The organism is Absicoccus sp., assembly GCF_034090965.1.
GTDB classification, from domain to species: Bacteria; Bacillota_I; Bacilli_A; order Erysipelotrichales; family Erysipelotrichaceae; genus Absicoccus; species Absicoccus intestinalis.
Map to the genome: position 1 here is coordinate 1 of NZ_JAXDRQ010000001.1, position 41,414 is coordinate 41,414.

The 41,414-nt window shown below is 39.1% G+C and carries 41 protein-coding genes; 10 read left to right on the plus strand and 31 right to left on the minus strand.

The annotated features are described in order from the left end of the window. Positions 1–163: 163 nt before the first annotated feature. From dusB to SOS22_RS00065, 13 genes are all read right to left on the minus strand, one after another. A complete protein-coding gene (gene dusB, locus SOS22_RS00005; RefSeq protein ID WP_320595944.1) occupies positions 164–1,120 on the minus strand; it encodes a tRNA dihydrouridine synthase DusB in 957 nt (318 codons plus the stop codon). After that, positions 1,104–1,997 (minus strand): Hsp33 family molecular chaperone HslO, encoded by an 894-nt coding sequence (gene hslO, locus SOS22_RS00010; protein WP_320595945.1) that lies wholly within the window; start codon positions 1,995–1,997, stop codon positions 1,104–1,106. Before hslO ends, dusB begins: the two co-directional genes overlap by 17 nt. Positions 1,998–2,037: 40 nt before the next feature. Further along, positions 2,038–4,014 carry an ATP-dependent zinc metalloprotease FtsH gene (gene ftsH / locus SOS22_RS00015; protein ID WP_320326501.1) on the minus strand — a complete coding sequence of 659 codons (1,977 nt, stop codon included), beginning with the start codon at positions 4,012–4,014 and terminating at the stop codon, positions 2,038–2,040. Positions 4,015–4,025: 11 nt separating this feature from the next. Next, entirely contained in the window at positions 4,026–4,568 is a 543-nt protein-coding gene (gene hpt / locus SOS22_RS00020) for a hypoxanthine phosphoribosyltransferase (RefSeq protein ID WP_320326504.1), read from the minus strand. Further along, positions 4,568–5,752: a tRNA lysidine(34) synthetase TilS gene (tilS, locus tag SOS22_RS00025; RefSeq protein WP_320326500.1), complete on the minus strand. Its 1,185-nt coding sequence runs from the start codon at positions 5,750–5,752 to the stop codon at positions 4,568–4,570. The genes hpt and tilS overlap by 1 nt, the downstream gene beginning before the upstream one ends. 61 nt (positions 5,753–5,813) lie before the next feature. After that, on the minus strand, positions 5,814–6,332 hold the full coding sequence (locus SOS22_RS00030) for a hypothetical protein (protein WP_320595946.1): 519 nt from the start codon (positions 6,330–6,332) through the stop codon (positions 5,814–5,816). 31 nt (positions 6,333–6,363) lie between these two features. Then, complete coding sequence (locus SOS22_RS00035) at positions 6,364–7,425, minus strand: MraY family glycosyltransferase (protein ID WP_320326498.1); 1,062 nt, start codon at positions 7,423–7,425, stop codon at positions 6,364–6,366. Position 7,426: 1 nt separating this feature from the next. Beyond that, the gene (locus SOS22_RS00040) at positions 7,427–8,341 is read right to left on the minus strand and encodes a rod shape-determining protein (protein WP_320326497.1); all 915 of its coding nucleotides are present in this window, start codon (positions 8,339–8,341) and stop codon (positions 7,427–7,429) included. 5 nt (positions 8,342–8,346) lie between these two features. Then, positions 8,347–8,556, minus strand: coding sequence for a DUF1146 family protein (locus tag SOS22_RS00045; RefSeq protein WP_320595947.1), 210 nt, complete (start codon positions 8,554–8,556; stop codon positions 8,347–8,349). A gap of 9 nt (positions 8,557–8,565) precedes the next feature. Continuing rightward, positions 8,566–9,387 carry a 4-(cytidine 5'-diphospho)-2-C-methyl-D-erythritol kinase gene (gene ispE / locus SOS22_RS00050; protein WP_320326495.1) on the minus strand — a complete coding sequence of 274 codons (822 nt, stop codon included), beginning with the start codon at positions 9,385–9,387 and terminating at the stop codon, positions 8,566–8,568. Beyond that, a complete protein-coding gene (gene rsmA, locus SOS22_RS00055) occupies positions 9,329–10,228 on the minus strand; it encodes a 16S rRNA (adenine(1518)-N(6)/adenine(1519)-N(6))-dimethyltransferase RsmA (protein WP_320595948.1) in 900 nt (299 codons plus the stop codon). Before rsmA ends, ispE begins: the two co-directional genes overlap by 59 nt. Next, the gene (gene rnmV, locus SOS22_RS00060) at positions 10,221–10,745 is read right to left on the minus strand and encodes a ribonuclease M5 (protein WP_320326493.1); all 525 of its coding nucleotides are present in this window, start codon (positions 10,743–10,745) and stop codon (positions 10,221–10,223) included. Before rnmV ends, rsmA begins: the two co-directional genes overlap by 8 nt. Continuing rightward, positions 10,729–11,595 carry a YitT family protein gene (locus SOS22_RS00065; RefSeq protein ID WP_320595949.1) on the minus strand — a complete coding sequence of 289 codons (867 nt, stop codon included), beginning with the start codon at positions 11,593–11,595 and terminating at the stop codon, positions 10,729–10,731. The genes rnmV and SOS22_RS00065 overlap by 17 nt, the downstream gene beginning before the upstream one ends. Positions 11,596–11,660: 65 nt before the next feature. On the opposite strand from SOS22_RS00065, the gene deoD reads away from it, so the two are divergent. The 5 genes from deoD to SOS22_RS00090 are packed head-to-tail and all read left to right on the plus strand — an operon-like array spanning position 11,661 to position 20,626. Continuing rightward, complete coding sequence (gene deoD / locus SOS22_RS00070) at positions 11,661–12,365, plus strand: purine-nucleoside phosphorylase (RefSeq protein ID WP_320326491.1); 705 nt, start codon at positions 11,661–11,663, stop codon at positions 12,363–12,365. Then, positions 12,358–13,728 (plus strand): NAD(P)/FAD-dependent oxidoreductase, encoded by a 1,371-nt coding sequence (locus tag SOS22_RS00075; protein WP_320595950.1) that lies wholly within the window; start codon positions 12,358–12,360, stop codon positions 13,726–13,728. Before deoD ends, SOS22_RS00075 begins: the two co-directional genes overlap by 8 nt. Before the next feature lie 28 nt (positions 13,729–13,756). After that, positions 13,757–16,207: a PD-(D/E)XK nuclease family protein gene (locus tag SOS22_RS00080; RefSeq protein ID WP_320595951.1), complete on the plus strand. Its 2,451-nt coding sequence runs from the start codon at positions 13,757–13,759 to the stop codon at positions 16,205–16,207. A gap of 2 nt (positions 16,208–16,209) precedes the next feature. Further along, positions 16,210–19,242, plus strand: a complete 3,033-nt coding sequence (locus tag SOS22_RS00085) for a UvrD-helicase domain-containing protein (protein ID WP_320595952.1) — start codon at positions 16,210–16,212, stop codon at positions 19,240–19,242. Positions 19,243–19,297: 55 nt separating this feature from the next. Further along, complete coding sequence (locus SOS22_RS00090; protein WP_320595953.1) at positions 19,298–20,626, plus strand: NCS2 family permease; 1,329 nt, start codon at positions 19,298–19,300, stop codon at positions 20,624–20,626. A gap of 35 nt (positions 20,627–20,661) precedes the next feature. Here the strand turns inward: SOS22_RS00090 and SOS22_RS00095 are convergent, their stop codons facing one another. Then, positions 20,662–21,345, minus strand: a complete 684-nt coding sequence (locus tag SOS22_RS00095; protein WP_320595954.1) for a cytidylate kinase-like family protein — start codon at positions 21,343–21,345, stop codon at positions 20,662–20,664. Between the two features lie 38 nt (positions 21,346–21,383). Here SOS22_RS00095 and SOS22_RS00100 point away from each other — a divergent pair, with 38 nt between their 5' ends. Continuing rightward, positions 21,384–22,181 (plus strand): HAD-IIB family hydrolase, encoded by a 798-nt coding sequence (locus SOS22_RS00100; protein ID WP_320326485.1) that lies wholly within the window; start codon positions 21,384–21,386, stop codon positions 22,179–22,181. On the opposite strand, the gene SOS22_RS00105 is transcribed toward SOS22_RS00100, so the two are convergent. Genes SOS22_RS00105 through prfA form a run of 4 tightly spaced genes read right to left on the minus strand, consistent with a single transcriptional unit; the run spans position 22,182 to position 25,363 of the window. After that, on the minus strand, positions 22,182–22,499 hold the full coding sequence (locus SOS22_RS00105; RefSeq protein WP_320326484.1) for a hypothetical protein: 318 nt from the start codon (positions 22,497–22,499) through the stop codon (positions 22,182–22,184). 58 nt (positions 22,500–22,557) lie between these two features. Then, on the minus strand, positions 22,558–23,427 hold the full coding sequence (locus SOS22_RS00110; RefSeq protein ID WP_320595955.1) for a methionyl aminopeptidase: 870 nt from the start codon (positions 23,425–23,427) through the stop codon (positions 22,558–22,560). A gap of 14 nt (positions 23,428–23,441) precedes the next feature. Next, the gene (prmC, locus tag SOS22_RS00115) at positions 23,442–24,287 is read right to left on the minus strand and encodes a peptide chain release factor N(5)-glutamine methyltransferase (protein ID WP_320595956.1); all 846 of its coding nucleotides are present in this window, start codon (positions 24,285–24,287) and stop codon (positions 23,442–23,444) included. Beyond that, positions 24,284–25,363, minus strand: a complete 1,080-nt coding sequence (gene prfA / locus SOS22_RS00120) for a peptide chain release factor 1 (protein WP_320326481.1) — start codon at positions 25,361–25,363, stop codon at positions 24,284–24,286. Before prfA ends, prmC begins: the two co-directional genes overlap by 4 nt. Before the next feature lie 82 nt (positions 25,364–25,445). Between prfA and SOS22_RS00125 the strand changes: the two genes are divergently transcribed. Together SOS22_RS00125 and SOS22_RS00130 are read left to right on the plus strand one after the other, a co-directional pair. Further along, complete coding sequence (locus tag SOS22_RS00125) at positions 25,446–26,828, plus strand: glucosaminidase domain-containing protein (protein WP_320326480.1); 1,383 nt, start codon at positions 25,446–25,448, stop codon at positions 26,826–26,828. A gap of 1 nt (position 26,829) precedes the next feature. Next, positions 26,830–27,576, plus strand: coding sequence for a TatD family hydrolase (locus SOS22_RS00130; RefSeq protein ID WP_320326479.1), 747 nt, complete (start codon positions 26,830–26,832; stop codon positions 27,574–27,576). Here SOS22_RS00130 and SOS22_RS00135 read toward each other — a convergent pair. The 7 genes from SOS22_RS00135 to rpmE form a co-directional block, all read right to left on the minus strand. Then, positions 27,568–27,921, minus strand: a complete 354-nt coding sequence (locus SOS22_RS00135) for a Spx/MgsR family RNA polymerase-binding regulatory protein (protein ID WP_320326478.1) — start codon at positions 27,919–27,921, stop codon at positions 27,568–27,570. The genes SOS22_RS00130 and SOS22_RS00135 overlap by 9 nt on opposite strands. After that, positions 27,914–28,873 carry a ribose-phosphate diphosphokinase gene (locus SOS22_RS00140; RefSeq protein ID WP_320326477.1) on the minus strand — a complete coding sequence of 320 codons (960 nt, stop codon included), beginning with the start codon at positions 28,871–28,873 and terminating at the stop codon, positions 27,914–27,916. The genes SOS22_RS00135 and SOS22_RS00140 overlap by 8 nt, the downstream gene beginning before the upstream one ends. Before the next feature lie 13 nt (positions 28,874–28,886). Next, a complete protein-coding gene (locus SOS22_RS00145) occupies positions 28,887–29,951 on the minus strand; it encodes an NTP transferase domain-containing protein (protein ID WP_320326476.1) in 1,065 nt (354 codons plus the stop codon). Between the two features lie 91 nt (positions 29,952–30,042). After that, on the minus strand, positions 30,043–31,302 hold the full coding sequence (locus SOS22_RS00150) for a hypothetical protein (RefSeq protein WP_320326475.1): 1,260 nt from the start codon (positions 31,300–31,302) through the stop codon (positions 30,043–30,045). A 27-nt stretch (positions 31,303–31,329) separates the two neighbouring features. Further along, positions 31,330–31,974 (minus strand): hypothetical protein, encoded by a 645-nt coding sequence (locus SOS22_RS00155; RefSeq protein WP_320595957.1) that lies wholly within the window; start codon positions 31,972–31,974, stop codon positions 31,330–31,332. Then, positions 31,911–33,077: a helicase-related protein gene (locus tag SOS22_RS00160; protein ID WP_320326473.1), complete on the minus strand. Its 1,167-nt coding sequence runs from the start codon at positions 33,075–33,077 to the stop codon at positions 31,911–31,913. Before SOS22_RS00160 ends, SOS22_RS00155 begins: the two co-directional genes overlap by 64 nt. A 73-nt stretch (positions 33,078–33,150) precedes the next feature. Further along, entirely contained in the window at positions 33,151–33,360 is a 210-nt protein-coding gene (gene rpmE, locus SOS22_RS00165; RefSeq protein ID WP_128520443.1) for a 50S ribosomal protein L31, read from the minus strand. Between the two features lie 116 nt (positions 33,361–33,476). On the opposite strand from rpmE, the gene SOS22_RS00170 reads away from it, so the two are divergent. Continuing rightward, positions 33,477–34,016 (plus strand): DUF5662 family protein, encoded by a 540-nt coding sequence (locus SOS22_RS00170; protein WP_320326472.1) that lies wholly within the window; start codon positions 33,477–33,479, stop codon positions 34,014–34,016. A gap of 13 nt (positions 34,017–34,029) precedes the next feature. Here the strand turns inward: SOS22_RS00170 and glmS are convergent, their stop codons facing one another. From glmS to rsmG, 4 genes are all read right to left on the minus strand, one after another. Next, complete coding sequence (gene glmS, locus SOS22_RS00175; protein WP_320326471.1) at positions 34,030–35,838, minus strand: glutamine--fructose-6-phosphate transaminase (isomerizing); 1,809 nt, start codon at positions 35,836–35,838, stop codon at positions 34,030–34,032. 286 nt (positions 35,839–36,124) lie between these two features. Continuing rightward, entirely contained in the window at positions 36,125–36,991 is an 867-nt protein-coding gene (locus tag SOS22_RS00180; RefSeq protein ID WP_320326302.1) for a ParB/RepB/Spo0J family partition protein, read from the minus strand. 5 nt (positions 36,992–36,996) lie between these two features. Next, complete coding sequence (locus tag SOS22_RS00185; RefSeq protein ID WP_320326301.1) at positions 36,997–37,770, minus strand: ParA family protein; 774 nt, start codon at positions 37,768–37,770, stop codon at positions 36,997–36,999. Between the two features lie 2 nt (positions 37,771–37,772). Continuing rightward, positions 37,773–38,468, minus strand: a complete 696-nt coding sequence (gene rsmG / locus SOS22_RS00190; RefSeq protein ID WP_320595958.1) for a 16S rRNA (guanine(527)-N(7))-methyltransferase RsmG — start codon at positions 38,466–38,468, stop codon at positions 37,773–37,775. Positions 38,469–38,558: 90 nt separating this feature from the next. Between rsmG and SOS22_RS00195 the strand changes: the two genes are divergently transcribed. After that, positions 38,559–39,233, plus strand: a complete 675-nt coding sequence (locus SOS22_RS00195) for a GTP pyrophosphokinase family protein (RefSeq protein ID WP_320326299.1) — start codon at positions 38,559–38,561, stop codon at positions 39,231–39,233. Here the strand turns inward: SOS22_RS00195 and SOS22_RS00200 are convergent. Next, positions 39,220–40,314: a CDP-glycerol glycerophosphotransferase family protein gene (locus SOS22_RS00200; RefSeq protein ID WP_320595959.1), complete on the minus strand. Its 1,095-nt coding sequence runs from the start codon at positions 40,312–40,314 to the stop codon at positions 39,220–39,222. The genes SOS22_RS00195 and SOS22_RS00200 overlap by 14 nt on opposite strands. A 3-nt stretch (positions 40,315–40,317) precedes the next feature. After that, the coding region (locus SOS22_RS00205; protein ID WP_320595960.1) for a CDP-glycerol glycerophosphotransferase family protein at positions 40,318–41,414 on the minus strand (1,097 nt) is incomplete at its 5' end.

The following is a 41,414-nucleotide window of genomic DNA, read 5'->3' on the forward strand; positions in this document are numbered from 1 at the left end:
TTCGATGTTCCTGACATCGTTTGTTTCTTTCTCGAAATTGACGTGTTTCTTGGTTTCCTGTTCAGTTTTCAAAGATCGTCACGCTTTCGCGTGCTCAGTTATATTATCAAATCTATCTGCCTTATGCAACCCCTTTTTTTAAAAAAAATTCATGTAAGCGTATTCAAGATTGATAAGCCTCTAAAATCGCATGGAGATCCTCTAAACTTTGCATCTTCGAACAACGATCTTTAAAACCATGAGAATTTGGCAACCCCTTAAAATACCAACTCGCTAAACCACGCATTTCACGTATGGCTACCTTTTCACCTTTATAGGCCGCCAATAAGGTGGCATGTTGCCAACACATATCCATCCGTTGTGCGTAGGTATGCTCTGCTTCTTTTCCATTCACACAATCTTGGATCAAAAAAGGGTTGCCCACGATCCCACGACCAATCATGACAGCATCACAGCCAGTTTGTTTTTGTATATCCCAATAATCTTGCACACTACGCACATCCCCATTGCCAATCACAGGAATCGACACAGCTTCTTTGACAGCTTGAATATATTCCCATTGAGCTTTTCCTTCATACATTTGAGATCGCGTACGCCCATGCAGAGCAATAGCTTGTACCCCCACCGATTCCAATGCTTGGGCAAGAGCTACACAATTGATATGTTCTTGATCAAAACCAATGCGCATTTTCACGCTCACAGGTTTATGGACCGCATGCACAAGCGCATCCATCAATTCTTTGGCATAATCGATATCTTTCATCAAATACGCCCCCGCACGAGCTTTTATGACCTTATTGACCGGACACCCCATATTGAAGTCAATGATGTCACAATCCGTTTGTTGGTCTAGATATTTTCCTGCATAGACCACGGATTCGATATCATGACCAAACAATTGAAAACTAACTGGATGTTCGTTTTCATCACAAATGCACATTGCTTCGGTTTTCTTTGAACCATAAAACAATGCCTTATCGCTCACCATTTCATTGCAGACCAAACCCGCACCCAATGCTTTGCTGATTTTACGAAAAGCAATATTGGAAATGCCAGCCATCGGGGCCACTACCACATTATTTTTTAATGTCACATCCCCAATTTTAACTACGTGTTGCATGTTTCATCTCCAAAATATCAACCAATTCTTGTTCACTAAATTGGTAGACTTCATTACAAAAGTTACAAGTCACTTCAGCCCCATGATCTTCATGGATCATAGCTTCTAGATCGTGATCGGCAATGGTCGATAAAGCCCGTGCCATTCGCGTTTTCGAACAAGGACACCAATATTGGATATCCTGTGTACCAAGGATCTGCACATCCTCAAACATATCGATGGCCAATTGTTCCAAACTGGAATCATCGTATTCTTGCATGATTTGTGACATTGGTTTTAATCCCTGCAAGACGTGTTCACAAATCGCAATATCCGTTTCGGTGGCATCCGGTAACATTTGAATGATCATAGCTCCACTCGAAATAATATGATGATCCGCACCAACCAATACACCGACATCGACAGCCGTAGGAATTTGCTCACTTAACGTGAAATAATACGCAAAATCCTCACCAATCTCTCCTGACTGTAAAGCAACCGTACCGGTCCAATTTTCTTCCATATGTAGATCTTTTGTGACCGTCAAGGTACCATTCGTACCGACGGCTCCACCAACATCCAAATGGCCATCCTCTTTCTTTTGTGTCGGAACATGTGGATTCGAAACAAAACCACGTACATTCCCATTCGCATAAGCATCCACCATGACTGTACCAATGGGACCATGACCATTGATGGTGATCGTCAACATTTCCTGATCACTTTTCAACATAGAACCCATCATCGTACCTACCGACAAGGTCCTTCCTAAAGCAGCAGATGCACATGGATATAAATCAAAACGATCGCGTGCTTCTTGCACTAGATCCGTTGTTCTTGCGATATAAAGACGTACTCGTCCTTGACATACCAATGCCTTTAATAATTGATCTTTCATATACATATCCCTTCTATAAAAGAAAAGACGCATAAGGCGTCTAATCTTTTCGTTTTGTGAGCTCATTGAACGCATCGTCTATATCTTTTTGATCGATGCCTTTTGGTTCTTCACTATCTTCTTTTTCTGGTTCTGTCTGATCCGGAACCGGAGGTAAAGTTGGCTCTTCTGGCTCTTGATTTGGATCTTTTAATTCTCCAAATTTCATCAAATTCATGATTTCTTCATTGGTCAATGTTTCATGTTCATACAAGTTCTTTGCGATCAGGTCCAATAAATCTCGATTTTCCGTTAGGATCTTGCGACATTGTACTTCACATTGATGCACGATACTACGAACTTCTTTATCAATTTCACCAGCAACGCCTTCGGAATAAGATCCACCTTGGGTATAATCACGTCCTAAGAACACATTTCCTTGTGGATCGGCATATTGGATTGGTCCTAAACTCGACATACCATAGACACGAACCATATTTTTTGCCAATTTGGTCAATTGTTCGATATCGTTGACAGCACCGGCACTCACTTCACCAAACACCAATTCTTCGGCCGTACGACCACCCAATAAACCAGTAATTTGGGCTAATAATTCACTCTTACGATGGAAGTATTTTTCTTCCTTTGGCGTCATCAAGTTATAACCACCGGCTTCACCACGCGGAATGATCGTTACTTTTTGCACCTTTTCAGCATCTTCTAACTTCAAACCAATGACGGCATGCCCTGCCTCATGATACGCAACCAATTTCTTATCCATTGTATTGTATTTCTTGGATTTCTTTGCTGGACCCATCATGACACGATCGATGGCTTCATCTAGATCATCCATCGTAATTTGATGTTCTTTATTACGAACGGCTAAGATGGCTCCTTCATTTAATACATTGGCAAGATCCGCACCAGAAAAACCAGGACAACGCTGCGCTAAATTATGTAAAGAAACATCCGGCGCTAATTTCTTATTGCGGGCATGTACCTTTAGAATTTCTTCACGACCCTTGATATCCGGTAATGTTACGGTGATACGACGATCAAAACGACCACTACGCAATAATGCAGGGTCTAAGATATCGGGACGGTTTGTAGCAGCAATAACGACTATACCGCTATTATCGGTCATACCATCCATTTCCACCAATAACTGGTTCAATGTTTGTTCACGTTCGTCATTGCCGCCGCCCATACCGGCACCACGCTGACGACCTACCGCATCGATTTCATCAATAAAAATGATACATGGAGCTGCTTTTTGTGCATTCTTGAACATATCACGAACACGACTCGCACCCGTACCGACAAACATTTCCACGAAATCCGAACCAGAAATCGAGAAAAATGGGACATTGGCTTCACCAGCTACGGCTTTGGCCAATAATGTTTTACCGGTTCCAGGTGGCCCCACCATCAAGATGCCCTTTGGAATATGAGCACCCATATCGGTAAATTTCTTGGGTGAACGTAAATAATCAATGACTTCTTTTACTTCTTCTTTTTCTTCTTCACAACCAGCCACATCTTTAAAACGTGTCTTTACATTTTGTTCCATATTGGCCCGTGACTTCGCAAATTCAAACGCCTTATTTTGTGAGCCACCACCGCCCATTCGGCTAAACATGTAGTAGAAGAAGATCGCAACGATCAAAAATGGCAAAAATTGTGCCAATAAATTGACCCATATATCACCAGAATGTGGATCACTGATCGTAATGCTGCCACCATCTTTCGATAATTTCTCTTTTAACCATTGGATATTTTCATCAGTATTCGGAACAATGACACTATATTCTACTGGATCATTCCCTTTTTTGTTGGTGTCATCATACGTACCGGATACTTTGATCACCGTATCATTGATATCCAAGCTCGAATCATCAAATGTTGCATGCTTACTCAATGATTCAAATTGGGTATAATTCATTTGTACGGTATTGCCTTGTACGTTATATGCCAATAAACTGACGATTATACAAATCACAAAAATCGTTGGCAAATAATTAAGCCAATTTCTCTTCATAATGAGCCCCCTTAATCTTCGTAGATTTCTGGTTTCAATACACCAATAAATGGTAAATTTCGATATTTTTGATTATAGTCCAAACCATAACCCACAACGAATTCATCAGGAACCGAAAAACCCACATAATCCGCATTGATATCAAATGTACGACGACTTGGTTTATCCAATAAGGAAACAACTTTTACATCTGTTGCGCCTTTATTTTTGAACATCTTTTTCACAGAAACCAAGGTACGACCGGTATCAATGATATCTTCTACTAAAAGGATCGGACGTCCTTTGGTAGAAAGTGTCATATCCATATCGATACGCACATCCCCAATCGAACGGGTTCCTTCGTAAGAACTGACTTTCATAAAATCAATTTCACAATCAAAAGTAAAATATTTGATCAATTCAGCCATAAAAGGCACACTACCCTTTAATAAACCCACGATAATGGGTACTTGTCCCTTTTTCACATAATCGGCTTCAATCTGTTGCGCTAATTCTTTACATTTATTCTCTATTTCTGCTTCACTCACTAACACTTTAGCGACATCATCTTGTATCATTTCGCATTCTCCTTAAGTAGAGTATATTGTACCATAAACACATTTGGTTTGGCACTATAATGATTTCGATCACATCCCATTTTTGGCACAAAAATCACTTGTTTCTGACAATTTTCAATGATCAACCAACGTTTTCGAACCAATCGAGGAACTTTACGATCCACAAAAAACCGTGAAACCTTTTTGGTCCCAAATCGCATCTGGATATGATCACCTGGCTGCACCAAACGAATCGTGATGGGAAAATCAGATGGTGCGATGGTAACAGCCTCCATGGTCGTGCCGGATGTATTCAAGGCAAACCCTTTAAAATCACCATATTTCAATTGATGCAATTGGACGGGTTCAAAGGTTTCTTTTTTCATACAATACAATTGATCTTGCCATCGTTCTAATTCATGATCCCCTAGATCGATCACACAGGGTGCATGCAACTGTTTGACCATATCGTCCAAAAAGCTTTTTGCATAGTGCTTATTTGTGTGTTCATATAAATACACATCTAAAATGAACCAAGCTTGCGGATCTTCTAACCAATCCAAAGAAGCCAATTGTTGCTTGGCCCATATCCGTTTTTTGGATAACTGTTCATTTTGCTTATGGATTTCTTGCAGCAAGGCTTGTTTTTGCGTAGGGGTATAACCATCCAATACATGATGACGAATAACATTTCGTGTATAATGATCGGTCAAATTGGATTCATCGATGCCATAAGGAACATGGTTTTCATCACAATATTGTTGCAGCTCCGCCTTTGTATAGGACAACAACGGTCGAAGAATACGAAATCCATGTTGATACGAGACCGAAGCCAATCCATAGGTTTGGGGAATGCGATGATGCTGCTTTTGAAAAATATAAGTTTCTAATACATCATCCAACTGATGGGCAATATAAATATCGGTCGTTTCCATTTCTTTCGCATAAGAAAAAAAGAAGTCATAACGAACTTGTCGAGCCCATGCCTGAAAGTTACCATGATGTGTCCATTTGGGCGCTATAGAACGAAATGCCAAATGATATTGATCACAATAAGTTTTCACGATCATCTCATCCCGATTGGCACTTGGACGTTGATGATAATTGACATGGGCGACACAGATCGCATATTCCTTCTTTCGCAATTGATCCAATAAAGCCATACTGTCCGGTCCACCCGAACATGCTACGATAATTTTCATAAGTAGATTTTAAACCCTTCACCCCAATAAAGAAAGATATCAAATCCCACAGATTTTCCACTTACAACATTTCTTTGATCCTTTTATTAATTTCCATAAACAAAGAAGAATCACTATCTAAATGGGCTTTGACATCAATGATACGAACCGTATTGATCCATTTCGCATCATTCAGATACAAGACCGAAACCTTATTCATTCCTGGTACGCGCCCCAAGCGCATGACATGTTTTTTATGTATGGCATGTCGATACGCCGATTCACTTCCACTGATGGGTACGATCAAAGCTTTATGATGCACGATCGATAAGATCAAACCAAAATGTTGATACCCAATCTCACATAAATAAGCCGATCCATATTCCACAAAACAAATATCGCCAATGCGAATATGTACCCCTAATTCAAGACAACTGGAAATTTGTTTGCGATCACACCAATTGAGTTTTGAAACCAAATACGCATACGCTTCTTGCGAAGACAATGTTTCTAACATTTCTTTTTCGCGTGCTTGCGCTTCTTTCCACAATTCATCCAACTGATCATATCGTTTGGAAACCAACCAATCCTTTGCTTGCATATGCCTATTCAATCAAAGGAAAGTGAAGATATCATGAAGATTCACGAGAAAATTTCAATTTTTTACGAATTTTATCATATAAACTCATTAAAGGATGAAAATGCTCCGAAATCATCGCACTCTTTTCGATAAAGATCTCCACGCCTAACAATAAAAACAACATGACCGCAAAACCGATTTTGGTGTTGAATAAATATACATAGGCACACATTCCAAACAAAGCCGTCAAGCCACACATGATGATGACCGTTTTGGTATGACCAAATTGTGCCATCAATAAATGATGAATATGACTTTTATCCGCCTGCATGAATTTCATTCCTTTGATTGTACGTCGTAAGATTGCGCTGAGGGTATCAATGATGGGGATCATCAACAACAACATAGGCAAGGCCAATGTCACAATGGTCGAGCCTTTAAAGCCTAATAAAGAGATGGCAGAAATCATAAAGCCCAAAAATAAAGAGCCACAATCGCCCATAAAAATACTGGCTGGATGTGCATTATAAATCAAAAAGCCACCGGTACTGGCTGCTAAGATAAACGACAACATGGCTACATCCAAACGTCGTTCCATCCATGCCATAGAAGCAATGACAACCAACATGATCACTGACATGCCGCCAGCCAAACCGTCTAGGCCATCGATCAAATTGATGGAATTGGTGATACCTGCCACCCAAATGATGGTAAATACAGTGGAAATAATCGCATTGTTGATTACGATGCCAAAGGGTAAATGGATCACATCGACACTTACCCCATTGATGATCAATACGATGGCTGCCACCAATTGAAAAAATAATTTGACAGGTGGCCGAATATCGATCAGATCATCCACCAATCCGGTAAAAAATAGGATGCTTCCACCATAGATGATGCCCATCAAAGCTTGATCGGGATTCATGGTGATAGTGACCGTGATCAAAAAAGCACAATATATCGCGATCCCCCCAATTCGGGAAATGATTCCATGATGGACCGTTCGATTATTTTCTTTCGCATAGGCCTTGGCCCATATCGAATACGTTTTGATCAATGGCGTCAATCCACAGGAAATCAAAAAAGGGATGACGATCATGCTCCAATTCACACTATTTCCACCCTTTCATATTTTCCATAAGATCCATATCCGGGGTTTGCGTAACGATCACAGGATCGTTCAATGCTTGTTCCAAGGTTTGACGAAGTCCAAAACAATACGCCAACCCTCCACTCAATAAGATGCCATTTTTATGAATGCTTTCTTTAAGATCCACAGATACTTTTTCTAAACACTGTTTTGACCACAACATGATTTGATCAATGACACTTTTCATACAAGGCCACAAATCCAAAGCCCGCACTTCGATCAAACCATATTGTCCCTGCGCATTTTTGGCGTTACAACGCAACCGCGCATTTTTACCTTTCCATAATGCTTCACTGGCCGCTTCTTTCAAAGCATGCGCATCCTCGATCGTAATGGAACAACCATATTTCTTTTGAATATCCTGGATGATCGTTTCCTCGATTTGTTTCCCCGCAAAATAGATGGTTTGATGCGTAAATTGTTGTTGATGGGCATAGATACCCATTTCGGTATAGGTATGTCCTGCATGTATGATCATGGTTGGCTCTTCCGTTTGTAGGGCATCCATGACATTCAAAAACGAGATCTTTTGAATGCCAGCCGCTAAGATCTGGGTTTGCCATACATCCAATTGATCATCGGTCGCATCGGTGGGTACGACAACCAGTGCAGAAGGATGCAAAAGACTATGACTAGCACCCAACTGATCCAGGCCAGCTTTCACCAATGGGGTGATCGAAGTATACAATTGACCATGATCAAAAGGGTATTTGATGGTATCTGTATAAGCATGAGAAAGCGCTTCTTTTCCAATTGCGATGATTTGGTCATCTTTGGTTGCGATACAAGACGGAAACGAAACAGTTTCCTCTTTCACAAAATCAAAGAAACGGCATGTGGTGCCACCAAGATCCATCGCATACCAGTGATCAAACATCTTCATCATCCTCCAAATCCATTATAAATTGTCAATTGTAAGACAGCTTCACTTGCTAAATAAGCCAACACAAAAGACAATAAGAAAAGCAATACCACCGCTTTGCGTGGCTCTTTTACTGAACAAAATTTATCAAATTGCACCCCGCTTAAGGCATAAAAGCTCAAGCCAAAACATAGAATAAATACAAAATATCGTAAAAATGCATATGTCATATCCAACACCTATCCTACCGTCACGATCTTGACAAACGGATATTTTTTTGCCAATTCTTTTTGTGCTAAGACCAAGTTTTCTTTGCTGCCAAATCCCATCATGGTCGATCCAGAACCGGTCATCATGACACAAAGTTCAAAGGTTTCCATTTCTTTTTTAAGATCTTTTAAGGCAGGAACCAATTGAAAAGCAGCTGGCTGCAACGCATTTTCCATATGTTTCACATAAAAGAGTAAGTCTTGATCCACCAAAGCCTTTTCTAAAATATCCAAATTCGGATGTAAGGGCTCCAATAAATGCCATGTCGCAAAAGCTTCTGGAGTGGATACGCCTTGTTCCGGTTTCACCAATAAAATCGGAAATTTCCAATCACAGGCCATCTTGCGTATTTTCTCACCAATGCCTTGGACCCGTGCATATTTGTTCACAACACAAAAAGGCACATCGGCACCAACCAGCTTGCCTAAGGCAATCATTTCCTCAATTGATAATTGGAGACCATCAATATCATTGATGGCTTTCAAGACGGCGGCGGCATTCGCACTCGCTCCCGCAAGACCTGCTTGCATCGGAATATGTTCTTCAATCGAAATGTCATAATCCGATATATCATAACGATCCTTCAAGACTTGGACCATTTTTTTGGTTGCATTATCATCGGGAATCAATCCATTGGTACAAGTGATCCGCGTATGGGATGCTTGGGTGATATCCACAATATTGTATAAGGATACAGGCGCCATGATCATATCCAGATCATGATATCCCTGTTTATTTTTTCCAATCACATCCAGAGCTAGATTCACTTTGGCTGGCGCATATACTTTCATAATTTACCTCATAGAGTCGAATAAAATCTTTCAATGCACATTGTTGTGCGCGTGTGTGTAAGGCAATCCCCGCATTTTCTAAACATGTTTTTGCCAATTCTTTATCGTTTAAGTAACTTTGAAGATTATTATATATCGTTTTTCGTCGTTGTACAAAACATCCTTTTACCATAGAAAGAAAAATGCTTTCATGTGGAAGATGATATCGATGGTGAAAATTAAATTGTAGGACGACCGAATCCACATTGGGACTGGGCCAAAATACATGTCGCGATACATCCATCACTTTATGACAATCGCATTTATATTGCCAAATGACACTCAAGGCATTGTATTCTTTATCCGATGGTTGGGCCATAAAACGTTGACCGACTTCTTTTTGCATCATGACCGTTATGCGTTCAATCTGTTCTTTCGCTTCGAACAATTGAAATAAAATAGGTGTTGTGATGTAGTAGGGCAAATTGGATGCAAAGACAACCGGTTGATCATCCTTACGATATTTTTTGATTTCTTCATCCACATCCACATTTAAAAAATCTTGTAGGATCACATCCAAATGGGGACTATTGATCTCATTGGTCAATATTTCGGGCATACGGGGATCAATTTCATACGCAATCACACGTTGGGCACGAGCACATAACTGTTGGGTCAAAGCGCCAATACCCGGACCAATCTCGATGACGAGTTCCTTCGGATTGGCAATGGCTGCATCGGCAATTTTTTCCACGATGCGTGGTTCAATGATGAAATTTTGACCATATACTTTTTTGGTGAAAACTTGATATTTCTCTTGGATCGCCCTGGTCTTCTTGATGGTCGCAATGGGATCATTCATGTTTCATTATCCTTTCTATTTGCGCTTTGGTCACATGCATCGCATTCAACCGTTTAAAACACGTCTTGCCGTTACAAGGACCAATGTGAAAGGCTGCGCAAACCGCATTACGATACGATTGATCCCCCACTAGACCGAGATCAATAAAATCTTGCCAGGCTAAGGTATGCACATCTTCTTCAAAAGTCACACAATGCGAGAGGGCTATCCACAAAGCTTGGCCATTCGCATGTTCGACCCCTACTTTTTTCGGGGTCTTTGCCTGATCTTTGGGGATAAACGCATTTTTACATCCAGGCACTTGTTCATTGATCCAACGTCGAATATGCTCTCCCGGTGAATCGGGATCCGTAAAAATAATCACACCGCGTACTTTTTGCGCTTCTTTGATCCGATCGATCGTTGTTGATACGATTTGATCTCCACCTGTTTCAATGGTATCGCATTCAAAGTAAGATTGCAGAGTATTTGTATCATTTTTTCCTTCGACGACAATGATTTCACGAATTTTCTTCATAACTAAATCCATATCCCTTCACTTCTTGCACATCATTGACGATGATAAACGCATGTGGATCGATATGTAAAACGGCTTGTTCCAATTTTGGATATTGTTTCTGGTTGATCACACACATCAAAACGGGTCGTTGGCTTCCCGTATATCCGCCCTGTCCTTTGAGGATCGTTACGCCACGATCGACTTCTTCCAACAAAACTTCGTTGATATCTTGCCAAAAATCGGAAATGATCATCACATTTTTTGCAGCTTGTGATCGCAACGTCATCGTTTTATTGATTGCAGCCCCAGAAATATAAACAGACATGATCCCAATCAAGGCAGGCACCAAGCCATAGGTATAGATGCCTAAGGCCACCGTCGCAATATCCACGATCATCACTGCATCACCACTCGATAATTGGGTATATTTGTGCAAGATCAATGCGGGTACATCCATCCCTCCGGTACTGGCTTCGACCCGAAAGACCAAGCCCAGGCCAACCCCCAACAAGACACCGGAATAGATGGAAGCTAAATAAGCGGGCATGATGAAAGTTGATTGAGGCAAGGTATCTGCATACTTACTCAACAAAATAATAAAAATCGGATAACAGATCGTGGAGATCAAGGAACGCATCGCAAATCGCTTCCCTAAAAAGATGGCACCTACGATATATAGACCAATCGTAAGGGCATTGGTCATCCATACCGTATCAATATGAAGCAATGGTTTTAAGGCAACAGCCACACCAGCTGTACCACCATTTAAAATATTGTTTGGCAAAATAAAAAAAGTCGTACCACAAGCGACCAAGAAATTCCCAATCAGAATATACATGATCATCTTTCCTTGTTTCACATCTGTCATCCCCTTCCTATGTGTTTAGATTATATCATTGTTTTATGGTATTCTAAAGTTAAGGCGGTGATTTCATGACACCTCATAATCAAGCGAAGAAAGATGAAATTGCGAAAATTGTGCTTATGCCCGGTGATCCATTGCGGGCCAAATATATCGCAACGCATTATTTAACAGATATCCATTGTTTCAATACGGTGCGAAATATGCTGGGATATACCGGTCTTTATCAAGGACAAACCCTTTCCATCATGGGGTCTGGCATGGGTATGCCTAGTATTGGCATTTATTCCTATGAACTCTATACGCAATATGATGTTGATACGATCATTCGGATTGGTTCTTGTGGCGCTTTGATTCCTTCATTGGATCTATTTGATGTCATCCTGGCTGATTCTGCTTGGTCACGATCGACCTATGCCCAACAACAATCCCACGATGCGAATCGTATTCAATATCCAACCCTAGAAATAAACCAAGCCCTCAAAAAGGCCGCAAACGAACAAAATCAATGGTTACATCCTTGTCGTTTCCATTCCAGTGATGTTTTTTATTATGAGGCCGGTATCGATTCTGGTGCATTGGCAAACCAATGTGCAGTGGTAGAAATGGAAAGTTTTGCCCTCTTTCACAATGCGAAAGTAACCGGTAAAAAAGCAGCTTGTCTATGTACTGTATCGGATTCTTTGGTTACCCATCAAGAAACAACGGCCCAACAACGCGAAACGGCATTCGATACCATGGCACAAATTGCTTTAGGAGGAAGTCTATATGTATGATGTATGTATCATTGGTGCAGGACCAGGTGGTATCTTTTCTGCCTATGAATTGATCAAATATCGTCCCCATTGGAAAATTGCACTCTTTGAAACCGGAGGTCCTTTAAACCAGAGAAAATGTCCTATCGATGGCGACAAGATCAAATCGTGTGTGCACTGTCCGGTTTGTTCCATCATGTCAGGATTTGGCGGGGCTGGCGCCTTTAGTGATGGCAAATACAATATCACCAATGAATTTGGTGGCAATTTATACGAATACATTGGAAAAGAAAAAGCCATTGAATTGATGGACTATGTCGATCAAATCAATTGTACTTATGGCGGTGATAAAACCAAGCTGTATGATAACTTTGATACCGTTCTTGCCAAAAAATGTCTTCAAAATAACTTGCATCTTTTAAAAGCTAAAGTTCGACATCTGGGTACGGATATCAACTATATCGTTTTAGAAAATTTATACAAACAATTGAAGGACAAAGTCGAATTTCATTTTTATGAACATGTCACACGAGTGGATCATCTCGAATCGGGCTATCAAATTGAAACATCCAAAGGCATCTATGAAGGATCTCGATGCATCATTTCAACCGGTCGGTCAGGTAGTAAATGGATGGAATCCATTTGTTCCCATTTGGGCATCGAAACTAGAAGCAATCGCGTGGATATTGGCGTTCGCGTAGAACTCAATGCCGATACCTTCAGTGAATTGACGGATAATTTATATGAATCGAAGATTGTCTATCGTTCAAAAACCTACCAAGATCGGGTACGTACGTTCTGTATGAATCCCCATGGTGTGGTGGTCAATGAAAACACCAATGGCATTGTCACGGTCAACGGACATAGTTACACCGATCCCAAGCGATTTACGGAAAATACCAATTTCGCGTTATTGGTATCCAATCATTTTACGCAACCGTTTCATCAAAGCAATCAATATGGTGAAAACATTGCGAAACTTTCCAATATGCTGGGTGGTGGAGTCATCGTGCAACGATTTGGTGATCTGATTCGTGGTCAGAGAAGTACCCCTGATCGCATCCAAGCTGGTTTTGTTCGTCCGACCCTCAAAGCAACGCCTGGCGATCTTTCATTGGTCATTCCGAAACGCCAATTGGATGATATCATTGAAATGATCTATGCCTTAGATAAAGTCTGTCCATCAACAGCAAGTGATGATACTTTATTATATGGTGTTGAAGTTAAATTCTATAATATGCAAGTAACGGTAGATAAACATTTGGAAACCTGTCATAAAGGATTGTATGTGATTGGCGATTGCAGTGGTGTCACACATTCTTTATCCCATGCATCGGCTTCCGGTGTTTATGTCGCCCATGATATTTTAGAACAGGAGTCCTAACTCCTGTTTTTTGAAAGGAGAATGTTTCATGCACTTCCCTGAAAAAGGAACCATCATCGCCCCTGCCTCCATGCATTTGGCTTTGTATGCACAAATTGGAAATCACATCGGCCTACAAGTCTTAAGTCTACAAACCTTTGTACGATCCTTTTTGCGTGAGCCGCAACCAACCGATATTGAATATATCTATCAAATCAAAGAACACCTTCAAGAACTAGACTCGAGCAATCCTTTTTATGCGAGTCGAAAGGATCCTGAATTTTTAAAACAAGTGTTTCAATTCCTCCAACAAGCACATTGGTATGGGGTAGATACCTTTCCTTGTGAAACATCCAAAGAAAAAGCTCTTTTTGAAATCATTCAACGCTGTCAAGATATCCATTTTCCCACCATTGAAATCCCACAATTGCACAATGTGTACATTCTTCGTAGAGAATATCCGGATTTCTATTGGATCGATGTGCTATTGGATCATGGCGCACAATGGATCGAATCACAAGATCAACCAGAAACCCATTATGTGACCATGGCAACCAGTCGGAAACAAGCACAATGGATCTGCGAAGAAATCATTCATCAAAAGTATGATGCCAATGATGTATATATTGCGGTAAACGACGCAAAAGATCAAGCCGTTCTGATCCAAATGTTAGAAACGTATCAGCTTCCTTATACGTTATCCAAAGTGTCCAATCCTTCTTTGATTCCAGCTCAATGGCTGGCTTGTCTGGATCATGCCAAACACCAAGATAGGAATACCTTGTGTCATTTGATCCAAGTTTGTTTTCCGAAAGAAAAAGACGTATTGGATTGGTATGCATTGGGATACCAAGGAGAGGATCTTTATGAAGCCAATGAATTTGTCGATCCGTATACCTATGCCCATTATCAACATGTAAAAGCCAAAGCCCAACAATTTGAACAAGACCATGACCTCCATTTTTCGATACATGACTTCGAAAAAATGGCTACCTTGATTCAATCGTTGCATGCACCTACGCAAGAAAACATCAATATTTTCAATGCCATCCAAGAATTGATCCTTACCTCTTATGACAAGATCCACACCATCGATGATCTGGATATTTTGTATCATGCCATTCAAAATGTAGGAAATGATCAAAAGTCCACTTCTTTAGAAGGTGTTTGGATTGGACCTCGACAAGATATCAGTCCGTTACGAAAAATCACATTCTTCCTAAATGTGCACAGTAAGACATTTCCAGCTTTGCGTCAAGAAAGTGGCATTTTTAATGAAGATTATGTATCAAAAACCAATTGGCCAAGTCTAGCGTATCGATTGGATACCCAAAAAGAAAGGATACGAAAAGGATTGGATCAACCGGACATCTTGTATATTTCCTATCCTCAAACAGACTATCAATCGAAGGCGTATGAGCCCAGTGTCGAAATCAATGACTGGTTAGGAACGGCCACGTTTATCGATGTGTTGGAACCCAGTCATTTTGAAAGACCCGTCCACACGTTATCGAAAACAATGGCGGAAACTTTATTTGTCAAAAATGGGAAAGTACGTGGTTCGGTATCGAGTTTTGAGACTTTTGTGAATTGTCCTTTTCGTTACTTTTTACAATATGGTTTGTATGTAAAAGAGGCCAAAGATTGGACAGATATCCGGGTTCGTGGTTCTTTGCTTCATAAAATATTAGAAGAAGCCATTCGTACCTATGGAAAAGACTACATTCATCAAGATCTAGATGCTCTTGTGGACGATCAATTCGAATGGATCACAAAACATTTCCCTGCCAAACAACATTGGATCCAAAACCAAAAAAATGAAGTCAAGTGGCAACTTCACAATTTACTACAACGATTACGACCTTTTGAAGAACAATGGCATATGGAGCCACAAGAAATCGAACATGAATTTTATTTGGATACCGATACCTATGCGATCCATGGCTTTATTGATCGCGTCGATGGAACCAAAGGCGCCTTTGTGATCTTTGACTATAAAACCACTCAAAAAGAAATCACCATGAAAAACTTTACGAAAGGTCTTTCTTTACAATTGCCAACCTATGCGATCGAAAGAGAAGCAGAAACGCATCAAGTACCCATTGGGATCTTTTATGTTTCACTCACATCGCCCATGGAAACGCAAGTAGGTGTCAAGCTTAATTATCAACGAAAAAAAGACAATTATGATCTTTCTTCTTTGTCATCGGCCCAAGAGGAATATTTCAAAAAAGGAAGGATCCAAGGTTGGGTCTTTGATCAACAAGATCTAACTTTATATGATGATTCCCATTGGTTTCAATGTAAAACCAAAATTCCTTCTTTTGTGGACATCAAGACCATGTGGGAAGAAATCATCACCTCGATCGTGCAAGATATTCGTTCAGGAACCATTGCGCCAGAGGCCTCCAAAGAAGCTTGCACCTATTGTCCGTATCGTTCGATTTGTCGGACATCTTCACAGATCGTGGAAAAACCCGATCGCATCAAGGAGGAGTAAGTATGCCATTTACGAAAGCGCAACAACAAGCCATCCAATTGCGTGGATCCGATATTCTCGTTTCAGCCAGTGCAGGAAGTGGAAAAACCAGTGTGTTGGTTGAGCGTTTGTGTCAATTGGTCACAAAAGATCATATTTCTATCAATCATATCTTGGCCATGACTTTTACCAATGATGCAGCCAGTGAAATGAAAGAACGTCTCCGTCAGGAATTATTAAAACAAGAACAGACGGCTTATATTCGTGATCAATTGGCTTTATTAGAAACCGCCCAAATTTGTACGATCGATAGTTTTTGTTTATCCCTCGTTCAAAATTATTATTATCAAATTCCCATTTCGTTAAAAATGGCCAATTCGATTGCGAGTGATGCCCAAAAAAAACATGCCTTCGATCAAGCGTTCCAACAGGCCAAAGAAACACTGTCCATGCCGCATTTGAATGACTATATTTGGGCCATGCATATCAAAGATAACGATCTTCAAAAAGCATTGGACACAGCCATATCGATGGCTTGGGCCAAGCCAGATCCGATCCAATGGTTTACGGATATCAAAGAAAATCGCATGAAACCACAGATTGAATCGTGGTTCATGACCTATTTTCATCAACATATCCAGGCGATGATCGAAATATGTGATTCTGCTTTAGATTGTGATGATCGCTTAATAGAAAAGAAAGAAGCGTTGGCCGCTTTATTGCCTATGGATTATGAATCCATGCGTTCTCATTTTTTAGCTTATTTTGCGAAATATGGGTATTTTCGTTATTCAAAGAAAATGACCCATACTTCAAAAGATGAATTTGATCGCTATAAAAAAGCACTGGTTTTTCATGAAAAAGCCATTGCACAATATTTATTTGATTCGTATGATCTCGATACCCAAGCTGTTGTTTTAGAGTTTTGTGATCTGGCACAGGCTACGCAACAAGAATATGCCAAGATCAAAAAGCAATTGGAGATCATTGACTTTTCAGATATGGAAACGTTTGCGCATCAGCTATTAGAAAATCCCTTGATCCAAGAAGAAGTCTGTAAACAATATGACATGATCTTAGTGGATGAATTTCAAGATACCAATGATCTGCAAGAAAGCATCATTCATTTGATCGAACGTGGAAATAATGTCTTCCGCGTAGGGGATGTCAAACAATCCATTTATGGATTCCGTCAAGCTCGTCCAGAAATTATGAAGAGTCATATGAAAGCAAAAGAGGATACCTTGATCATTATGGATCAGAATTTTCGTTCCAATGCCAATATCATTGCTTTCAATAATGATTTTTATGAAAAGATCATGAATGGGCCGTTACTAGGCAATCAATTTGAACAGGCAGATATTGCGCATCCTGGCGCATCTTATCAAGTGGAAAACACCCAATATCCGATTCGTTTTCTATATACCACAAACGAAGAAGATAGTGAAAATAAACAGGCTTATACACAAAATCGATTGGATATCTTGGCCCACGATATTTTAAAACAGCACGAAAAAGGACGTCCTTATCGCGATATTTGTATCCTTACACGTGATAATGATCCACAAGAAGAAATCAAAAATGTGTTGGAAACCTATGATATTCCGGTTTATACCAATTTAAAATCGGGTTTCTATCAGGTGGCTGCCATTCAAATTGTGCTTGCGACCTTATCCGCTATCTATGATCCGATGGACGATATTTCCTTGACAGCTTCTTTATTGAGTCCCATTGGCTGTGTGACTTGTGAACAATTGGCAACAAGTTGCCATGATAAAGGTAGAAATGAAAGTATCTTTCTACATATCAAAGATCAAGCCTTTATGCAGGATTGGTTGTCATTATATACACAATCGCATGATACCCCAACGGAATGGCTACAAGCTATTTATCAATTTCATGATTTCTATATGAAACATACAACCTCGTTAGAAAAGACCAATTTAGATGCATTATTAGAAAAGTCTTGTGAATTTGAAACGCTTTCGACCTTTATCGAATCCATCCAAAAAGATCAAAAAAACGATCGTGTAGGACCAGCTAGTGCGTTTTCCAAACAAGATGATGTCGTCCAGATCAAGACCATGCATGCATCCAAAGGACTTCAATTTCCGGTCGTTTATATTTTGTCCAAACATGGTTCGAATCATTCAATCAGTCCTGCTTTTTTGATGGATGCCGATTTGGGTGTGGCATGTTTTGGTCAAGATGGCCAGACCAAAAAAGTGACAAGATCCTATCTGGCCATAAAAACGAAACAAAAACAAGAATCTCTTCAAGAAGAAATGCGTGTTTTCTATGTTGCGACCACCCGCGCCCAACAAGAATTGATTTTTGTCGATCACATCAAAGAGACAACCTCCTTTTCGGGACCGCTCACAAGTAGTGTCCTGCTTCAAGATCAGAGTTATACAGGATGGCTATTCCATACCTATTTTGAAGATGTCCATTCACCAATTGTCTTTACCAAGTGCAATTTATGGGTCCGTCCAGAAAAAAAAGATCCTGTCTCCCGACCAAGAACATGGAAAACATATACGAAGTCTTCTACGCCTATTCAAAGTCGTACGGCTTCACAAACCAAACGCGTATTGGCTTGGCAACCCCTGGAATTGGTTCCGAAACAAAATACCCTACGTGGTACGTTATTTCATGAGATCATGCAGTGTCCATTTCCTTATCAAACTAAGGATATGGTTCAAGTTGCCAAAAAGTATGGATATACTTTATCGCCTACGGATATCCAACAACTACAAACGATCAATGCGAACAAGCTCTATCAACAATGGATGCAAAAAAAACATGAGTTTGAATGCAGCTATATCGTCAAAGATAACAACCAGATCATCAATGGTTTCATGGACTTGGTCGTATGGGAAGAAGATCAATTGATCATTGTGGATTATAAGACCGATACAGCTACGGCTGACGAATTAATTGAAAAATACCACAAACAATTGGAAACCTATAAAAAAGCGATGACGATCCTTGATCCTTCTAAACCCATCCAAACGTATATTTATTCGTTTCATTTAGGGAGAATGCTTCCAATCTAATTTGCGTAAAGATTCCCTTTATAATACAATATACCGGTATAAAGGAGAGAAATTTATGAAAAAACTTTTCAAATTGAGTGAAAAGAATACGAATGTCAAAACTGAGATTCTTGCTGGTCTAACGACTTTCTTGGCAATGGCATATATTCTTGGGGTCAATCCGGCTATCTTGCATGATGCAGGCATGGATATCAATGCGGTCTTCTTAGCAACGGCTCTTGCTTCTGGTATCACAACCTTGATCATGGGTTTATTGGCAAACTATCCTGTTGCGTTATCGGCTGGTATGGGTGTCAATGCCTTATTTGCGTATACGATTTGTGGTGCTATGGGATATTCATGGCAAGCGGCTTTAGCAGCTGTCTTGATTTCTGGTGTGATCTTCCTTGTGATTTCGGTTACAGGAATTCGTAAAAAGATCATTGATGCCATTCCCATGCAGTTAAAATTTGCGATTGGTGCTGGTATTGGTTTCTTTGTGGCCTTTGTTGGTTTAAAAAATGCTGGTATCATCGTAGCCAATCAATCAACTTATGTAGCTTTAGGCAACTTTAGTGAACCAACCGTCCTATTAGCTTTATTTGGTATCATCATCACTATTGCGCTTGTTGCCAAAAAAGTACCAGCCGGTGTTTTTGTGGGTATGGTCATTACCGCTATTATTGGCATCATCTTAGGTGCCATGGGTATTAAAGGGATGCCATCTTTACCGGATCATGCTTTTACTACAACTTTTGAAATGAGTACATTCGGGGCTTGTTTTAGTGGTTTTGGAGAATTATTCAAAAATCCATTATCGGCTTTTGTGATCATCTTCTCCTTCTTATTTGTGGATTTCTTTGATACTGCTGGAACCTTGATTTCCGTCGGAAACGAAGTAGGTCTAGTGACTCCAGATGGTGAATTGATTGATGCCGAAAAAGCTTTGTTTACCGATGCATTTGGTACTTGTTTAGGTGCCGTTTTTGGTACTTCGACGATCACAAGTTTTGTGGAATCGACTTCTGGTGTTGGTGTTGGTGGTCGTACGGGACTTACAGCTTGTACCACAGGAGTACTATTCTTATTATCTATCTTTATTTCCCCCATTATCTTAAGTGCTGTCACCAATGCGGTCACTGCACCCGCTTTGGTTGTCGTTGGTATCTTGATGGCAAGTCAATTAGGTGGTATCGATTGGGATAACATCATCTTTACTTGTGCTGGATTTATCACGATTCTGTTTATGATCTTATCGTATTCGATTTCCAACGGTATTGCGATGGGATTCATTTCTTATACCGTGGCTATGGTTGCATGTGGTAAGGCCAAAGAAGTTCATCCAACCGTTTGGGTATTATTAGTAATCTTTGTCATCTATTTTGCCACACCAAACTTTATGTAAAAGAAACGGCTTGGAAAATTTCCAAGCCGCTTTTTTTATGCACTTTCTTCCGATAAATCTACTTTTTTCTCATTTAAATATTGATCCATAAAAGCTCCCTTGATGGATTCCACACCCATTTTATGGTCATACCAATGGGCCAACAACTTTACGGCTTCTTCTAAAGATACCGTTGAGGTATTGATCATCAAATCATAATTGGCCGGTTGTCCCCATTTTTGATTGGTATAAAATTCATAAAATCCAGATCGCTTTTGATCTTGCAGATCCACAAATTTATCCACTTTCTTAAAAGGAACGCCATAGGCATTCATGGCCACTTTGATTCGGGTATCCCGATCACTGTAACAGAAGACACGAATCACATTGGGATGGTCTCTTAAAATATAATCCGCACATCGACCAACAATAACGGCTGATTCTCTTTGTGCAATGCCTTGGATCAATTCACAAGATTTTTCATACAATTCCGAATTGACCGAAATTTCTGCCATGGTCGATAATGTAAATGTACGTTTGGATAGACGAAAGAATCCTGCATCATTCAAATTGTTCTCTTCAAAAAAGGAAGGATCGATCTTCATATCGTTCGCAATTTGTGCCATCAATTCTTTATTGTAGTATCCAATATCTAGATATTCAGCTAATACGCGTCCGATTTCTCGACCATTGGTTCCAAATTGTCGAGAAATGGTGATCATTACATGTTTATCATTCATATTCTTATTTTATAATTCATGTATGATATAATTCAACCATGAAAAACATCATATTTTTAGATTTAGATGCCACTTTATGGCTCAATGAACAAATTCCCCTTTCTGCATCGAGTGCTATTTTTCAAGCCAAACACAATGGCCATAAGATTTTTGTGAATACCGGTCGTACCAAAGGCGAAGCTATTGTACCCTTATTGCCATTAAAATTAGATGGCTATTGTTTCTCGGCCGGCAGTGAAATCTATATTGGCGACAAAACCTTGATCTTTGATCCCTTACAACCAAAAGATGCGAAGTCGATGACACAATTTTTATTGAATCATCATGTGGGTGTATCTTTGGAAGGTTCGGAAAAAACCTATTTGGATGCCATCAATAAGGCAATTTTTTTACAACGGATCCAAGTTCATCCACAAGCACAAGCCATCCAACGTTTTTTAGCCATGCCAAGCATCGACCAAGTTCGTGAAGAAGATTATGCTCAATTCACAAAATTGTATCTATGCAACCCTCATGCAGTAAGTGTATCCATCATTCAACAAGCGCTCACCCCCAATTGTGAATTAACGATGTTTGGTCTCGATACGGGCGAGATCACCAATATTCATCACAATAAAGGAACGGCTATTCAGGATGTCAAAAACTATTACGGAAATGCCTATCGAACGATTGCGTTTGGTGATAGTGAAAATGATCTAACCATGTTTGAAGCAGCAGATATAGCCATTGCGATGGGCAATGCCAAACCAGAAATCCAAAAAAAAGCAGACTATGTCACAAAAGATATTCGTAAACATGGTCTGTATCATGCATTTAAATATTTTGATTTGATATAATTATGCTTGTTCTGCTTGTACATCCGCATATTTTCTGCGCGATGGATCCAGATTATCCACATAATAGCGAACGGTCAATGTACCCGCAATTTTTGTACGTATCTTTGGTTCAACAATGAAACTATCGCCTTCTAACATGGCATCTAACATCGCTTTGCAGCAAGGTGTCAAATTTTTTACCTTTGGTTCACTTTCATCGTTGAACTCTTTGGCATTAATTTCAATATATAGCCACATTTTATCGTGTGCTTCTTGTTTCATTTCTTGTAGTCGTTGGGCATATTGCTCTTGCGTCCACTTTGTCTTCTTTGTTGCCATACTTCACATTCCTTTCTTATGTTATATCTTAGTCAAACATTTAAGAAATTTCAAGTTTTTACCAAGCTAAGACTTCAATTCCATGATCGGTGACCAACAAGGTGTTTTCCCATTGTGCACTTAATTTGCCATCGCTTGTATAAGCCGTCCAGCCATTTTTCTTATCTACAAACAAGGTGGCTTTTCCTTGGTTGATCATTGGCTCAATCGTAAAGACCATACCTGGTGCTAAGACCATACCGGTATTTTTGATGCCAAAATGGGTAATATATGGATCTTCATGAAAGCCATTTCCCACGCCATGTCCGCAGAATTCGCGTACAACGGTATAGCCATTTTTATGGGCGTGTTCTTGAATGGCCGCGCCAATATCACCAACATGTCCCCAAGGTCGAACGGCGGCCTTTCCAACTTCTAAACATTCTTTGGTGACTTCCACCAAGCGTTTGGCTTCATCTGAAACCTTACCGACCATATACATACGGGAAGCATCGGCATAATGATCATGGAAAATGGTCGTACAATCCACATTCACGATATCCCCTTCTTTTAAAACGACTTTATCACTTGGGATACCATGACAAATTTCATTATTCACCGAGGTACAAACGCTATTGGGGAAACCTTCATAGCCAAGATCCGCAGGAATGCCTCCATGCTGCGTCGTATAATCATACACAAATTGATCGATTTCTAATGTTGTGATACCTGGTTGAATGCGTTGTTCTAATTCATCCAAAATGCCATTGTTGATCACAGCGGCTTTTTTGATCCAATGGATGTCTTCGGCATTTTTGATCAATCGATGTTCGGGGACAATTTGTCCTTGTAGACGTAATACATTGATGGTATCGTCCCATTTTTCATGACAGTTCTTATATTTTTTATGAGATCCACACCAACAAGGTGCATTTTTATTCATTTTCATATCATCGCTTCTTTCTATCTTTCAATTGTAAACATACGATCTTTTTGGCTCATATCTTTATGAATCGTGATTTTTGCATCCGGAAAATATTCTCTTGCCAAGGCCGATAAGGCTGGGCCTTGATTCCATCCCATCTCAAAAGCTAAAAAAGCATGTTCCTTTAATACTTGATGGGCTTTTTCAAATACATCGCGATAAAATTTTAAGCCATCTTCCCCACCAAATAAGGCAACGTGTGGTTCATAGTTGATAACACTTTTTTCCATTTTTTCTTCATTGGGAATATATGGTGGATTACAAACCAAGATATCACAGGATAGATTTCGTTCAATAAAGGGATCTAACATATTGCCACAAATAAAGTTCACATGTGCCCCTAAGGTATCGTTATTTTCTTTTGCGACAACCAATGCCTTTTTGGAAATATCCGATGCGATCACATTCATCTTGGGTTCTTCTAAGTTTAATGTGATGCCAATCGCACCCGATCCGGTTGCGACATCGAATACTTGGACCTGCTCTTGATCGCCAAAATGCGTATCAAAGAGTTGGAGCACAAGAGCGACCAATTCTTCCGTTTCAGGTCGTGGAATCAATACATCTTCATTGACTTTAAAGTTATAGCCATAAAAACATTCATAGCCAAGGACATAGCTTAATGGTTCGCCTTGTTCCATCAAATGAATACCTTCCAAATAATCGGTTTGGATCTCTTCAGGAATTTCTTCATCCATCTGACTATATAAGTCAATATGTGCATTTTGACACAACTCGAGCATATAAAGCATGGCGGCTTGCTCCCCTTGCCCCGCTTTATATAAGCGTTCTTTTCCTTCATGGATCAAAGAATGAAATGTCATTCGCCTTTTTCTCCTGCTATTTTTGCTTGTTGATCAGCTGCTGCTAAAGCTTGCATCAAATCTTCTAAACGACCATCCATGATACGATCCAATTGATTGACGGTATAACCAATGCGATGATCGGTCACTCGATTTTGTGGATAGTTATAAGTACGAATTTTTTCTGCTCGATCTCCCGTACCAATTTTTGACATACGAACCTTATCGTTCTTTTCTTCGAGTTCGCGTTGATGCGCTTCGTATACACGAGCACGAATGGTCATCAATGCGGTAGCACGGTTTTCATGTTGGGATCGTCCATCTTGACATTTCACAACGATACCTGTTGGTTTATGAAGGATACGAACGGCTGAATCCGTCTTATTGATGTGCTGACCACCAGCCCCACTCGATCGCATCGTATCGATTTCGAGATCGTTCATATCGATTTCGAAGTCTTCTTCTTCAATTTCTGGCATACATAAAACCGTGGCTGTCGATGTATGAATACGTCCTTGAGATTCGGTCTTTGGGACACGTTGAACCCGATGACTACCACTTTCAAACTTTAAGGTTCCATAGGCACCATCCCCATTGACTTTAAAAGAGATCAAACTATAGCCACCTGCTTCACTGGGTTCCGATTCAATGACTTCGGTACGCCATCCTTTTTGTTCACAATATTTGACATACATACGATACAAGTCACCCGCAAAGATGTTTCCTTCATCGCCACCGGCAGCACCACGAATTTCGATGATACAGTTATGCGAATCATTCGGATCTTTTGGCACTAATAATTTTTCCAATTGATCCAAGTACTCTTGGATTTTTGGTTCTAATTCTTCTACTTCCATTTGTGCCATTTCGCGAATTTCTTTATCGTCTTCTTTCGCTAATTCTTTGGCTTCAGCCAAATCTTCTTTGGTTTTCTTATATTCTTGATATGTTTCCACAATAGGCGTCAATTCACGTTGTTCACGGCCTAGCTTTGCCATTGTCTTTCGATCAGAGACAATTTTATTGTCCATCATCATTTCATTGATTTCGTTATAACGCTTTACCATACCGTCTAAACGGTCTTCCATTTTTGCCATATGATTCATCCTCTCAACCCTAATAATATATCATGATTGCCCTATAAATGACACTCTTATTCATTTTTGATAAAATATATATATGCGAAAAATACAACGTTCTCAAATCATTTTGGTCCTTTGTTTTGCGATAATGGTAGGGATCTTTCTCGGTTTCAAATTCACCGAGTCAGGTACCTATCAGTTGGTTTCTTATCAAAATGGCAACCTTCAAATCCAAGATACGTATCATCATTTTTGGTTAGCGAAAAATGCTTTGGCCACGAGTAATGACAGAAACTTGTGCATCATGGATGAACAAGGAAATATCCTTGCGTTAAAAGAGGGATTGGTCAATCTTCATACCAAGGCCATCACGGAAAATACATCGTACACGATCGATGGTACCGATGAAAAGGGATATATCAATGGACAATATGGTGCCGATGCCCTTTATTTAGGAGCCAATTCAGATGGTTCAAAGATCTTATGTATGATCAGTGGTGTGCGTGCTTGGTTTGATCGTAAAGATGTGGTCTTATATCCCTATTCCAATCAAGTGCATGGCTCATATTATACGATCCAAGGCAATTCACTCCATCATACCATTTCTTTAAGCGTGACCGATTCCCAATCGGTTACGTATGCGATTGGTCCAAAACCTGATGGGCTCCAAGAAAATACCATGTATTATTCCTATGATGGACATTGGTTTTATGATTCCTTTGATGAATTGTCCGACGATATGCAGCTGGAAAGCCATGATCATGCCATCAATACAAAAGCATACTACAACCCTTACCAATTTATGCCCCATCGATCGATGACTTCTTTATCGGCTACTGATTTTAATGCTTTTTTAGAAAAAAAACAACGGACCCACTCCTTGTTGTATGATCAAGGTGAAACATTTTTATCCGCACAAAAGAAATATGGAATCAATGCAGCAATGGTTTTTGCCCTGGCTTGTAATGAAAGTGCATATGGTCAAAGTGCCATTGCCAAATCAACCAATAATTTGTTTGGTCATGCTGCCTATGATTCGAATCCCAATGCTGCAACCACCTATGCAAGTATTGCCGATTGTATTCAAGTCCATGATGTTGATTTTATCCAAAAGGGATATGCCAATCCAAAAGATTCTCGTTATCATGGTTCTTGGTTTGGGGATAAGAGCACGGGGATCAATGTGCAATATGCGTCCGATCCATATTGGGGAGAAAAAGCTGCTTCGATTTATTATCAACTCGAACCGAACATCAAAAACAAGCCATCCACTTGGATCTGTACCCAAGACATTTCCGTATATGATAAGCCTAATGGACATGTTTTATATACCTATTCCAAGAAAACGATCATGAGTGTCATTATCAAAAAACAAGCGCATGGATGGACCCAAATTGCTTCGGAAGTGCCCATTAAAAATGGGGCGATCAATATAAATGGTACCTATCAAAACGATAGCGCCTATATAGAAGGAGATTAATATGTATACAGATAGTCATTGCCATATTACTTGTGATGATTTATATGAAAGAATCGATGAAGTATTGGAAAATATGAAAGACGTATCCAGAGCCATGATCATGTGTACTTCAGAAGAAGAGTTCTTACGTGCTTTGCCTATAAAGGCGCAACATAAAAAATTTAAAATTGCTTGGGGATGGTTTTGCGATGATGCGAAAGACATCACAGAGCTTCATTTTCAAAAACTGGAACAAGCTATTTCCAATCATCAAATCGATTGTGTTGGTGAAATTGGTCTGGATTATCATTGGGATACCTCTTTTATTGAGGATCAAAAGCGAATCTTTATTCGTCAGATTCAGATAGCAAATGATGCGCACTTGCCGATTTCGATCCATATGCGTGATGCTACCAAAGATTGTTTAGACATTTTACGCACCTATGCCCAAACAAAGATCATTTTTCATTGTTTTTCTGGTTCGGTGGAAACGATGAAGGAATGCTTACAAATGAATAGTTTTATTTCTTTAGGAGGGCCGGTGACCTTTAAGAATGCCAAGAAAGCGAAAAAAGTAGCGATAGCTTGTCCTTTGGATCGTTTATTAAGTGAAACGGATTGTCCATATATGTGTCCCGAACCGTTTCGTGGTCGCCAAAATGAACCTATGTATGTCAAATATGTAGAAAAAAAGATCGGTGAATTGAAACAACTCGATGAAGACATTGTTTGTTCACAGATCCAAAAAAATTTTGATTCTTTATTTTAAAGTGGCATACGCATCAGGTTTATTCCCAACAATGATCCTATCTTCACTGATCACGATGGGACGTTTGACCAACATACCATCACTGGCCAATAATTCAATCAATTGATCATCACTATAGGTTTTTCTTTTCGTTTTGACATCCAACTGACGATAGAGTTGGCCACTTGTATTGAATAGTTGTTTCAGGCTCACTCCACGATCGATCCAACTCTTGATCTCATCAACGGTTGGATTTTCTTTTGTGATGTCGCGATATTGCGCGTGGATGCCTAGTTCTTCTAAGGTCTGATAGGCTTTTTTACAAGTTGAACACTTTGGATAGCCAATAAAAGTAATCTTAGTCATGCATGAAAGGCTTATTCAAAGCATCGGACAGTGACGTGTTATTTTCTACCGCACTGACTAAGCGAGCTAATAATGGAGCAACGGATAAAACTTTCATTTCTGGGAATGCTTTTTGGTGTTCTGTTTGATCAATGGTATTGGTACATACAAACTCTTCCAGTCCAGTTGCACGCAAACGTTCGACAGCCGGTCCAGATAAGATGGCATGGGAACAAGTCACAAAGACTTTGGTTGCCCCGTGATCTTTTAACATTTGGACACCTGAAGCAATGGTTCCACCTGTATCGACCATATCATCAATGATGATCGCAACCTTGCCTTTTACATCACCAATTAAATTCATGGCAACAGCCACATTTGGTTTGGGACGACGTTTATCAATAATTGCGATTGGCGCATGAAGAACTTCAGCTAATTTACGAGCACGTACAGCACCGCCATGATCCGGTGATACCACAACTAGATCACTCAGATCTTTTCGTGATTCAAAATATTCACCAATCAATCGATTCGCAGCAATATCATCGGCTGGAATATCAAAGAAACCTTGAATTTGTGTAGCATGGAGATCAATCGTAACCACACGATCTGCACCGGCACGTTCCAATAAGGATGCAACCAATTTGGCACTGATTGGTTGACGAGGTGCTGCTTTACGATCTTGTCGTGCATATCCGTAATATGGAATGATGGCATTGATCGTTTTCGCACTGGCACGTTTACAAGCATCGATCGCAATCAATAATTCCATTAAGTTATCATTGACTGGATCATTAGTACTTTGAACAAGATAAACGTGTTTTCCACGAATGGATTCTTTTGGTGTCACTAAAATTTCTTTATCAGCAAAATGATTGATACTAATATTTCCAAGTGGTAAGTTTAATTCCTGACAAATTTCTGAAGCTAATTGTTTGCTTGATGATAATGCGAATACAACTGTGTTTTCCATGAATGTTTCCTTCCTATTTTTCTTGTCCCTTTGTGATGTGTTCATTCTCAAATCGTCCAAAACTATGTAATCGACAATCCTGATCAACTTGACAATTGGTGATCGTTGTCATAGGGCCAATTTTGGCATTTTGATCAATTTGTGAAGAGGTAATGATACTGGTATCGACAGTTACACCATCTTGGATCGTTGTATCAACGATTCGTGAATGGGAACGAATAAGGACATGATTTCCAATTGTTGTCTGTCCCGTAATTTCTACATCTGGATAGATGATCACATCGTGACCTATCTTTACATCTTTACCTATCATTGTACGTTTTGGGTCAATGATCTGTACACCCTGAGCCAACCAATATGAATTGATATGATTGGTCATCCACGTATAGGCACGATACAATTCCTTGCAGTCGTTGATACCCATCACTTCTTCACGATTTTCAATGACCAACCCATTCACTGTTTTTCCTTGATGGGATAAGATCGATATCAAATCGGTCAAATAATATTCATGTTGTGCATTGTTTGGCTTTAATTGATCTAAGGAAGCAAATAAATCTTGGTTTTTAAAACAATAAATCCCAGCATTGATTTCTTTGATCTTCAATTGTTCCGAATCGCAATCCTTTGCTTCAACGATACCAATCACATGATTGGATCGATCACGTACAATTCGACCATAAGCACCTGCATCTTCTAAGACTGCGGTACATAAAGTAGCCGAAGCCGTTTCATTGGCTTGGAACAATTTTTCCAATGTTTCCGGTTGGATACATGGTCCATCTCCATTGATGATGATCGTATCGCCTGTTTCATTCGCTAATTGCTGACATTGCATGACGGCATGTCCAGTTCCTAATTGAGGTTCTTGTAAAGCAAATTCCACATCGTTGAAAGCCGCTTCAATCGTTTGTGCTTGATAGCCTACCACCACCACAATTCGTTTTACCTGAACGGCACGTAATGCATCAATAATATAGGCTAGCATCGGTCGATCGATAATGGAATGCATCACCTTCGATTGGGATGATCTCATTCGTGTTCCTTTGCCAGCTGCCAATATAATGGCATTGCGCATATCCTTACCACCTAACTTTCATACATCATACATTCTATACAATAATCGTCATTCAAGCAAATTAAAAAAGACTAGCCTTTCTAAGAAAGACTTAGTCTAGTGCATTTAATTGTTGCTGCAAAGCACTGATTTGTGAATTTAAAGAATCCACGGTCGCTTGAGCCGTTGCTTGATTACTTTGATACGTTGCCAAATCATTTTGTAGACTTGTATATTGTGTTTGTAGATCGGTATATTCACTTGAAGTCTGTGCATCACTGAGTTTCTTTTGTGCTTCCGTTAATTGTGTTTCTAAAGAAGAGGTATCTTCCCCTTCCCCGGCATTGGCAATTTCTTGTTGCAGATTGGTCACTTCGGTTTGATATTGTTTGATCTTGGCTTGATACGAACTGATTTTCGTTTGAACATCACTCATATCCGATTGCGTATCTTTTATTTTTGATGTCGCATCATCCAGATCCGATTGAGCTTGGCTCAATTGCGATTGTAACTGTGAAATTTGAGAACGCAATTTTGCTTTTTGTTCCGCTGATTTCACATTGTTATTTTTCGAACTACTCTTTTTCTTTGCTTTCGCCGATTTCAACAAAGTATTAAAATCTTTTCCCGTTGCTTTTTCCAAAATACCATCAATCGTTTTCTTTTCGGAACTGGTCAATTTATCATAGATATTTTCATAAGTTGTGATATCTAATTTTTCACTACTACTTAGATCACCATATCCTTTGACCCAATTCAATAATCTTTGATATCCCGACGTATGCGTTTGCGTTTGTTCTGAAGTTTGTTGAAGTAAACCAAAAATCGAACCCGTAGTCGCTAAATTGACACAACCAACAATGACCAAAACACCAACCAAAGCCGCAATGATCCCAATGATCTTCTTATCTTGTTTTTTATGATTGATTGCCTTTTTTGGTTTTTTATTCGATGTTACGACTTTTCTTTCTAATTTTAGACCCGACGTATTTTGAGCCGTTTGTTGACGCATGATCGTTTGGATCTTTTGATCATCAATGACGACCGTATCATTCGTTTCTGGTTTTACTTGTTCAATTTTTTCCGGATCAAAAACAGTTGTTTTCCCACCAGCAGATGTCGGTTGAATGACTTTTGTTTCCGCTAAATGACGACTGTCCGTTTCCCCTTTTTGGACATGTACTGGCGGTATGACGACTGTATCTGCTGTAGATTCCATCTTTTTTGGTTTTTCATTGATTTCCTCTTGTTGGCTACGTTCTACACGAGAAATCTTGTCTTTCTTTGCTTTAAATGCATGCATTTTCCGCTCTAACGTATCATCATTTTCAATGGAATCCAACAAATCGGAAATTTCATCACGTCTTGTCATGCTTGTCTCCCCTTTTTACCAAGTATTTTACCAAATCCAAGGTGCATTTGCCACCTCGTTTGGTTGTTGTGAAGCCATCCATAAAGGATGTGCCGATATTATAAACACTTTAGAAGTCGAAAGTAAAGTGCAAGCTTTAGATAATGTGGCTCCTGTTGTGCAAACATCATCTACCAACAAAATCGGTTTATTGGGCATCCAGTAACAACTTTTTAATTGTAGGACATCTTGAATCTCTTGTCGTTTTGCTTTGGGTTGATTGGATTGTTTGATGTTGGCCGTTTTATACAAGGGAGAATATACATCTATGCTCGTATTTCGAAACACTTCCAAAATGGGTTCAAAACCACGATTCAGCCGTTTTTGTTCACTGCTTGGCATCGCACATACACAATAAGATCGTAAATCCACATCTTCATCCGCTAAAAAAAGGGAGGCTAAGACAATATCTTTTTGTTCTTTCAATTGAAACCATAATCGCTCTAAAAAATCCGTATAGACATACAATACGTACCAATGGATGCCATCGATCTTATATACTTTCTTTACTTTCTGCATCGCTTGCGCACAACTTTGACATAGACATGGAATATCCATAAATTGCCGATTCAATTCGATGGGTCTTTGACAGACTTGGCAAACTGGTTCATCTGGGATAGTTGTTTGATACATTCTTTGATAGATTTGGTTGAAGATCGACATAAACAAAGTCCCTTTCCGGTAGGATCTTGAAAACTGCGGCCTACTCGTCCAAAGATTTGGATCAGACTTGCACTCGTAAAGACAATATGATCTGCACGATACACAATAACTTGTACACGGGGTACAGTAATCCCTCGTTCTAATAGCGTGGTGCAAATCAAAACTTGAAATTTTCCTTCCCGAAAAGCCTGCATGATTTCATCTTTATCCGTTTTTGACGAATACACATAGGAACAAGAGAAGATAGGAGATAGAAAGAGATAAAAGAAAAAGGCAATTTGTTTGGTGGGTACAAATAATAAAATTTGTTTTGGTTGCCATTTGAAACAATAATACACCACAAGGATCCATTGGATCCCTATCGGTCTTTCTATGACCTTTGGTATGATCAATGGATGTTTATGCGGACGCTCAAACAAAGTGATCTGTTCCATTTTATGCATGGCGATTTGTTTTAAGCTCTTTTCATCGGGGGTTGCACTCAATAAAAGCTTTTGTCCTTTACACGCACCATCTGCGATGGCTTCTAAAACGGCATTGCCAACATAAGGAAAAGCATCCACTTCATCCATGATCAATAGATCAAAGGCTTGATAATAGCGATAGAGTTGATGCATCGTACAAACAATGATGTCTCCATCGGTAATGGTTGTATATCCTTGGCAAACCGCAATCACATGAAGATTGGCAAAAGCTTCTTCCAAACGCTGTCGAATTTCCAATACAACTTGCCTTCGACTGATCGCAAAACCTACCTTTTTCCCACAAGATAAATAATAACGAATCGATTCAAACGTAATTTCGGTTTTACCTGCACCTGTTGCCGCATAAAGAAATACATCTTTTCCAGCACATAAATAAGTCAATACTTGCGAGGATGCTTTTTTTTGAGCCGGTGTCAGTTCATATTTCAAATGATACGTACCGGTATAGAAAAAAGTATGTAACGTAACAGGGGCAAGGGGCGTATCTGCTTCTAAACGCGAAAAGGCAATACATTTTCGACAATAGTACACCCCATGATCGAGTACAAAATATTTTGGATCTGTATTTTTACATCGGTAACATTTCATATACTCTAATACGAAAAGGCACAAAAAAAGGTCAATTTTCATTGACCTTTTGGGATAGGGGGGGTTCCACTATCTATTTTAAACCATATTTCTTATTAAATTTCTCGATACGTCCTTGGGCAGCCGCAAAACGTTGACGACCTGTATAGAATGGATGACAATTCGAGCAAGTATCTACTCGCAATACGTCTCCTTTGATCGTTGATCCCGTTTCAAATTCTGCACCACAAGATGTACATACACATTTAACCTTATGGTAATTTGGATGAATTCCTTTTTTCATGTTCGTTCCTCCTTCCGCCTTAAACCTCCTGCGTGTTTAAAGTAAGGCACGTTGATTATATCAATGCCCTATGAAAAATTCAAGCACAAATTCCTTGTTCGTTGTATACTGAATCCATGAATAAAGTATTCGGTCATTTAAGAACGATCAATCGACATAAGATCAAGGTCACTCAACTTTGTTTTCGATGTCATCTCTATAAACAAGGTATTCTACATGATTTAAGCAAATATTCGTACATTGAACTCAAAACAGGCTTTCATTATTATCAAGGATTTCGTTCGCCCATCGATGCTGAAAAAGAAGAAAAAGGGTATTCTTTAGGTTGGTTGCATCACAAGGGGCGCAATAAACATCATTGGGAATATTGGATCGATGTCGGTGCAAATGGTCTCTATGCTTGTAAGATGCCAGAAAATTATGTAGTGGAGATGTTTTGTGATCGGGTAGCCGCCAGTATGATCTATCAAGGTAATGCCTATACGGATCGTAGTGCCCTAGACTACTATATCCAAGGTCGAAACCGCATCTTGATCCATGAAGAAACAGATCGTTTGATCATTCATTTATTGACCTATCTTGCCGATCATGGATTGGATGCAACCATTGCTTATATTGTTGCGCATAAGAAAAGCGGATTCAAATTTGATATTTGATCCGCTTCTTTTTTTATTCTACCGTGACCGATTTCGCAAGGTTACGTGGTTTATCGACATCGCGGCCTTTTTCAACCGCTGCATAATAGGCAAATAACTGCAATAAGATCGTGACTGGAATGACGGCCAACAATGGATGTACATCCGGAATACGAATGACATATTTAAATTTTGGTGCTGGCTGATCCTTCGTTGTGATCAAGATCACATTGGCACCACGAGCCATGGTCTCTTCGATATTAGAAATCGTTTTAGCGGCTACTTCTGGTTGGGTTGCCATCGCAATCACAACGGTATCTTTTTCAATCAAGGCAATGGCACCATGCTTCAATTCGCCGGCAAAGTAAGCATCGGCATGGACATAAGAGACTTCTTTTAATTTTAATGCTCCTTCCAATACACTGACATAATCCAATTGACGACCAATAAAGTATGCATCTTCCTGATTTTTTAAGAAAGCCGCATATTGTTTCATCAATTCATGTTTATCCAACATTTCACTGACCACTTCTGGCATTCGTTTTAAGCCTTCCAACAATTCTGCTTTACAATCTACCGTGGTATGACGTAATTCCGCCATTTTTAAGATCAATAAAGTAACCAATGCCAATTGCGTGGTAAACGCTTTTGTGGAAGCGACGGCAATTTCTGGTCCCGCACATGTATATAAAGTTACATCACTGGCCCGTGAAATAGACGAGCCCAATACATTGACGATGGAAATCGTTTGTGCCCCTTTTTCCTTGGACATCTTCAAAGCCGCTAAAGTATCTGCGGTTTCACCAGATTGGGAAATATATACACACAATGTCTTATCATCAATATGTGGATCGCTGTATCTAAATTCACTGGCAGCGACACAAATCGAAGGCACATCGATCCATTTTTGGAATAGCGAATTGGCATAGATACCTGCATGCCAAGCTGTACCACACGCAACAAAATATACTCGATTGATCTTTTCAAGATCTAATTTTTCTAAGTCTTCCAAATGAATTTTTTCTTTTTCAACACGTCCACGTAAAGTTTCACGAATAGCTTCTGGTTGTTCATAAATTTCTTTCAACATGAACGTATCGTATCCACCTTTTTGTGCGGCTTCAATATCATAAGGAATATGCGTCCATTTCGCATCCACCGATTCGCCTTCAAATGAATATACCGAAATATCGCTTGGTGTTAATTTGGCCATTTGACCATCTTCCAAAATTAAGACATCTTTTGTATATTCCAAGATGGCAGGAATATCCGAAGCTGCAAATGTACCATTTTCCGATTTTCCTAAAACCATTGGACTGGCAGTTTTGGCAACATAAACGGTATCTGGTTCATCCGTTGTTAAAATACAAATCGCAAAGCTTCCATCCAATTGATTGACCGTTTTCTTCATGGCTTCTAACATATTTCCATCATAGTAGTAATCCAATAAATGAACGATCACTTCACTATCGGTTTCGGATTGAAATTTATATCCTTTCGCTTTTAGATCCGCTTTGATTCCTTCATAATTTTCAATGATCCCATTATGAACGATCGAAATGGTATTGGCAGCATTGGTATGCGGATGTGAATTCAATTGCGATGGCACCCCATGCGTAGCCCAACGGGTATGGCCAATCCCTGTTGTCTGATGGAAAGAAGGTACATCCAACATACCTTCTAGATCTTTCAATCTTCCTTTGGCTTTTTTTGTGTATAGCCCCTGGTCATCCACTAAAGTAATACCAGCCGAATCATATCCACGATACTCTAACTTTTCCAAACCACTCAACAAAATAGGTAAAGCTGCATCTTTACCGGTAAAAGCTGTAATTCCACACATGTACAATATCCTCCTTATTATGTGTTGATCATGGAGGATACCCAAGGAATTTGTTCAAACGTCACCGCTTGGTTTTGTCCTTGTTTTTAGGTCGTATCAACCTCCAGGCCATCCGCCGAATCTTTCGATAAGCCTGGTCCTCGTCAACTAGATTTCTAGTCCTGGCGCTCTACTATTCTTTCTCCACGATATTCTCCATTATAATGATTTTTCATAAAAATTAAATACTTCTTATGAATTTCACAAAATATTCACATAAAAAAATACGGATATTGTGCTATCCGTATTACTTTTCGATCAATCCCAATTTATCTAATAAACGATTTAGATCATCTTCATCTTCATAATGAATCGATACACTATGCGAACTGATGGATACCGATGTCTGAAAATATTCCTCCAATTGTTTTTTAGCTTCTTTCACAAAAAGACTTGGCTCTTTTGGCTTTTCTACTTTCTTTCCATTGATAGATTTTACCAACTGTTCCACCTTGCGAACACTCATTCCTTGGGCAATGGCTTGACGTGCAACTTTACGCATCGTATCTTCATCTTTTAATCCCAATAAAGCACGCACATGCCCCATGCTTAATTGTTTGGCCACCACATAATTTTGTACATCTTCTGGTAGTTTTAATAAACGCAATGTATTGGTGATATGTTCACGTGATTTTCCGATACGATGCGCCAATTGTTCTTGGGTATAATTCAATCGTTTGATCAATTGATCATAGGCTTTTGCTTCTTCAATGATGTTCAGATCTTCACGTTGAACATTTTCAAGCAATGCGATTTCCATCATTTGTTGATCATCAAAATCAACCAAAATGGCTGGAATCGTTTCTAAACCAGCCATCTTTGAAGCACGCAAACGACGCTCACCCGTGACTAATTCATAGCCAGAAATGCTCTTTTTGACAAGAATGGGTGTAAACACGCCATGTTGTTGAATGGATTCACTCAATTCTTGTAGTGCCTCTTTATCAAAAACTTTACGAGGTTGATACGGATTGGGACGAATCTCATCAACCGATATCATCAATTGTTCTTGTCCTTCGTTATTGTTTTCAATATCATCCAAGATCTTTGTGACATTTTCTTGCCCAAACAAAGAATCCAAACCACGACCTAGACGACTGCTTTCTTTACTCAATGTGTTCACCTGCTTTCGTTTTGTTCAATCAATTCTTCCGTTAATTGTCTATATGCTTTGGCACCTGCACTACTATCATCATATTCAAAAATACTCAAACTTCGACTCGGTGCTTCTGATAATTTCACATTTCGAGGAATCGCAATCTGATAAACTTGCTTCATAAAATTTTTACGAACTTCTTGACTAACTTCTACGCTCAATCGTGTACGAACATCAAACATCGTCAATAAAATACCTTCAATTCGTAATTTCGGATTATAAGTTTTTTGAACCAAACGAATGGTCAAAAACAATTGTGTAACACCTTCCAATGCATAATATTCACATTGTACAGGAATCAATACACTATCCGCTACAGTCAATGCATTGGTTGTCAACAAGCCTAAACTTGGCGGACAATCAATAATGATATAATCATATTGATCACGAATGGCATCCAATTGTTTTTTTAATAAAGCTTCTTTTCCCTTTTCAATTTTATCCATCACCAATTCAGCCCCAGCTAAACTAATATGTGAAGGTAATATATCCAAATGCGGTTTTGTTTTATGAATGATGGCATCTTCAATGGGAATCTCTGACATCAATACTTGATAAATATCTTTATCGTATACATCATCGGGTCGTAACAAACCATGTGTAGCATTGGCTTGTGGATCCAGATCCACTAATAAAACATGTTTGTCACGATAGGACAAACCACTCGATAGATTGATCGCTGTTGTGGTCTTGCCAACACCACCCTTTTGATTGGCAATCGCAATAACTTTTCCCATACTTATTCTCCCAAAGGCTTCTTTTTAATTTGACCATACACTCTTGGATATTTTTTTGAGGTTGGTTTCATTTTTTCAAAATATAAATTCACATGATCAGCATCAGCAACATGGACAATTTTTTCATCTTTTAAGATCACATTCAGCGTTTCCATGGCCACTTTCGCATTGTTTACTTCGTATTCGGCATTCTTCCCTTTTAAAGCAACAAAAGATCCTGTCACCCGTAATAAAGGAATGCATAATTCCAATAAAATCGTTAATCGAGCCACAGCACGGGAAGTGACAATATCAAATTGAGCCCGATTTTTCTTTGCGAAATCTTCGGCTCTTTCGTTACAAATTTGAATATCCAATCCCAATTCTTGTTTCACCGTTTCTAAAAAGCGACACCGCTTTAAAAGTGGCTCAACCAATGTGACATGAAATTGGGGATAAACGATAGCGACCGGGATACCAGGAAAGCCAGCACCTGAACCCACATCACAAAGTGTTTCCCCCATTTCATTCGCAAAAGGAATCACACAATCATAAAAGTGTTTTTCCCAGATTTGATCTTCTTCATCAATCGCGGTCAAATTCATTTTTTGATTCCACTCTTGTAGTAAATGAAGATATTGCTCCAATTGATCCAATTGTTTGTTTGTGACATCAACGCCTTGTCGTTGACAGGCGGATTGAAATTCTACTCGATTCATCGTAAGCATTATATCATAATTATTATTATCCTTTAATTGACATTATTTTTGTCAATATTGTTTGTATTCGATGTATGTTAGAATAAGAGTATGAATGAAGAATTAGAAGAATTACTCAAATCTTGTTTAGACGACGATTATGAAGAAAAATCATTACCTTATCGTCAAACGATGACCTATTATCGTTGTGCACTACGAGAAGTAGAAACTAAATTTCGCGTCTTGGATGAACAATTTTCCATGTATTATGATCGAAATCCCATTGAAAATATCGAAACTCGTATCAAATCGCAAACCAGTATCGTAAAAAAGCTTAAAAATCGTGGTTTACCTCTTACCCTTGAATCAATGCAAGAAAATTTATTTGATATTGCGGGCATTCGTGTCATTGGATCTTTTGTGGATGATATCTATATGTTGGCTGAATTGCTACTTCAACAAGATGATGTGCATTTAATTGAAAGGAAAGACTATATTGCGCATCCCAAACCGAATGGCTATCGAAGCCTTCATTTGATCATTGAAACCCCTATTTTTTTGGCAAATGAAAAACGTTGGATCAAAGTAGAAGTTCAATTTCGTACCATTGCGATGGATCTTTGGGCAACGTTGGAACACAAACTACGTTATAAAAAAGATCTTTCCCCCGAACGATTGGAAGAAATGGCTACCGATTTGTATGATGCCGCTGAAATTTGTGCTCGATTGGATGAAAAGATGACAAAACTAAAGGCAAGTGAAAAAAGACATCCTATTTTGAAATAGGATGTCTTTTCATGATTGTATCAATCAACTCGATACATCGATTGGTATTGTTGCCATCGGTATAGGTCATACACATTTGTTGAAAGGATTGTTCCTTTTGATAATCATAAGAATCCAAGTGCTTTAATGCATCGACCAATTCGGATTCATTACGACAAACAGGTCCGGGATATTGTTCCAAAGTAATATTTAGACCAATTGTATCTTCATAAGATTCAATATCCGAAATATAACCAATAATAGGCTTATGCAACAAAGAATAATCTAAGATCACTGAAGAATAATCACTGATCAAACAATCCGATGCTTGCATCAATGTATATAAATCTTCCTCATTCGCATTGATAGCGGTCGTATCATCCACATGAATATTCCCTAACAAAGGATGAAACTTATAGACGATGCAACAATCTGGAAACATTTCTTGTACTTTTTTGATATCAAAAGAAACGACTTGAAAGCCATGAATGATATTGCCTCGAAATGTCGGGGCATACAAAATAATTTTTTTTCCTTTGCATTCTGGATGTTTGGAAAAGAAAGGGTCCGCTTTGGTTTGAAGCAATGTATCACAACGTGGCATCCCTGTCACATAGACTTGTTCGGGGCATACACCAAAACTTTTGGCATAGACTTCTTGCCAATAGGGTGCATTACAAATAACGGCATCATAATTTTGAATAGGATATTCTCTTGGAATTTCATTCCCAAATTTTTTTATAGCACCACAAGCATGCCATATCTGCAAAACTTGACATGTTTTTGGTTTATGCGTAGAAATCACGTAGTTATTATCATTTAATAAGATCAATGCACTTTTTTTGCATTCGACCAATTGTTTCAAACAATTAAAAAAGTAAGATGCTTTACTTTTTAAACTTTGGTCAAATTGAATCAAATTATAATGAATATCGTATTTTTGTTCTTTCTTTAATGCTTCATCCAACAATAAAAAATCACTTGTTAAATGGTCTTGTGTCAAGGAAATGAAAGTGATTCGATTGGATCGTGGATGTATCCAAAACGTCAATCCATTCACGATTTGAAGAGCCAAATTCAGAATTCGCTTTTGCAGACCCATAGACTATTCCTTTCCAAAAACGATATCGATCACTCTTTGTGAGGCGTGACCATCTTGCCAATTATTAAAGCGTTGATTAAATGCTTCTAAACGTTTGAAATCATATTGTCCTTTTTTAATATCTGCCAATAACTGTTCTTCGTCTTGAATGATATCTCCAGGCATGACTTCATAAATATCAAAATAGAAACCGCGTAATTCATCGGCATATTCTTCGAGATCAAACATATAGAAATACATGGGACGATTTAAATTGGCATAATCAAAGAAAACACTCGAATAATCGGTTACTAATATATCACTAATCACATAGAGGTCATTGATATCGGCATTCGCATCCACGTTATAAATGAATCCTTCCAAAGAAGCATCATTTTTAAATGTATTGATGATCAAATAATGCGGTTTAAAAAGAACTACATATTCATCGCCTAATACTTCTTTCCAACGATGAAAATCAGCTTTTAATGCAAAGGTATATCCCCTTGTATTATAGGAGTTATCACGCCATGTAGGCGCATACAACAATATCTTTTTATCGGTAGGAATATGAAACCGTTGTTTGATCTTTTGAATCTGTTCTGGTGTGATATTGGTCAAAAAATCATTTCGTGGATAGCCGGTTTTGATCAATCGTTCGGGATTGATACGAAAAGCGGTTTGAAAGACTTTATAACTAAATGCATTGGGCGCAATCATATAATTGTACTTTGCCACATCATCATCATACGTATCTGTCATTTGTTTCCGATTCATACCACTGCGATAAAAGGTCTGATTTTCAACTTCCACAATATCATGAGCTAACCGTTTTAAAGGAGTCCCATGCCATGTTTGTAGATAGACTTGTTCTGGTTTCTTTTGAATATGTTTCGGTAATTTACAATTCACGATCCAGTATTTGGCTTTACACATATAATAAAAATAATGTAAAGAATTGTACCGAATAGTCTTGGCATGTTCAATTTCCACGTTTGGTTTCTTCAATGCCCATACAAACGTATATCCATCAAAACGGGCTTGTTTACACATTTCTTGATGAATATATTTTGGATTATCCGTATAGCCACGTCCATGAAAGGCAATGAAAATGACGGTGT

What these genes read in the sequence shown, in the direction of transcription:
- SOS22_RS00080 (WP_320595951.1), top strand. Translation starts at nt 13,757, where the DNA reads ATGCACTTCCCTGAAAAAGGAACCATCATCGCCCCTGCCTCCATGCAT.
- ispE (WP_320326495.1), bottom strand. Translation starts at nt 9,387, where the DNA reads ATGAAAGTATATGCGCCAGCCAAAGTGAATCTAGCTCTGGATGTGATT.
- SOS22_RS00105 (WP_320326484.1), bottom strand. Translation starts at nt 22,499, where the DNA reads ATGGCAACAAAGAAGACAAAGTGGACGCAAGAGCAATATGCCCAACGA.
- SOS22_RS00125 (WP_320326480.1), top strand. Translation starts at nt 25,446, where the DNA reads ATGCGAAAAATACAACGTTCTCAAATCATTTTGGTCCTTTGTTTTGCG.
- SOS22_RS00145 (WP_320326476.1), bottom strand. Translation starts at nt 29,951, where the DNA reads ATGCGCAATGCCATTATATTGGCAGCTGGCAAAGGAACACGAATGAGA.
- dusB (WP_320595944.1), bottom strand. Translation starts at nt 1,120, where the DNA reads ATGCAACACGTAGTTAAAATTGGGGATGTGACATTAAAAAATAATGTG.
- prfA (WP_320326481.1), bottom strand. Translation starts at nt 25,363, where the DNA reads ATGGCAAAAATGGAAGACCGTTTAGACGGTATGGTAAAGCGTTATAAC.
- SOS22_RS00185 (WP_320326301.1), bottom strand. Translation starts at nt 37,770, where the DNA reads ATGGGAAAAGTTATTGCGATTGCCAATCAAAAGGGTGGTGTTGGCAAG.
- SOS22_RS00130 (WP_320326479.1), top strand. Translation starts at nt 26,830, where the DNA reads ATGTATACAGATAGTCATTGCCATATTACTTGTGATGATTTATATGAA.
- SOS22_RS00200 (WP_320595959.1), bottom strand. Translation starts at nt 40,314, where the DNA reads ATGGGTCTGCAAAAGCGAATTCTGAATTTGGCTCTTCAAATCGTGAAT.
- SOS22_RS00040 (WP_320326497.1), bottom strand. Translation starts at nt 8,341, where the DNA reads ATGTTTGATCACTGGTATGCGATGGATCTTGGTGGCACCACATGCCGT.
- SOS22_RS00140 (WP_320326477.1), bottom strand. Translation starts at nt 28,873, where the DNA reads ATGGAAAACACAGTTGTATTCGCATTATCATCAAGCAAACAATTAGCT.
- deoD (WP_320326491.1), top strand. Translation starts at nt 11,661, where the DNA reads ATGACACCTCATAATCAAGCGAAGAAAGATGAAATTGCGAAAATTGTG.
- SOS22_RS00030 (WP_320595946.1), bottom strand. Translation starts at nt 6,332, where the DNA reads ATGCAAGCAAAGGATTGGTTGGTTTCCAAACGATATGATCAGTTGGAT.
- SOS22_RS00045 (WP_320595947.1), bottom strand. Translation starts at nt 8,556, where the DNA reads ATGACATATGCATTTTTACGATATTTTGTATTTATTCTATGTTTTGGC.
- SOS22_RS00155 (WP_320595957.1), bottom strand. Translation starts at nt 31,974, where the DNA reads ATGTATCAAACAACTATCCCAGATGAACCAGTTTGCCAAGTCTGTCAA.
- prmC (WP_320595956.1), bottom strand. Translation starts at nt 24,287, where the DNA reads ATGACATTTCATTCTTTGATCCATGAAGGAAAAGAACGCTTATATAAA.
- rpmE (WP_128520443.1), bottom strand. Translation starts at nt 33,360, where the DNA reads ATGAAAAAAGGAATTCATCCAAATTACCATAAGGTTAAATGTGTATGT.
- SOS22_RS00100 (WP_320326485.1), top strand. Translation starts at nt 21,384, where the DNA reads ATGAAAAACATCATATTTTTAGATTTAGATGCCACTTTATGGCTCAAT.
- tilS (WP_320326500.1), bottom strand. Translation starts at nt 5,752, where the DNA reads ATGAAAATTATCGTAGCATGTTCGGGTGGACCGGACAGTATGGCTTTA.
- ftsH (WP_320326501.1), bottom strand. Translation starts at nt 4,014, where the DNA reads ATGAAGAGAAATTGGCTTAATTATTTGCCAACGATTTTTGTGATTTGT.
- hslO (WP_320595945.1), bottom strand. Translation starts at nt 1,997, where the DNA reads ATGAAAGATCAATTATTAAAGGCATTGGTATGTCAAGGACGAGTACGT.
- SOS22_RS00195 (WP_320326299.1), top strand. Translation starts at nt 38,559, where the DNA reads ATGAATGAAGAATTAGAAGAATTACTCAAATCTTGTTTAGACGACGAT.
- rsmG (WP_320595958.1), bottom strand. Translation starts at nt 38,468, where the DNA reads ATGAATCGAGTAGAATTTCAATCCGCCTGTCAACGACAAGGCGTTGAT.
- SOS22_RS00170 (WP_320326472.1), top strand. Translation starts at nt 33,477, where the DNA reads ATGAATAAAGTATTCGGTCATTTAAGAACGATCAATCGACATAAGATC.
- rnmV (WP_320326493.1), bottom strand. Translation starts at nt 10,745, where the DNA reads ATGAAGAAAATTCGTGAAATCATTGTCGTCGAAGGAAAAAATGATACA.
- SOS22_RS00110 (WP_320595955.1), bottom strand. Translation starts at nt 23,427, where the DNA reads ATGAAAATGAATAAAAATGCACCTTGTTGGTGTGGATCTCATAAAAAA.
- SOS22_RS00150 (WP_320326475.1), bottom strand. Translation starts at nt 31,302, where the DNA reads ATGACAAGACGTGATGAAATTTCCGATTTGTTGGATTCCATTGAAAAT.
- SOS22_RS00085 (WP_320595952.1), top strand. Translation starts at nt 16,210, where the DNA reads ATGCCATTTACGAAAGCGCAACAACAAGCCATCCAATTGCGTGGATCC.
- SOS22_RS00160 (WP_320326473.1), bottom strand. Translation starts at nt 33,077, where the DNA reads ATGAAATGTTACCGATGTAAAAATACAGATCCAAAATATTTTGTACTC.
- SOS22_RS00135 (WP_320326478.1), bottom strand. Translation starts at nt 27,921, where the DNA reads ATGACTAAGATTACTTTTATTGGCTATCCAAAGTGTTCAACTTGTAAA.
- SOS22_RS00075 (WP_320595950.1), top strand. Translation starts at nt 12,358, where the DNA reads ATGTATGATGTATGTATCATTGGTGCAGGACCAGGTGGTATCTTTTCT.
- SOS22_RS00065 (WP_320595949.1), bottom strand. Translation starts at nt 11,595, where the DNA reads ATGACAGATGTGAAACAAGGAAAGATGATCATGTATATTCTGATTGGG.
- SOS22_RS00090 (WP_320595953.1), top strand. Translation starts at nt 19,298, where the DNA reads ATGAAAAAACTTTTCAAATTGAGTGAAAAGAATACGAATGTCAAAACT.
- rsmA (WP_320595948.1), bottom strand. Translation starts at nt 10,228, where the DNA reads ATGAATGATCCCATTGCGACCATCAAGAAGACCAGGGCGATCCAAGAG.
- glmS (WP_320326471.1), bottom strand. Translation starts at nt 35,838, where the DNA reads ATGTGTGGAATTACAGCTTTTACCGGTAAAGATGCAGCTTTACCTATT.
- SOS22_RS00095 (WP_320595954.1), bottom strand. Translation starts at nt 21,345, where the DNA reads ATGAATGATAAACATGTAATGATCACCATTTCTCGACAATTTGGAACC.